The 52,742-nt window shown below is 56.0% G+C and carries 55 protein-coding genes, 6 tRNA genes, 1 rRNA gene, 2 pseudogenes and 1 riboswitch; of the genes and pseudogenes, 48 read left to right on the top strand and 16 right to left on the bottom strand.

The window, feature by feature from the left end; genetic code table 11:
* Window positions 1-198 precede the first annotated feature (198 nt).
* The gene (locus BLT01_RS11775) at window positions 199-573 is read left to right on the top strand and encodes a hypothetical protein (protein WP_092097979.1); all 375 of its coding nucleotides are present in this window, start codon (window positions 199-201) and stop codon (window positions 571-573) included.
* A 138-nt stretch (window positions 574-711) separates the two neighbouring features.
* On the opposite strand, the gene BLT01_RS11770 is transcribed toward BLT01_RS11775, so the two are convergent.
* Together BLT01_RS11770 and BLT01_RS11765 are read right to left on the bottom strand one after the other, a co-directional pair.
* Window positions 712-1,728 (bottom strand): DmpA family aminopeptidase, encoded by a 1,017-nt coding sequence (locus BLT01_RS11770; RefSeq protein ID WP_092097976.1) that lies wholly within the window; start codon window positions 1,726-1,728, stop codon window positions 712-714.
* Window positions 1,729-1,824: 96 nt separating this feature from the next.
* Window positions 1,825-2,241: a universal stress protein gene (locus tag BLT01_RS11765; protein WP_092097973.1), complete on the bottom strand. Its 417-nt coding sequence runs from the start codon at window positions 2,239-2,241 to the stop codon at window positions 1,825-1,827.
* Window positions 2,242-2,572: 331 nt separating this feature from the next.
* Between BLT01_RS11765 and BLT01_RS11760 the strand changes: the two genes are divergently transcribed.
* Complete coding sequence (locus BLT01_RS11760; protein ID WP_092097970.1) at window positions 2,573-3,682, top strand: GNAT family N-acetyltransferase; 1,110 nt, start codon at window positions 2,573-2,575, stop codon at window positions 3,680-3,682.
* A 209-nt stretch (window positions 3,683-3,891) separates the two neighbouring features.
* Here the strand turns inward: BLT01_RS11760 and BLT01_RS15075 are convergent, their stop codons facing one another.
* A complete protein-coding gene (locus BLT01_RS15075) occupies window positions 3,892-4,047 on the bottom strand; it encodes a lmo0937 family membrane protein (RefSeq protein WP_125903862.1) in 156 nt (51 codons plus the stop codon).
* A gap of 129 nt (window positions 4,048-4,176) precedes the next feature.
* Here BLT01_RS15075 and mntR point away from each other — a divergent pair, with 129 nt between their 5' ends.
* The 3 genes from mntR to BLT01_RS11745 all read left to right on the top strand — a co-directional run bounded on the left by mntR (window position 4,177) and on the right by BLT01_RS11745 (window position 6,474).
* Entirely contained in the window at window positions 4,177-4,614 is a 438-nt protein-coding gene (mntR, locus tag BLT01_RS11755; RefSeq protein ID WP_092097967.1) for a transcriptional regulator MntR, read from the top strand.
* A gap of 2 nt (window positions 4,615-4,616) precedes the next feature.
* The gene (locus BLT01_RS11750) at window positions 4,617-5,492 is read left to right on the top strand and encodes a CvfB family protein (protein WP_092097965.1); all 876 of its coding nucleotides are present in this window, start codon (window positions 4,617-4,619) and stop codon (window positions 5,490-5,492) included.
* A gap of 70 nt (window positions 5,493-5,562) precedes the next feature.
* Entirely contained in the window at window positions 5,563-6,474 is a 912-nt protein-coding gene (locus BLT01_RS11745; RefSeq protein ID WP_092097963.1) for a DUF1002 domain-containing protein, read from the top strand.
* Window positions 6,475-6,652: 178 nt separating this feature from the next.
* Here BLT01_RS11745 and BLT01_RS15070 read toward each other — a convergent pair whose 3' ends face one another.
* Window positions 6,653-7,375, bottom strand: coding sequence for a DUF3784 domain-containing protein (locus BLT01_RS15070; RefSeq protein WP_176765137.1), 723 nt, complete (start codon window positions 7,373-7,375; stop codon window positions 6,653-6,655).
* Between the two features lie 135 nt (window positions 7,376-7,510).
* Between BLT01_RS15070 and BLT01_RS11730 the strand changes: the two genes are divergently transcribed.
* The 3 genes from BLT01_RS11730 (at window position 7,511) to BLT01_RS11720 (ending at window position 9,640) form a co-directional block, all read left to right on the top strand.
* Window positions 7,511-8,476, top strand: a complete 966-nt coding sequence (locus BLT01_RS11730) for a ring-cleaving dioxygenase (RefSeq protein ID WP_092097959.1) — start codon at window positions 7,511-7,513, stop codon at window positions 8,474-8,476.
* A gap of 45 nt (window positions 8,477-8,521) precedes the next feature.
* Window positions 8,522-8,806, top strand: coding sequence for a GNAT family N-acetyltransferase (locus tag BLT01_RS11725; protein WP_092097991.1), 285 nt, complete (start codon window positions 8,522-8,524; stop codon window positions 8,804-8,806).
* Window positions 8,807-9,151: 345 nt separating this feature from the next.
* A complete protein-coding gene (locus tag BLT01_RS11720; protein WP_092097957.1) occupies window positions 9,152-9,640 on the top strand; it encodes a DUF4064 domain-containing protein in 489 nt (162 codons plus the stop codon).
* A gap of 83 nt (window positions 9,641-9,723) precedes the next feature.
* Here BLT01_RS11720 and BLT01_RS11715 read toward each other — a convergent pair whose 3' ends face one another.
* Window positions 9,724-10,218, bottom strand: a complete 495-nt coding sequence (locus tag BLT01_RS11715) for a GNAT family N-acetyltransferase (RefSeq protein WP_092097955.1) — start codon at window positions 10,216-10,218, stop codon at window positions 9,724-9,726.
* A gap of 110 nt (window positions 10,219-10,328) precedes the next feature.
* On the opposite strand from BLT01_RS11715, the gene BLT01_RS11710 reads away from it, so the two are divergent.
* The 6 genes from BLT01_RS11710 (at window position 10,329) to BLT01_RS11685 (ending at window position 14,332) form a co-directional block, all read left to right on the top strand.
* Window positions 10,329-10,784: a GNAT family N-acetyltransferase gene (locus BLT01_RS11710; RefSeq protein WP_092097954.1), complete on the top strand. Its 456-nt coding sequence runs from the start codon at window positions 10,329-10,331 to the stop codon at window positions 10,782-10,784.
* Window positions 10,785-10,845: 61 nt separating this feature from the next.
* Window positions 10,846-11,295 (top strand): hypothetical protein, encoded by a 450-nt coding sequence (locus BLT01_RS11705; protein WP_092097952.1) that lies wholly within the window; start codon window positions 10,846-10,848, stop codon window positions 11,293-11,295.
* Between the two features lie 121 nt (window positions 11,296-11,416).
* Window positions 11,417-12,322: a diacylglycerol/lipid kinase family protein gene (locus BLT01_RS11700; protein WP_092097950.1), complete on the top strand. Its 906-nt coding sequence runs from the start codon at window positions 11,417-11,419 to the stop codon at window positions 12,320-12,322.
* 25 nt (window positions 12,323-12,347) lie between these two features.
* A complete protein-coding gene (locus tag BLT01_RS11695; RefSeq protein WP_092097948.1) occupies window positions 12,348-13,136 on the top strand; it encodes an AraC family transcriptional regulator in 789 nt (262 codons plus the stop codon).
* Between the two features lie 65 nt (window positions 13,137-13,201).
* Window positions 13,202-13,966, top strand: a complete 765-nt coding sequence (gene yidC / locus BLT01_RS11690) for a membrane protein insertase YidC (RefSeq protein ID WP_092097946.1) — start codon at window positions 13,202-13,204, stop codon at window positions 13,964-13,966.
* Between the two features lie 114 nt (window positions 13,967-14,080).
* On the top strand, window positions 14,081-14,332 hold the full coding sequence (locus BLT01_RS11685; RefSeq protein WP_092097944.1) for a hypothetical protein: 252 nt from the start codon (window positions 14,081-14,083) through the stop codon (window positions 14,330-14,332).
* Between the two features lie 24 nt (window positions 14,333-14,356).
* On the opposite strand, the gene BLT01_RS15515 is transcribed toward BLT01_RS11685, so the two are convergent.
* On the bottom strand, window positions 14,357-14,482 hold the full coding sequence (locus tag BLT01_RS15515; protein WP_260470044.1) for a hypothetical protein: 126 nt from the start codon (window positions 14,480-14,482) through the stop codon (window positions 14,357-14,359).
* 81 nt (window positions 14,483-14,563) lie between these two features.
* Complete coding sequence (locus tag BLT01_RS11680) at window positions 14,564-15,715, bottom strand: MFS transporter (RefSeq protein WP_176765136.1); 1,152 nt, start codon at window positions 15,713-15,715, stop codon at window positions 14,564-14,566.
* A gap of 126 nt (window positions 15,716-15,841) precedes the next feature.
* Between BLT01_RS11680 and BLT01_RS11675 the strand changes: the two genes are divergently transcribed.
* Window positions 15,842-16,753, top strand: coding sequence for a M15 family metallopeptidase (locus BLT01_RS11675; RefSeq protein ID WP_245696926.1), 912 nt, complete (start codon window positions 15,842-15,844; stop codon window positions 16,751-16,753).
* A 97-nt stretch (window positions 16,754-16,850) separates the two neighbouring features.
* Here the strand turns inward: BLT01_RS11675 and cls are convergent, their stop codons facing one another.
* A complete protein-coding gene (gene cls, locus BLT01_RS11670; protein WP_092097940.1) occupies window positions 16,851-18,302 on the bottom strand; it encodes a cardiolipin synthase in 1,452 nt (483 codons plus the stop codon).
* Between the two features lie 189 nt (window positions 18,303-18,491).
* Here cls and BLT01_RS11665 point away from each other — a divergent pair, with 189 nt between their 5' ends.
* Window positions 18,492-19,883, top strand: coding sequence for an L-cystine transporter (locus BLT01_RS11665; RefSeq protein ID WP_092097938.1), 1,392 nt, complete (start codon window positions 18,492-18,494; stop codon window positions 19,881-19,883).
* Window positions 19,884-19,924: 41 nt separating this feature from the next.
* Here BLT01_RS11665 and BLT01_RS11660 read toward each other — a convergent pair whose 3' ends face one another.
* On the bottom strand, window positions 19,925-21,160 hold the full coding sequence (locus BLT01_RS11660) for a helix-turn-helix domain-containing protein (RefSeq protein ID WP_245696928.1): 1,236 nt from the start codon (window positions 21,158-21,160) through the stop codon (window positions 19,925-19,927).
* Between the two features lie 124 nt (window positions 21,161-21,284).
* On the opposite strand from BLT01_RS11660, the gene BLT01_RS11655 reads away from it, so the two are divergent.
* The gene (locus BLT01_RS11655) at window positions 21,285-22,604 is read left to right on the top strand and encodes an MFS transporter (protein WP_092097934.1); all 1,320 of its coding nucleotides are present in this window, start codon (window positions 21,285-21,287) and stop codon (window positions 22,602-22,604) included.
* 104 nt (window positions 22,605-22,708) lie between these two features.
* A complete protein-coding gene (locus BLT01_RS11650) occupies window positions 22,709-24,349 on the top strand; it encodes a PAS domain S-box protein (protein WP_092097932.1) in 1,641 nt (546 codons plus the stop codon).
* Window positions 24,350-24,410: 61 nt separating this feature from the next.
* Here the strand turns inward: BLT01_RS11650 and BLT01_RS11645 are convergent, their stop codons facing one another.
* From BLT01_RS11645 to BLT01_RS11630, 4 genes are all read right to left on the bottom strand, one after another.
* Window positions 24,411-25,580, bottom strand: coding sequence for an MFS transporter (locus BLT01_RS11645; protein ID WP_092097930.1), 1,170 nt, complete (start codon window positions 25,578-25,580; stop codon window positions 24,411-24,413).
* 147 nt (window positions 25,581-25,727) lie between these two features.
* The gene (locus tag BLT01_RS11640; RefSeq protein ID WP_092097928.1) at window positions 25,728-28,139 is read right to left on the bottom strand and encodes a heavy metal translocating P-type ATPase; all 2,412 of its coding nucleotides are present in this window, start codon (window positions 28,137-28,139) and stop codon (window positions 25,728-25,730) included.
* Window positions 28,140-28,214: 75 nt separating this feature from the next.
* Complete coding sequence (gene copZ / locus BLT01_RS11635) at window positions 28,215-28,424, bottom strand: copper chaperone CopZ (protein WP_092097926.1); 210 nt, start codon at window positions 28,422-28,424, stop codon at window positions 28,215-28,217.
* A 14-nt stretch (window positions 28,425-28,438) separates the two neighbouring features.
* On the bottom strand, window positions 28,439-28,747 hold the full coding sequence (locus BLT01_RS11630) for a metal-sensitive transcriptional regulator (RefSeq protein WP_092097985.1): 309 nt from the start codon (window positions 28,745-28,747) through the stop codon (window positions 28,439-28,441).
* A gap of 262 nt (window positions 28,748-29,009) precedes the next feature.
* Here BLT01_RS11630 and BLT01_RS15240 point away from each other — a divergent pair, with 262 nt between their 5' ends.
* Window positions 29,010-29,147, top strand: coding sequence for an Lmo0850 family protein (locus BLT01_RS15240; RefSeq protein ID WP_008301280.1), 138 nt, complete (start codon window positions 29,010-29,012; stop codon window positions 29,145-29,147).
* A 56-nt stretch (window positions 29,148-29,203) separates the two neighbouring features.
* On the opposite strand, the gene BLT01_RS11625 is transcribed toward BLT01_RS15240, so the two are convergent.
* Window positions 29,204-30,388: an FtsW/RodA/SpoVE family cell cycle protein gene (locus tag BLT01_RS11625; protein ID WP_092097924.1), complete on the bottom strand. Its 1,185-nt coding sequence runs from the start codon at window positions 30,386-30,388 to the stop codon at window positions 29,204-29,206.
* Window positions 30,389-30,613: 225 nt separating this feature from the next.
* Here BLT01_RS11625 and BLT01_RS11620 point away from each other — a divergent pair, with 225 nt between their 5' ends.
* The 6 genes from BLT01_RS11620 (at window position 30,614) to BLT01_RS11595 (ending at window position 37,757) form a co-directional block, all read left to right on the top strand.
* Window positions 30,614-31,696, top strand: coding sequence for a D-alanine--D-alanine ligase (locus BLT01_RS11620; RefSeq protein ID WP_092097922.1), 1,083 nt, complete (start codon window positions 30,614-30,616; stop codon window positions 31,694-31,696).
* Between the two features lie 13 nt (window positions 31,697-31,709).
* The gene (locus BLT01_RS11615) at window positions 31,710-33,086 is read left to right on the top strand and encodes a UDP-N-acetylmuramoyl-tripeptide--D-alanyl-D-alanine ligase (protein ID WP_092097920.1); all 1,377 of its coding nucleotides are present in this window, start codon (window positions 31,710-31,712) and stop codon (window positions 33,084-33,086) included.
* A gap of 455 nt (window positions 33,087-33,541) precedes the next feature.
* A complete protein-coding gene (locus tag BLT01_RS11610; protein ID WP_092097917.1) occupies window positions 33,542-34,990 on the top strand; it encodes a DEAD/DEAH box helicase in 1,449 nt (482 codons plus the stop codon).
* Window positions 34,991-35,202: 212 nt separating this feature from the next.
* Window positions 35,203-35,682, top strand: a complete 480-nt coding sequence (locus BLT01_RS11605; protein WP_092097914.1) for a PH domain-containing protein — start codon at window positions 35,203-35,205, stop codon at window positions 35,680-35,682.
* Window positions 35,675-37,222 (top strand): PH domain-containing protein, encoded by a 1,548-nt coding sequence (locus BLT01_RS11600; RefSeq protein WP_176765134.1) that lies wholly within the window; start codon window positions 35,675-35,677, stop codon window positions 37,220-37,222. Before BLT01_RS11605 ends, BLT01_RS11600 begins: the two co-directional genes overlap by 8 nt.
* Before the next feature lie 58 nt (window positions 37,223-37,280).
* Window positions 37,281-37,757: a DinB family protein gene (locus tag BLT01_RS11595; RefSeq protein ID WP_092097908.1), complete on the top strand. Its 477-nt coding sequence runs from the start codon at window positions 37,281-37,283 to the stop codon at window positions 37,755-37,757.
* A 226-nt stretch (window positions 37,758-37,983) separates the two neighbouring features.
* Here the strand turns inward: BLT01_RS11595 and ssuE are convergent, their stop codons facing one another.
* Together ssuE and BLT01_RS11585 are read right to left on the bottom strand one after the other, a co-directional pair.
* Window positions 37,984-38,529: an NADPH-dependent FMN reductase gene (ssuE, locus tag BLT01_RS11590; protein ID WP_092097905.1), complete on the bottom strand. Its 546-nt coding sequence runs from the start codon at window positions 38,527-38,529 to the stop codon at window positions 37,984-37,986.
* A gap of 174 nt (window positions 38,530-38,703) precedes the next feature.
* A riboswitch (SAM riboswitch) is annotated at window positions 38,704-38,815 on the bottom strand.
* A gap of 130 nt (window positions 38,816-38,945) precedes the next feature.
* Window positions 38,946-39,557 (bottom strand): rhomboid family intramembrane serine protease, encoded by a 612-nt coding sequence (locus BLT01_RS11585; RefSeq protein WP_092097902.1) that lies wholly within the window; start codon window positions 39,555-39,557, stop codon window positions 38,946-38,948.
* Between the two features lie 68 nt (window positions 39,558-39,625).
* Here BLT01_RS11585 and acpS point away from each other — a divergent pair, with 68 nt between their 5' ends.
* The 23 genes and pseudogenes from acpS to BLT01_RS11475 all read left to right on the top strand — a co-directional run.
* Complete coding sequence (gene acpS / locus BLT01_RS11580; protein ID WP_092097898.1) at window positions 39,626-40,000, top strand: holo-ACP synthase; 375 nt, start codon at window positions 39,626-39,628, stop codon at window positions 39,998-40,000.
* Window positions 40,001-40,049: 49 nt separating this feature from the next.
* Window positions 40,050-41,222: a LolA family protein gene (locus BLT01_RS11575; RefSeq protein ID WP_407639307.1), complete on the top strand. Its 1,173-nt coding sequence runs from the start codon at window positions 40,050-40,052 to the stop codon at window positions 41,220-41,222.
* Window positions 41,223-41,306: 84 nt separating this feature from the next.
* Complete coding sequence (gene alr / locus BLT01_RS11570) at window positions 41,307-42,440, top strand: alanine racemase (protein WP_092097895.1); 1,134 nt, start codon at window positions 41,307-41,309, stop codon at window positions 42,438-42,440.
* Window positions 42,441-42,580: 140 nt separating this feature from the next.
* Window positions 42,581-42,867 (top strand): annotated as a pseudogene (locus BLT01_RS11565) (transcriptional regulator).
* A 4-nt stretch (window positions 42,868-42,871) separates the two neighbouring features.
* Window positions 42,872-43,222 carry a type II toxin-antitoxin system PemK/MazF family toxin gene (locus BLT01_RS11560; protein ID WP_063181763.1) on the top strand — a complete coding sequence of 117 codons (351 nt, stop codon included), beginning with the start codon at window positions 42,872-42,874 and terminating at the stop codon, window positions 43,220-43,222.
* A 378-nt stretch (window positions 43,223-43,600) separates the two neighbouring features.
* Window positions 43,601-44,431, top strand: coding sequence for an RsbT co-antagonist protein RsbRA (locus tag BLT01_RS11555; protein WP_092097891.1), 831 nt, complete (start codon window positions 43,601-43,603; stop codon window positions 44,429-44,431).
* The gene (locus BLT01_RS11550; RefSeq protein WP_092097888.1) at window positions 44,428-44,790 is read left to right on the top strand and encodes an STAS domain-containing protein; all 363 of its coding nucleotides are present in this window, start codon (window positions 44,428-44,430) and stop codon (window positions 44,788-44,790) included. Before BLT01_RS11555 ends, BLT01_RS11550 begins: the two co-directional genes overlap by 4 nt.
* Before the next feature lie 2 nt (window positions 44,791-44,792).
* Window positions 44,793-45,194: an anti-sigma regulatory factor gene (locus BLT01_RS11545; RefSeq protein ID WP_092097885.1), complete on the top strand. Its 402-nt coding sequence runs from the start codon at window positions 44,793-44,795 to the stop codon at window positions 45,192-45,194.
* Between the two features lie 17 nt (window positions 45,195-45,211).
* A complete protein-coding gene (locus BLT01_RS11540; RefSeq protein WP_092097882.1) occupies window positions 45,212-46,213 on the top strand; it encodes a PP2C family protein-serine/threonine phosphatase in 1,002 nt (333 codons plus the stop codon).
* Between the two features lie 105 nt (window positions 46,214-46,318).
* Window positions 46,319-46,669 (top strand): STAS domain-containing protein, encoded by a 351-nt coding sequence (locus tag BLT01_RS11535; RefSeq protein WP_092097879.1) that lies wholly within the window; start codon window positions 46,319-46,321, stop codon window positions 46,667-46,669.
* Window positions 46,656-47,126, top strand: a complete 471-nt coding sequence (gene rsbW, locus BLT01_RS11530; RefSeq protein ID WP_092097876.1) for an anti-sigma B factor RsbW — start codon at window positions 46,656-46,658, stop codon at window positions 47,124-47,126. Before BLT01_RS11535 ends, rsbW begins: the two co-directional genes overlap by 14 nt.
* Complete coding sequence (gene sigB / locus BLT01_RS11525) at window positions 47,104-47,889, top strand: RNA polymerase sigma factor SigB (RefSeq protein WP_092097874.1); 786 nt, start codon at window positions 47,104-47,106, stop codon at window positions 47,887-47,889. The genes rsbW and sigB overlap by 23 nt, the downstream gene beginning before the upstream one ends.
* Before the next feature lie 5 nt (window positions 47,890-47,894).
* Window positions 47,895-48,485 (top strand): PP2C family serine/threonine-protein phosphatase, encoded by a 591-nt coding sequence (locus tag BLT01_RS11520; protein WP_312024147.1) that lies wholly within the window; start codon window positions 47,895-47,897, stop codon window positions 48,483-48,485.
* 108 nt (window positions 48,486-48,593) lie between these two features.
* Window positions 48,594-50,750 (top strand): annotated as a pseudogene (locus BLT01_RS11515) (Tex family protein); the annotation flags it as partial.
* The gene (locus BLT01_RS15575) at window positions 50,730-51,089 is read left to right on the top strand and encodes a S1 RNA-binding domain-containing protein (protein ID WP_407639308.1); all 360 of its coding nucleotides are present in this window, start codon (window positions 50,730-50,732) and stop codon (window positions 51,087-51,089) included. The pseudogene BLT01_RS11515 and the gene BLT01_RS15575, both read left to right, overlap by 21 nt.
* Entirely contained in the window at window positions 51,082-51,537 is a 456-nt protein-coding gene (locus BLT01_RS11510) for a SprT family protein (RefSeq protein ID WP_092097868.1), read from the top strand. Before BLT01_RS15575 ends, BLT01_RS11510 begins: the two co-directional genes overlap by 8 nt.
* 175 nt (window positions 51,538-51,712) lie before the next feature.
* A tRNA-Glu gene (locus BLT01_RS11505) sits at window positions 51,713-51,784 on the top strand.
* A gap of 61 nt (window positions 51,785-51,845) precedes the next feature.
* A tRNA-Asp gene (locus BLT01_RS11500) sits at window positions 51,846-51,921 on the top strand.
* 35 nt (window positions 51,922-51,956) lie between these two features.
* A tRNA-Lys gene (locus tag BLT01_RS11495) sits at window positions 51,957-52,032 on the top strand.
* Window positions 52,033-52,165: 133 nt separating this feature from the next.
* A tRNA-Leu gene (locus BLT01_RS11490) sits at window positions 52,166-52,253 on the top strand.
* Between the two features lie 20 nt (window positions 52,254-52,273).
* Window positions 52,274-52,350 (top strand) — tRNA-Arg (locus BLT01_RS11485).
* A 4-nt stretch (window positions 52,351-52,354) separates the two neighbouring features.
* A tRNA-Gly gene (locus BLT01_RS11480) sits at window positions 52,355-52,428 on the top strand.
* 151 nt (window positions 52,429-52,579) lie between these two features.
* A 16S ribosomal RNA gene (locus BLT01_RS11475) occupies window positions 52,580-52,742 on the top strand; the annotation flags it as partial.

Genomic DNA, 52,742 nt, shown 5'->3' with positions numbered 1-52,742 from the left:
AAATAAGGAGTGTAGGTTTGAAACAAGGAGTGCGGATTTGAAATAAGGAGCGGGGAATTGAAATAAGGAGTGTGGAGTTGAAATAAGGAGTGTGGGTTTGAAACAAGGAACCAGAAAATGAAACAAGGAGCCAGAGGTTGCAATAAGGACACCGGACTTTAAATATGCGGACAGATCATCTGGGGAGTGGGGAACAAAATGAGGATCCTGTTAGTTGCCTTGCTAGTCGTTGCAGGTTTCTTTGCGGCAGGCTGCAGCGACCCGGAAGTTACGAGTTTCAATGAAGTCAACCAGGTGCCGGGAGATGTCTGGGAGCATGTGCGGCCCAAACTGCCGCTTCAACTGCTTTCTTCGAGAGACCATTCCTATATCGTTTTCCAGTCGGAGCGGGCTGTGACGGCAGATTATGAGATCAAAGACAATAGAGTCATCATCAAGCTGGACGAGTCCGGCAGCAAACAGGAGGTCACGGAAACCCACATCTACAAACTGAGGACAGACGCGAAACGAGACAAAATCGACGTCAGGGTGAACGGGGAGCAGCGGCCATTTGATCAAGTGACCGGTTTTTAAGCGAAAAGGACATGATGGATGCTGATCACGCCTTTGGGCCGATCCAGCTTTATGGATTGCTGCGGAACCGGGTACAAAAAAGCAGATAGAAAAAGAGAACTTCCGATAACCCGGGAGTTCTCTTTTTATGGTTGATCCTCAGCGAAATTCCGCTTTCCTGACCACTCTTCCTTTCCTGCCGGCTGTTGTCTCCGCATGAAGGAGCGACTGCAGGACAGCTTCCTCGGTCGAAGTGATCGCCGCTTCGAACAGATCATTCATGACCGGGTGGTCGTCTTTGATGAGTTCCCGGGTGACGGTCATGTCTTCGCCGCCGTGCGGGGTAAGCAACCCGTTGGAGAAAGCGATGATGATGTCGCCGCTCCCGTTGTGGATGTGTGTGCCTGTCCGGCCGAGCCCGATTGCGGCGCGCCTGGCAATGCGTTTTAGCTGGCGGGGATCCAGCGGGGCATCGGTCGCGACGACGATGATGACCGAGCCGTCCGGGCGCTTTTCCGGTTCGGCGACCGGTGTCTCGGGGGCCGGTTCTGCCGGCGGCACCCATCCCGGAAACCGGCATTCATGGCCGCGGCCGAAGTTGGTGAGGACGAGCGTGCCGACGGTAAACGACCGGCTGCCGGCCTCCACGATCCGGGAAGAACTGCCGATTCCGCCCTTTGCCCCGTAGCAGATCATGCCCTTGCCGGCGCCTACCGCACCCTGTGCCAGTTCACCGCCTTCCGCTTCGCGGATGGCGCGGAAGGCATCTTCCGGCCGCACGGCCATTTTCCGCATCGAGTTCAGGTAACTGTCGTTGCACTCCCCGACCACGATATTGAGCGAACTGGTGGAATCCCCGATGGCCGGGTTTGCGTCCAGCATGTATTGGAGCGTGCCTTCAAGCACCGCCCCCACGCTGAATGTGTTTGTCAGCATGATCGGGGATTCCAGGACGCCGAGTTCCTCGACCTGGACGAGTCCTGCCGTCTTGCCGAAGCCGTTCAATACAAACGAGGCGGCGGACGGTTTTTCCTCGAAGCAGTTGCCCCCGTGCGGGAGGATGGCCGTCACCCCGGTGCAGAAATAATCCTCCCCGTCCCCGGGCCGGTCCAGCGTGACGTGACCGACCGCCACCCCTTCGACATCCGTGATGGCATTCCATTTTCCTTTTTTCATTTGCCGCATCCCCCTTGTGCATTTTCTGCTTCCCATTATCTCAAAGTTCGGCCACAAACGGGTGCATGAAAAAGCCGTCCCGCTTTTTGGGACGGCTCATTTCACGAGCAGGACGGGGCATTCGGCACGTTTGGCGACTTTGTGGCTGACGCTGCCAAGCACCATCTCCTGGAAGGCGTTTAAACCGCGGCTGCCCACGATGGCCAGGTCATAGCCGGCGGAATTGATGAATTTGACGATGGCGGGTCCGGGTTCGCCGAACTGGATCTGCAGTTCGGGCCGGATTCCCATGTCACTGAAAACTGTGAAAATCTCGGACAACTGGTCCCGGATGTATGAGTCCAGCTCTTCTTTTGTGACGTGTTCAAATTCTTGCGGGCGCGAGCGGTCATAATCGACGACATAAAGCAGGTCGACGGACGCGCCTGTCGCTTTCGCGATAGTGGCCCCATGTTTGGCCGCTCGGCCCGAGTGCGCGGAGCCGTCCACTGCAACGATGATTTTTTCGTACATTCGTCCGGTGTCCTCCTTCGGTTTCCGGAATGGGCGGATTCACCGCCCCCGGCGCCCGGCCAACCGGACGCGGGGAAACGTTCTCTATTTATACTATATTCCCTCCATTCCGATTGAAAACCTTTTGACTCAAAAGAAAAAGGTTTTCCGGCCCGCATGTGGATAACGAATAGAAGCTAAGCCGGAAAACGTTGTGTATAATCAAAGAAACGGCTATGTTTTCAGTAGCACTCAAAAATTGTCGCGCTGCATCTGTTTGTTCCGGAGCAGCTGACGCTCCGTTTCCCGGCCTTTTGACCGGGAAACGGCCATGCGGCAAGGGGGGACACGGATGAAACTGACGGAATGGACGATGCAGGAACAGGAAGAACTCATCCACTTCATGACGGAGAACAGCTGGCCGTATCACGGCATTCCGCATCCCGCTCGGAAGATGATCGAGAAGGCGATCGATGACGGAGGCTACGAATCCGACGAAGTGAAAACGTTCTGGGTGGAGACCGATGACAGGGAAAAGGTCGGCATCGTCAAGCTGTATGACATGCAGGACGAGATCCCGATGTTTGATCTGAGGATTGCGGAACGGGCGCGCGGCAGGGGATTCGGCCCGAGGGCGCTCCGCCTGATCTGCGACTATGTGTTCAGCCTGCCGGACAAGAAGATCCGGCTGGAGGGGCATACCCGCCAGGACAACGCCGCGATGAGGAAAACGTTCGAGAGGGCGGGATTCGTGAAAGAAGGCCACCTCCGGAAGTCATGGTACTCCCCGAAAGAGGATTCATACTATGATGCGGTCACATACGGCATTACACGGGAGGACTTCGAGAGCGGCAAGACAACCCCTGTGGAATGGAACGACAGGGAAATTGCCGCGGCAGCCGATAACCACGGCCGGCCGCCGGGCTTCCCGGAAGAATTCCATTCGGAGCGGCTCCTTATCCGGGCGCCGCGTGTGGAGGATGCAGCGGATGTTTACGATGCGCTCACTTACTCGCATCCGGAGCTGAAAGAATGGCTCCCGTTTGCCAAGGACAAGCCGACACTGGAGGGCGTGGAAGACAGCCTGAGAGGAGCGGTGGCCGATTTTATCACCCGGAAAGATTTGCGTCTGCATCTTTACCGGCGGGAAGACGGCGCGTTCATCGGCTCGTCCGGCCTGCATCGGATCAACTGGAACGTCCCGAAATTCGAGATCGGCTACTGGATCGATACCCGCTACACGGGGCTCGGCTATATGACGGAAGCCGTGGAACGGATTACGCAGTTCGCCGCGGAGACGCTCGGCGCCCGCCGCATCGAGATCCGCTGCGACACGGAGAACAGGAAGAGCCGGGCAATCCCGGAAAAACTGGGTTATGAACTCGAGGGCATCCTGAAAAGTGATGATGTCGCCGCGGACGGCAGCCTGCGCGACACATGCGTCTATGCAAAATTGAAGTAAGTGATCCGCCGGCGGATTCCCATGAGGACCGCCGGATTTTTGTGGGCAGGCAGCGCGGTTTTGATGAGTGTTAAGCAAATCGGCCCGAGTGTTAGGGAAGACCTTCCGAATGTCAAGCAATTCCCGCCGGGTGTTAAGAAACCTGCCTCCGCCCGCCCCGCCACGAAAATAAAGGGATGCCGCTCCACTTGCATGCGGCATCCCTTTATTTAATACTTGTTCCTGCCGGTGATCAGCTGGAAGATGAAGATGATTCCGGCAATGATAAGGACGATGTGGATCAGCCCGCCGAAAATATCGAGAAGGAAACCGATCAGCCAGAATGCAATCAGAATCAGTATGACCCACCAAAGGATTTTGCCCATGACGTCACCCGCTTTCCGTCTTGTCTGTTAACCAAATCCTACCCTCCGGCGATCCCGGATAAACCGGGACGGGCATCCCTGACTCCGTGCTATAATGGACGGACAGGCAATGGAAGGGGCGGATCTGGCATGGCGACGCCGAGTATGGAAGACTATCTTGAGCAAATCTGGCTGAAGTCGGCCGTGACCGGGGAGGCTCGCGTATCCGACGTCGCGGAGGCGCTGGAAGTCCTGCCGTCGTCAGTGACGAAGATGGCAAGGAAGCTTGACCGGGAAGGCTACTTAGTTTATGAACGCTATAAAGGGTTAATATTAACTTCAAAGGGCGAAGCATTCGGCCGGAAGCTGGCCGGCCGCCATGAGCTGCTTGAACGATTTCTCCGGCTGATCGGTGTGGACGAAAAGCATGTCTACAACGACGTCGAAGGGATTGAGCACCACCTGAGCTGGGACGCAATCGATCGCATCACCGAACTTGTGCAGGTCCTCGAAGACCATCCGGCCATGCTCGGCCAGTTGATGCGGCAGCGTACGGCAGGCGGTGGGGATGAAGAAAGGGAGAGATAAAAATGGCAAAGGCGGAATCCGGGCGAATCATCGAGGCGCTCGCGGAACGGCGGGAAGGCTCCCGCTGGGTACTGTCCTGTGATGGGCAGGAATTTAATATGAACGCGTCAGAAGCGCCGGAAGACCTGAATGAAGGGGACAGGCTGAAAGTATTTCTCCACCCGGACCGCCGCGGCAACCTGGTCGCGACGAGCCGGCTGCCCCGGATGGAAGCCGGTTCGTACGGCTGGGCGGAAGTGATCGACACGGACGGGCGCGACGGCATCCGGACGGACATCGGATCGTCCGTCGAAGTCATCGTCAATCCGAAGGACATGCCGCAGCTCAGGGAGCTCTGGCCGGAGCCCGGTGACTGTCTGTACATGACACTGCGCACGGACAAAGGCGGCAATCTGTTCGGCCGGCTGATCACCGAGGAGCGCATCAAGGACGAGTATGTCGATGCCCCGGCCTCTCTTTTCAATAAAAATCTCAAAGCCCGGGCGTACCGGCTGCTTCCGGTCGGCGCGTTCATGCTGAGCGAGCCGCAAAAGTACCGGATCTTCGTCCACCATACGGAGATGAAGTTCGAGCCGCGGCTCGGGCAGGAAGTCGAGGTGCGGGTGATCGGCATCCGCGATGACGGTTCGCTGAACGGCTCCCTTCTCCCGCGGAAAGAAGAGCGGATCGGGGATGATGCGGAAACGGTGCTCCGCTACCTGAACGGGGCCGGCGGAAAAATGCCGTTCACAGACAAGTCGGCGCCCGAAGAGATCAGCGAAATGTTCGACATGAGCAAAGCTTCGTTTAAACGGGCAATCGGCAAACTGCTGAAAGAACGCAAAATCAGGCAGGAAGATGGCTGGACCTATTTGAAGGATAACCAGCGGGATTCGTGAAACTTTTTACCCTCTCCACCCGTTCATATGGGTGGGGAGTTCTTTTGCATCCATGAAAGGGGAAAACCAGATGAACAAAAAGAGAAGATGGGCATTGCCTGCAATTGTGGCATTGGTCCTTTCAATGTTGGCGGGCCCTGCCATATCCGCGGCTCCCGCGGTCGATGAACGGCTCGGTGTGCCGATCGTCGTGTACGGCGCGGATCTGACCGCCGACCAGAAGGCGAATGTGAAGACCAGCCTGAAAGTCGATGAAGAAGCGGAAGTCGAGGAAATCACGGTTTCCGGCCAGGATCTCGGCAAGTACATCCAGGGCTCCAATTCGAGGGCCCGGATGTATTCGTCCGCGAAAATTACGGTGACGGAGCCGGGAAGCGGCCTCGTCATCCAGATTGTCACTCCGGAGAACATCACCCAGGTGACATCGGATATGTATGCAAATGCGATGCTGACAGCGGGAATCGAAGATGCCAATGTCGATGTGGCGGCACCGAAGCCGGTTACGGGCCACTCCGCGCTGGCCGGCATCTACAAGGCGTATGAGGCAAGCGGCGGCACGCTTGATACGGAGCGGACCGACGTCGCGAATGACGAGCTTACCGTCGCCACCGGGCTCGCCGAAAAGTCGGGCATTGATGAGCAGAAGGTGACGGAGCTCCTCACCGAGCTCAAGCAGCAGATCGCCGAGCAGAACCCGGCGACAAAAGAGGATGTCGAGCGGATCGTCACCGAGCAGCTTGACAAGCTCCAGGTCGAACTCAGCCCGGAAGACCGCCAGCTGCTGATCGACCTGATGGACCGCATCCGCCAGCTGGATATCGACTTCAGCAAATGGTCCGACCAGCTCGGTCAGTTTGCACAGGACTTCAATGAAAAATACGGCGACAAGATCCGCGAGACGGTGAACGACGAAGGCTTCTGGCAGAAAGTCAAAGACTTCTTCAACAACCTGATCGACTCGGTCCGCTCGCTGTTTAGCTGAATCTGAAGAAAAAAACGGATGCGCCGGCAAAGTTGCCGGCGCATCCGTTTTTTCTGATTTACATGAAAGGGCATGTTCTGAGGCGAGAATGACGATTCATGTCCCGAGAGTGACGATTCGCCCTCCAAGAATGACGTTCCCGTCAGTGAATGTCCACCGGCAGTCCGCGGTGATGCCGTCATCGGACTTTCTGTTCAAGTTTTCTGTGCCATGACTTCGTTTCTCCCGGACGATCGCCCGTGATGAAAACCGGTCGGCCGGCTGTCTCGATCAGCAGAACGGGTGACTGCTTTGTATCGACAAAGAGCAGGGAAGAGCCGTGGCCTTCTACGGAAAATCGGCCCTTGGCGTAGTCGGCGAAACCGAAGCCGTTTTCCTTGTAGCGGACTTCCGGCAGATCATCGAGCAGTTTCATGGAGCGGATGTCCGAATAGGGGATGGTTTCACCGTACATCCCGGAAATCTCCATCGCGGAGTCGCCGAATGTGACGTCCGGCTGCCTGGCGCCGGTAAAGAGAAGGGCTGAAATCCCCCCGATTACGACTGCAGCCATGATGACCGAGGTGCGGAGGGCGCGCTTCCTCTTGTGCGGAACTTCGCGCCGGGACAGGAGGATGAGCCCGCCGAACAGCATCAGCAACATATATGCCAGCTGTAATTCGAACGTATAGCGGAATCCGGTCATTCCAAGCGGCATCAGGAGAAGAAGTCCCGCCGCGATGATGAGGAAAAGACGTCCGACGCCTTGCGGATAGCCATTTTCGATCAATTGCTCTTGTTCTTTTTCCGGTCGCGTGGCAAATCCCGAAATGAACAGATAGGCACGCCGATTCAGGATGAGGTAGGCGAAAAAGGCAAACAGTCCGATCAGGAATAATTGGGTCCAGAAGATGAGCGGCATGTGCACGTTCCTTTCGGTTAAGGTGTCTGTTCCTAAAGTGTATCGGGGAACCTTGCTGATTGCAAAATGGATTGTAAGGGTATAAGATAAGGAAACCAAATAATCTCGAATTCGAGATAAATAGGAGATGAATTTATGCAACTCGGAGGAATCCACCATGTTTCGGCCATTACGGCCAGCGGAGCCGAAAACCACGACTTCTTCACCAGGGTGCTCGGCATGCGGCTTGTCAAAAAGACGGTCAATCAGGACAGCCCCTCGATGTACCATCTGTTTTATGCAGATGCGGCCGGCACGCCCGGTACGGATATGACGTATTTCGAAATCCCGATGGCGGGACGCACTTATCCGGGAGTCTCTTCCATCAGCAGCACCGGTTTCCGGGTCAGGTCCGAAGCGGCACTTGGTTTCTGGATCAGGCGGTTTGATGAACTGGGCGTGGACCACGAAGCGATCCTGGAACGCAACGGGCGGAAGACACTGGCCTTTACCGACCCTGAAGGATCCAGGCTGATGCTGGTCGCAGATGACGGTTCGGGTGTCCCGTACGGCATACCTTGGAGAAAGACGGATATCCCGGAAGAATTTGCGATTGCCGGGCTCGGTCCTGTAAAATTGACGGTACGTCATCCGGAACGGACAGAGACCGTTCTGACGGAAGTGCTTGGTTTCAGGGAAGCGGGGACTTACCCGTCCGATGTTTCCGGCATGCCGGACATCATCGTCTACGAGACCGGCGCGGGCGGAGCGGGCGCGGAAGTTCATCTCGAGACGCGGCCGGATCTGCCGCCGGAACGTCCGGGAAGAGGCAGCGTCCACCATGTCGCGTTCCGCGTGCCGACTTTCGATGAGTATGACCGGTGGGAGGCACACCTTCGCGATGCCGGCTTCCAGACGAGCGGCAAGGTGGACCGGTACTATTTCCGGTCGATCTATTTCCGGGAGCCGAACGGTATCCTGTTTGAACTGGCGACGGATGAGCCGGGCTTTGACTCGGACGAACCGATGGAGGCGCTTGGCGAGACACTGGCCCTTCCGCCGTTCTTGGAGCCGCGCCGTCGGGAGATCGAGGCCGCGCTCAGCCCGCTGGAGCTTGACTGAGCACCGTTCCGGGTACACCAATGGGGAAAGGGGAGTTGGATGATGATGGAATTCGAGCTGAAGGAATTGGGCGGCGATGCCTATGCATTTGTGCACGAGGAAAACGGCAAGCGTGATGCGGAAATCACTTGGACGATGATGGGGGATGTGATGGTCATGGACCACACTTTCGTCGATCCTTCGCTGCGCGGCGGCGGAATCGCGAAAAAGCTGCTCGACGAGGCAGCCGACTACGCCCGCCAAAACGGCTATAAGATGGAAGCGGTCTGTTCATACGTCGTGACGGCATTCAACCGCTATGGTGAATATGAAGATGTCAAAGCAAAATAAGAGCACGAAAAAAGCAATCCGTTCCGTTCGTTCGGTGCGGATTGCTTTTTATGTTTTGCTGTGGCTGATCGTCATGGTGACCTCCCTCAGAATGTGATGAAGAGCAGGAGTGCAGTGAGAACAGACGATCCGGCGATGGCGTACATAGCATCGGACTGACTGAAGATAAGCTCCTTTTCCATGGGTCCGTATCCCCCTTCTGGAGTGGTTTGATAGTTTGAATTTACCCTGCGCAATGTTTGGGTAAACCTTCCAAGTTCAATTCGCCGAAAAAAATTGAAACCCTCTGTAGTTTGAAACGTAAGAAGAAAGTAGAATAAAAGAAAACAAAAGAGGTGTAATCAAATGGAACCTAATTCTTTAAACCGCCCATTCAAGCGGACCGTCGAGCGGGTGCTCGGAATCATCGGCCTCGTATTCAACGTGCTAGGAATCATTTTGACGGTCGTCATGAACAGCTTCATGAAAATGCTCACGAACGATCCGCAGTTCCAGCAGGAATTCGAAGCGGAAATCTGGAATGACCCGACACTTACCGAATCGGATGCACAGATGATCATCGACATGATGTACATGGGCATGGATTGGATGGTCAACTTTGGCTGGTTCTTTATTGCCGCTCTGGTCATCAGTTCGGTACTGATCATCGTCGCGCTTATCCAGCTCAACAAAAATGTGAAGCTGAGCGGAATCCTGTTCATCATCGCCGGTGTTCTCGCGGGTATCCTTTCCCTCACATCGATTCTGCTCTACATCGCGGGCACCATGTGCTTCGTGCGCAAGCCGCCTGTCGAAAAAACACCTTACGACAACGACACGATGCGCCCTCTATGATCGATTGCACGTCAACTCCAAAGCCCCGGCCCTCCGGCCGGGGCTTTTCATCAGGCGTAGCAGCCGAGTAAAAAAGCACCCGCTCATACAAGAGCGGGTGCTTTCAGGTAATAGACATATTGGACCGTGGTCGTCGGAAATCCTTCAAACAGCTCATCGAATTCTTCAAGAAGTTCGAATCCCTGTTTTTCATAGAACAGGCGGGCTCCTTCGTTCCGGCTATCGACGTAGACGAACAGCTGGTGGCCGTCTTCGAGGGTGGAAATGCCGGCCTCAAGCAGTGCCTTGCCGAATCCCATGCCCTTGTAATCCGGCAGCAGATACATATCGGTCAGTTCTGCATCGCCGTCTTCATCCACTCGGGTGAAATTGGCAAATCCGACCGGGCGCCCTTCATGTTCCGCTATCAGCATCGTCGTCTTTTCCAGCCGTTTCATCATCATCGGGGAAGCGTAAGCGCGTGCGAGGAAGGACTCCTGGACATCTTCCGGGAGAAGGCCCTCATACGTATCATCGTAGCTGACCGCTGCGATCTGCCGGACGGTCTCGATATCATGTCGTGTCATCAAACGGATCATGGAAAAGGTCACCTCGGCAATAGATTTCCATCCACTATAACAAATAAATCGCCCCTCCGATATATGTTGTGGAATAATGTAATCAAATTGAAATGAAAGAAGTGACACAGATGAAGTGGACCCTCAAAAAATTCTCGGAACTCACTGCAGATGAACTCTATGAAATCCTCAAACTGCGTGTCGATGTATTCGTCGTCGAGCAGGCTTGCCCGTATCCGGAAATCGATGGACATGATCCGGCTGCCCTTCATCTTGCCGGCTGGGAGGGCGACACGCTTGCCGCCTATGCAAGGGTGCTCATGCCCGGTGCCGTTCATCCGGACCCGGCAATCGGCCGTGTCGTCGTCAGGAAATCCCATAGGGGAAAAGGGATTGCGCGTGTACTTGTCGAAAGGGCAAAAGAGGTTGCCGCGGAGCGGTACGGCGATATCCCGGTACGGCTTTCTGCGCAGTATCATCTGAAAGATTTTTATGCATCCTGCGGGTTCCGGGAAGTTTCCGGCCCGTATGATGAAGATGGAATCCCGCACGTGGATATGCGCCTCGTGGTTTCTGGCGGCGAGTGAAGGGGTATACTTTACTGACAAACCCATTCAAGACTGAAAATCAAACTGGAGGATGATGGACATGGCTAAAAAGAATAAGAATCTATTATTGGCAGGTCTCGCGGCGGGTGCCTACGCGTACTTCAGCAAAAAGGAAAACCGTGACAAGGCGATGGTCGCCTTCAACAATCTGAAGACAAAGATGGATTCATTCATGGAGTCCCAAAAGGTGAACCGCAACTATGAGGAAACGAAAGCGGGCCTTTCCGATCCATATGACTTCCAGGACAATGACATGGTGGCCGAAGGGGCCCAGACAAGCGTCCACTACTACAACCAGGAAGTGGAGGACAAAAAGAACATGAAAAAGAATCCTGACGAAGACGGCCTGTACACCAAAAAGAAAACCGGCGAGCCCGCGGGCCAGCAAAAAGCGAGCCTCGGCAGCAATGATGAGGCGGCAGCCGAGCAGATGAATGAGGAAACGGATTCCGCCGCGACGGAAAACCGCATCGACACCGAAAAACCCTAAAATGGCTACTGCCTAATGCCCATCCGATAAATGGATGGGTATTTTTTTTGCATAAATGTGTGAAAAACAACCACGTTTGGGTATAGAATTAGTATTTAAGGAAACCGGAAGGACGTGTGTCATGGAAAAAGGGAAGGCTGTTTTTATCCTGAATCCCTCTTCGGGAAAGGAGATGGCGGAATCCTACAGGGCACAGGGTGTGCAAGTGCTGGAGGAAATGGGGTATTCCGTGGAAATCCGGGCCACGGAGAAGGAGGGCGATGCGACCGCCTTTGCCAGGGAAGCCGCCAGAAGCGGGCATGCCCTGGTCGTCGCAATGGGCGGCGACGGCACGGTAAACGAGGCGATCAATGGACTCGCGGGGGAATCTGACCGCCCGGATTTTGCCCTGATCCCGCTCGGCACGGTAAACGATTTTGCCAGGGCGCTTGCTATCCCCCTGGACCCTGAGGAAGCGATCCGCCGGCTCCCCGGGTTTGTTGCAAGGCCGACCGATATCGGCCAAGCCGGCAGCCGCTATTTCATGAACGTCCTTGCGGCAGGCAGCCTGGCTGAAGGCGTGATGGACGTGCCGGCCGGTGAGAAGACGCGCTTCGGCACGCTTGCCTACGCCGGGCATGGGCTGCAGACGCTGCTGACTGATGAAGGGAACCGATTCACCGTCACCCATGACAGCGGCAAGTGGACCGGACAGGCATCGCTGATCCTGGTTGCCCTGACGAATTCGGTGGGCGGTTTCGAGAAGATGAATCCCGATGCCAGGACGGATGACGGGATGCTCCACCTGACAGTGATCAAGCAGAGCAAGCTGCCCGGGCTTTTAAAAATGTCCGTGTCGCTCCTTCTTGGAAAGCTGCAGGAGGAGGGGGCGGTCGAGAAAATCCGGACGGCCCGCGTGCGCATCGAGACGGACGAGCCGCTTGCCTGCAATATAGATGGTGACGAAGGCGGAAAAACCCCGATCGGAATCAGAGTCCTGCCCCGTCATCTGAATATCTTGGCGCCGGAACCAACGGAAGGAGAATGATCATGAGGAATAGAGGTGCAACAGGATGAAGGACCCGGGTCTGCAATACATGGCCAACCTGTTTATGGACCGGGTCGAGGTATTGAAGGCGTATGAACGGAGCGAGGATTTCTATCATCTTGAGAAAGACTTGCTTGAAGCGGTGGCCGAAGGGGACCGTGCCAGGGCCAAGGATCGGCTGAACCGGATTATCATGATGGTCAAGGATATCGCCGGAGACCGTTGGGTGAAAGACGTAGCCAATTACTACATCATCTTCGCCGCGCTGACCGCCCGCTTCCTCATGGTTCCGAAATTCCCTCCCGAATGGGCCGTTGCGACGAACATCACCGCGATGCGCATCGTGGACCGCAAAGCGGGAAACATGGACATCACGGAGACGACCAACGACCTCATAGAGTTCTTTATCCACGTCCTTGAAGGCCGCGATAAGCCGGAACTCCCCCACCCGATTGTTAACGACATCATCCAATTCATCGATGCCTCGATCGAAGACCCGATCACTGTCGATCAACTGGCAAAGCGCGCCGGAATCAGTACCAGCCACCTCTCGCGGATTTTCCGGGAACATGCCGGGCTGACGCTGATCGACTACATCAATATGCGGAAAATCGAGGAATCCCAGTTTTTCCTCCGCAACACGGATATGAAAATATCGGAAGTTTCGGAACGCTTCAGTTTCTGCAACCAAAGCTACTTTACACGGACGTTCAAAAAGTATACAAATGTGACTCCGAAGCAGTTCAGGGAGCGTAACGACATCGATTACTTTACCTCGGTTGTGCCGGGAAGCGCCGAAGAGACCGGAACATAAATTGAAAAGCCTGCAACGGGTGGTGTATACTACACTATAGTCTAAAAAAGTTGTAGGTGAATCGATTGAATAAGCGAATTGGCCTCGTCCTGACGTTGGCAGCTGCAGCGTTGCTCCTTGGCGGATGCTCAAGCGTCGAGAACAAGGAAGGCACGTTTTATAACTTATTCGTCCGGCCGATGGACTGGTCCCTTGAGTCACTCGGGACCTTCTTTAACGGAAACTATGGATTGGCAATCATCGCCATCACGGTCATCATCCGTCTGATCCTCATGCCGCTCATGCTGAAGAACTACAAAACCCAGCAGGCGATGAAGGTGAAGATGGACGCGCTCCGCCCGGAGATGGAAGATATCCAGAAACGTCTGAAGGAAACGAAGGACAAGGACGAACAGATGAAGCTCCAGCAGGAAATGATGGGCCTCTACCAGAAACACGGCGTCAACCCGCTTAACATGGGATGCCTGCCCGTTCTTATCCAGATGCCGATCATCATGGGCCTTTACTTTGCCATCCTGTATTCCGGGGACGTCAAATCCCACCAGTTCCTCTGGTTCAATCTCGGCTCTCCGGATATGATCATGGCCCTGATTGCGGGGGTCGTCTACCTCCTGCAGGCACGCGTCTCACTCTGGACGATGCCTGAACAGCAGCAAAAGCAGATGAAGATGTTTGTCTACATGTCCCCGATCATGATTACGTTCATCTCCTTTACGGCGATGTCCGCGCTTCCGCTCTACTGGGCGGTCAGCGGTGCGATCCTTGTGATCCAGACATATATCGGACGGAAGTTCTATTACCAGCATCCGGAAAAGGCAGTGGAGCAATAAGCCGGCAAACCATCCGGCAATCCGAACATACGGCAGTGGCCAGGGAGTCTCACGCGAGGCCGGGGCACTGCCGTTTTTCACTTTAGATCAGAATGGGAAAAGGGGATGAAGGGGATGTCGAAGAATAAGCGGTGGATGTTCGGGATCGGGATCGCGGTGGTATTCATTCTGACCCTGGTCTTTATTATCCGCCAGGCGATGCATGCGGCTGGCCTGTCGATGGCGCTCCTGTTCGTCCTGACCAATACCGCGCGCGCCGCAGGATTCAGGGAGCGGGGCATGATGAAGGAAGCGAAATGGATGAACCTGCTGGCCGGGTTTTTCGGTATCCTGTTCATCGTCCTGGCAGTCATGCTCTTTATCTGATCGCCCCACACAAAAACGCGCCGGTCATTTTTGACCGAGCGCGTTTTCTGTCTTGCTTCCCCTTGCCGGGATGAGGCGCTCCCGTTCCGCGAGCAACACATCCAGCCTTTCCATCAATTGAAGAATATCCTGGATCGAGATCGGTTTCATAAAAATGCTCCTTTTCCCTCTTTTCCCAGACTATACGGGCGCCCGACTGGGCATTTGTCCGTAATCCGATAAAATAGGCCGTTAGTAGGAGAAGCGCTTTTTTGTCGAAAAGACGATCAGGGCGGCCGGGACCGTGCAAATGACCATGCTGAGGAACGACAGGCCTGGCTGTATCTCGTATAGAGCTCCGCCGAGCAGAGTAAGGAAGGCGGTGCTGAGGCTCATCGCAAATGCCGCATACAATGCCTGGGCAGGTGCAATCAGGCGGGTCGGCAACTTTTCGGAGATATAGCGGATAAAGGCGACATGCGCGATGCCGAACGAAGCCGCATGCAACGCCTGTGTAAGGGTAAACATCCATACGGTCGGCATCAGGAAAATCAGCACCCAGCGCAGGGTCGAGCCGGCCGCCGCCAGCAGGAACATCCGGGAAGCCGGCGTGTTGCCGAACAGCCGGTCTGCGGTGCCGAAAAACAGAATTTCAAAAAGGATGGCCACGTTCAGCACGAGGCCGATTGTGAAACTCGCGACGCCAAGATCTTCCAGGTACACAAAACCGTAGTTGTAATAGGAAGCGTGCGCGCCCTGCAGCAGTACCGAGACGGCCAGGACGGTCAGGAAACCGCGGTTGCGGACAAGTTCCCGGAATGCACCGGACCGTTTTTCCGGCGGCTTCCCGGGCTCTCCGCGACCGAGCGATGCAGGGACCGCCGTATATTGAGTCCCCAGCATGAGCAGGAGCCCCGCGAACATCGCCCAGAGAATCGCCTCATTGCCGAACAGGGCAGTGACCGCCCCGACAATCAGAACGGCAACCATATAGCCGGCGGAGCCGTAGGCGCGGCTTCGGCTGTAATTGATCCGGTCTTTCTGGATCAGGACGGAGGCACTTGTCTCCATTGCCGGCAACAGGTTCGGATAAACGATATTGAAGGCCGCGGTGACGATGAGGATTGCCGTATAGGAGCCTGCCGGCATGTAGAGCAGGGCAATGAGGAATGACAGCACGACGCCGGCTTTCATCACGCCGGCGATCGGGAAGCGCCTTGCCGCCGCAGGGAACAGGAACAGTGTCGAAAACGCCCTGATGAACATGCCTGTCCCCATGACGGTGCCCGCCTGGAAAACAGTGAGGCCTTTGGCGGAGACAAGCCAGCCCGTCCAATAGGGGAGGAAGATCCCCCAAGTAAAGAAGAACGCGAAGAAATTCAGGGAGAGCCAGCGAGATTTCAAAATGGATCCTCCGCACTTAATAGATTTGTCACAAATGCATCATAGCATAACAGAGACGGGCGCGGAACGGCACCTGATATGATACGATAGACCAATGGAAATTCCATGAAAGAAGGGTCACCAAGAATGGGCAGAATGGATGGACGGAAACAGAAAAGCGAGCGGAAAGGCGTATGGATCACTGTCATTGCGGCAGTCGTCCTGCTGGTCGGCGGAGCAGCGGTGTTCGCTGGCATGAACGGCTGGGATCCGGAAAGGATCAAAGGCGCCCTCAGCGGCGGGACACCGGGACAGGAACAGGAGACGGACCGGGCAGAGACCGACCGGGCAGAGACCGAAGAACCGGACAGCGGCGGGAGTGTGGCCGGGGATGGCGATGCGGAAGAAGGCCGGTTGCCTGCAAGCGGCGACACGACAAAGCAGCCGGAGGCGGATCCGCTTGAAGGCATCGGTACTTATGTCGATGGCCGCGAACTTCCGCCTGAACCGACCTATATTGATGGCATCCTTCTGGCGAACAAAAAGTACCCCCTTCCTTCGGGGTTCGCGCCAGGTGAAAGCCCCGAAGCGCGTGAGGCATTCGAGGAAATGGCCGCGGAGGCGCTGCTTGAAGGGTTCGATCTGGATGCGTTCAGCACGTTCAGGACGTTCGAGCGCCAACAGGAGCTGTATGACCGGTACGTCGAGCGTGACGGTGTCGAGGCAGCGGACCGCTACAGCGCGCGTCCCGGGTACTCGGAGCATCAGACCGGTTTCGCTTTTGACATCGGCGAGGCAACACAGCCTGAGCATTACGCCCGCGAATCGTTCGGCGACACGCCGGCGGGACAGTGGCTTTTCGCCAATGCCCATCGGTACGGCTTCATCCTGCGCTATCCGGAAGGAAAGGAAGACGTCACCGGCTACATGCATGAGTCGTGGCACTACCGTTATGTCGGCAAGAAAGTGGCCGGCCGGATTCATTCGCGCGGCATCACCCTGGAAGAATATCTGCTTGTGAAGGACGGGCGTACAGAGCCGCCGGAACCGGAGAAATAAGGCGAGACATCCAAAGTGATCTCGCCAGATGAAAGAATACATGACAAACAAAGCCCTCCCGCACGGAACACCCGTGCGGGAGGGCTTTTTGCCGTCCTTACAAGATCGGCGACAGGAGGCGGGAAACCGATTCCTTGAGCCGGATGTTGGTGGTCCGGTTCTCGTAGTCTTCAAGAGTCAATTCCGTGGAAAGCCGCATATCCTGTTCGAACAGTTCTGCGAGCTCATGGGATTTTTCACGGTCATAGAGGAATGCATTGATCTCGAAGTTCAGCTTAAAGCTTCGGACATCGATGTTGGCGGTCCCGACAGTTGCGACTTCATCGTCGACCACGATCATTTTTGCATGGATAAATCCATTTTCGTAAACATAGACCTTGGCACCCGCGCGAAGCAGGATGCCGACATGCGAGTAGGTCGCCCAGTAGACAAACATGTGGTCCGGCTTGTTCGGAATCATGATGCGGACATCGATGCCCGACAAACAGGCAATCCGCAGGGCATCAAGGAAACTGGCATCAGGGATGAAGTACGGCGTCTGGATGTAGATGTACTTTTTCGCCAGGTGGATCATCTTCAGGTAGCCGTCCTTGATCTGCTCCCATTGTTCATCGGGACCGCTCGATACGATCTGCAGGCCGACGGAACCCTTCCTGGGGATGGCCGGGAAGTAACGCTCATGGTATTCGATGTCATGGGAGGCGGAAGCCTGGTTCCAGTCCAAGGTGAACCGCGTCTGCAGCGGGTGGACGGCACTGCCCTCGATCCGGAGGTGGGTGTCGCGCCAATATCCGAACTTGCGGTTTAGCCCGAGATACTCATCCCCAACGTTGAATCCGCCCACATACCCGACGCGGCCGTCGATGATTGCAATCTTGCGGTGATTCCGGTAGTTCATCCGGGGATTGATGAGCGGGAGGATGGCAGGGAAGAACGCCTCCACTTCGCCGCCCGCCGCGGTCAGATCCCGGAAATGGCGTTTCCGGAGCCCGCGGGAGCCGATATCATCGTAAAGCACGCGCACGTTGACTCCGCTTTTCGCTTTCCGGATGAGCGTATCCAAGATGCGCCGGCCTAAATCATCGAGTCTGAAAATATAGTATTGGATATGGATATGATCTTTGGCGTGCTCAAGATCATCCAAAAGCGCCTCGAACTTTTTGCCGCCGTCATTGAAAATCTCCACATCGTTGTCCTGGGTCAGGAGGGCGTGGTTGTTCCTGAGATGAAGATACACCATGTCCCGGTAATGGGCGGTGTCGTCCAGCCTGAAGTCGAACGTTCCGTCCTCAATCGCCTCGATCTGGTAATTGACAAGCTGCTCAATCCCGATTTTGTTCCTGTCTTCCCAGCGGAACAGCTGCTTTTTCCGCAGCTGCCTGCCGAACATCAGATATATGAAGAATCCGAAAATAGGGATGAAGAACAGGACCAGCAACCAGGCCCAGGTCGAAGTCGGATCGCGCCTCTCAAGGAAAATCAGGGCAATCGCGAGGAAGATGTTCAGGATAAAGACCGCGACCGTTGTGTACGTGATGAACTGTACCATGAGAACCTCCAGTTGCGTATGATCTGTCTAAGGACAGTATAACGTTAGACCGCAGAAAACACGAATGGAGGGGAAGATGCCGATAAAACCTACTTGACTTATAGGAATAAACCGATTATCCTGATGCTTGTACTTTTGTAAAGTAAGAATCCTCATCGGGGGAACATCAAAATAATTGGGGGGAAGAATATGAATACCTGGCTGGTTGTCATCAACATCGCTGCCATGCTCGCTCTCGTCGGTGTCTTGTTTTATATGCAGCGCCGGCATGTCTCGTTCTCGAACCGGGTCTTTACAGGTCTCGGTCTCGGAATTCTTTTCGGCCTGGTCCTGCACCTCATTTACGGGACCGATTCCGAAGTGCTGGCCGATTCCGTGGATTGGTTCAACATTCTCGGCACGGGCTATGTCCGCTTTCTTCAGATGATCGTCATGCCGCTCGTCTTCATATCGATTCTTGCCGCGTTCACCAAAGTGACGACCGGCAAAAACTTTGGGAAGACGGCGGGTTTGGTGCTAGGCATGCTGGTCGGCACGACCGCACTTGCAGCGGCAATCGGCATCGGGTCGGCACTTGTCTTTAACCTGGATGCATCCGAACTTGTGCAGGGTACGGCAGAAATGGAGCGTGGTGCGGACCTCGAAGAGCGTTCTTCGGAAGTGGCCGGCAAGACCTTGCCGCAGCAGATCACCGAGCTGATTCCGGCCAACCCGTTTCTCGATCTGACGGGCGCCCGCCCGACATCAACGATCGGTGTCGTCATCTTTGCCGCGTTCCTGGGCGTCGCATATCTCGGCATCGGACGAAAAGAGCCGGAAAACGCCGCAATGGTGAAAAAGGGAATCGACGCCATCTATGCGCTTGTCATGCGCGTCGTCAAGCTGATCCTCCGCCTGACGCCGTACGGAATCCTGGCAATCATGGCCCGCACGGTCGCGACGTCCGATTTCGGGGCGATCGCCAATCTCGGCAAGTTCGTCATTGCGTCTTACGCGGCGCTGATCGCCATGTTCCTGGTTCATCTGATCATCATTGCCCTGAATGGACTCAACCCGGTGACGTACCTGAAGAAAACGTCCGAGACGCTTCTTTTCGCATTTACTTCCCGTTCCAGCGCGGGCACGCTGCCGCTCAACATCAAGACGCAGACGGACCGTCTCGGCCTTCCGGATGCGACTGCGAACTTCGCCGGATCGTTCGGCCTCTCAATCGGACAAAATGGCTGTGCGGGCATTTATCCGGCGATGCTTGCCGTCATGATTGCGCCATCCGTCGGCATCAACCCGCTTGATCCGGGCTTTATTGCGACGCTTATCGCTGTCGTCGCGATCAGTTCGTTCGGCGTGGCGGGCGTCGGCGGCGGTGCCACATTTGCCGCAATCCTCGTTTTGTCGGCGATGAACCTGCCGGTCGCACTCGCCGGAGTACTCATCTCGGTCGAGCCGCTCATCGACATGGGCCGGACCGCCCTTAACGTCAGCGGCTCGATGACCGCTGGCGTGACGGCGGCCACCGTAAACAAGGAAGTCAACCGCGATGTGTACAACGGTGACCTCAAAGCGCAGCCGATTGATGCTTAATATTGAAAAAAGATGCCGTCCCCATACAGGGCGGCATCTTTTTAATGGGGTGTAAGGCGTTCGTGTACCTGTTGCACCCGGTTTTTGTAGGGCGTCCGGGGAAGGGGGCCGATCCGTTCGGCAACGTCACGGATCAATTCCCGCGCCCTGCCGGTTTCACCGGTCTCCCAAAGGGATTCCGCTTTGTAGGCTTCTCCCTCCATGAAAATCGACAGGTCGATCGGATGGTGGATAAACTCGCGGGGGACAAGTGCCCGTTCAAGCGCCTCGAGCGCTTCCTTGTGGCGGCCGAGACCGGAGAGGGCCTTTCCGGTTTCCAGAGACATGTACGGGGAATGGAGGGGATCTGGCAAGGCAGTTTCCGGATCATCCGGCCAATCCTGTATCCGGCGGTATGCTTCCGCATAGTCATTGCGGAATGAATTCAGTTCATGGATATCAAGAAAGTCCAGGAAGCCGGCCGTCTCCTTGTCTTCCGCAAACTCCGCATACTGGCGGAGTTTAGTCCGGTAATGCCAGTACTCATTGTCCATACCGGCCATCAGTGCGTGGATCGAGGCCAGCCGGTACCAATCGCTCATATGGTAGTAAAGATCATGTTCCCGGGAAAAGGCGAGCGCGCGTTCCATGACAGCGATGGCCTCTTCCGTATTGCCTACCGCATAGAGAAGGGCAGCCTGCAAATAGTCAAAGTCAAGGCGGGTCATCGGTTCGATGAAAAGTCCTCTTTGGTCGAGGGCTTCCCGTTCCCGGTTCAGCGTCTCCAAGGCTTCTGTATACTCATGCTCCGCAAACAGGAGTTGTGCGCGGAACATGCCGATGGCAGCCCTGCGCGGGACAATATTCAGCGAGTCGTAAATGGCGGATGCCCGGTTGATCGGCTCCTCCCATCCATCCCCATCCAGATCGTGAAGAGACCGTCCATACATTTCGAGCAGCCTGCCCGATTCATAGCCTTCTCCCATTTCACTGAGGTGAGGGGCGATGAGCCGGACAAGTTTTTGCCTGGCTTCCCGGGCCCCTTCATCCATCGCCCTGACCGAAGCGTATCCTTCCGCTTCATCCAGCAGCTTCTTAAGTTTCTCCCTGCTGCTTTCCTCAAGCAGGTCCGAGGCCGGGACATTCAGTTGCGCGGCGATATGGGAAAGGCTCTCCATCGAGGGTTGCGCCTTATTATTTTCAATGAGGGAAAGCATTCCCTTTGATAATTGATCGCCGGCCAGTTCCTGGAGCGTCATATCCCGCTCTTTTCGCAGCCGGCGGATCCGTTCGCCCATTGTTTCCAAAGGGAGCACCTCCATATTTTTTGCATAGTTTAATTTTATTAAACAATTGCTTGCTTGTGAAGGAAAAGGCATGATATGATTTGTTTAATAAAATTAAACATCGGGGTGTATTGAAATGGAACAGGCGATGAAACGCCGCCGCGCCACTTATCATATTTGGACATTCACGGCGAGCAAGCTGATTTCCGCATTTGGTGCCCAGGTCTACACGTTTGCCGTCAGTTTCTACATCCTTCAGCTCACAGGGTCTGCGGCAAGTTTTGCGATGAACCTGATCTGCAGCATCCTTCCCAGGACGATTGCGGCACCGTTTGCAGGCTATGCCGCGGATCGCTGGCCGAAAAAAACGATTGTCCTCACCGCTCAGGGAGCAATCGTGCTCGCGGTCGGCGGGTTGCTTTCCATCAGCCTGATATACGGGCTCTCACTCCCTGCAATCTATGTCACAACAGCGCTCATCTCATTGGCCGCTTCGTTTTCGGGCGTTTCCTTTTCCGCGGCCATCACCGGCCTGGTCGATGAGGCGCGCATCCAGAAGGCGATGTCGCTGAATCAGATGTCGATCTCGATCGCCGCCATCGGTGCGCCCGCGGTCGGCGGCCTGCTCTACGGCACCGTTTCAATGAACCTGTTCCTGATCCTGTTCATGGCGGCAGAAACCGTCGCGCTCATCCTCGAAGCGACGATGAACTTCCGGCTCTTTAACCGCAAGGCGGACACGGGGGAAGCGACCGGGGAAGGGCCTGTAAAGGAGCCGCTCCTGCAGAGCATGAAGGCGGGCATCACTTACCTGAAAACACAGCCGATCATCCTGTCGATCATCTGGATTTCGCTGTTCATCAACTTCCTGTTCGGGGCCTTCCAGGTCGGCTACTCCTATATCCTGATCGAAAAGATGAAGGTGGCTTCCGAGCACTTCGGCATGACGGAAGGGGCGTTTGCGGTCGGAATGCTTCTCATGTCGATTGGTCTGAGTGTCAGGAAAGAAGTGAAGTATCCGCTGCTCGTCTCCAAGTGGGGCATCGTGACGATGGGGCTGATCATGGCATCCGTCGCACTTCCGGTCCTGGTGAGTCTCCCGTACAAGGGACTCGTCATCTTCTATGCATCGGTCATGTTCGCATTCGGGATGGTCATGATCCTCGTCAACACCCCGATCCAGGTCATGATGCAAAAAGGCGTGGACGACGATTACAAAGGCCGCGTGTTTGCCATTCTTGAGACGATGGCGATGGCCCTCATGCCGCTTGGCACGGTGCTTTACGGCTTTTTGTATGACCTGCTTCCTGCCGAATGGATCCTCATCGTATCGGCAGCCGTGCTGATCGCGGTTGTCCTGACGCTGGCCCGCCCGTCCGTGGTTCGGAAAGCGCATCCGGAACTTGCCGGCAGACATCCGAAAGGACCGGAGAACCCGGCACCTGCAGCAAAATAATACGGAACAAGGACCGGACGGGCGCACATCGCCCGTCCATTTCTGTTTAGCAGTATTTTCCTCTATAATGGTTGTAAGGTAATGATTGGGATGGAGGGTTAGCGATGGGCAGGATACAACTCAGTTTGATGGAGCGGGTGCTCGCTGACGGATTCGGTGAAATGCTGTTCATCATGAAAGTTGGACGGGACGGTGAATTCATCTATGAATGGATCAACCGGAAGGCCAGGGAAGAGCTGGGATTCGGTGATGAGCATATCGGAAAGACGATCAGGGAAGTGTTTAGTGGAAATGTCGGGGGGCAACTGGCAAAGCGTTACATAGAAGTCGTGCAAAGAGGGGAACAGGCGGTTTACGAGGATGAGTACACGGCGTCAGACGGGGAGGGGCGGTATTCGGAAGTCATGCTTACGCCTCTCTCCGAAAAAGGGGAAATCCGGTACGTGATCGCACTAGTCAAAGACATTACAGGGAGAAAGCAAAATGAATTGATGCTGGAAGAAAGCACTTCCCGCTTCCGCGCTCTTTTTGAAAATAACGGGGATGCAGTCCTGGAACTTGATCCGAGGGGGGAAATCACCGGGGCGAACCCCGCCGCCCTCCGGCTGTTTGGGGTATCCGGCGAAGCTCTATACGGCAGACCCTTTTCAAGCTTGGTTTCGGAACAGGCGCGAAGTCTGATGGGGGCTGCGTTCTCTCTGGCCGCGGCAGGAAATTTGCAGGATGTCCGCATCGACGTCCAGCCGGAGGATGGCCGGCCTGTCGGGTGTCTCTTGAAGTTCACGCCGGTCGCTCCTGCCGGCAAGCCGATCAGCTATTACGCGAACCTGAAGGATATGCGCGAACTCGACAAACTGGCCCATCTTTATCTGGAAAGCCAGAATCAGTTTGAAATCATCGCAGAAAACGTGAGTGATGTCATAGTCACAATCGACGGCAGCTGGCGGCTGTTATATGCCTCACCGTCCATAAAAGCCCAATACGGTTATGACCCGGCGGATGTTGTCGGGAAAGAGACCGGAGACCTCGTCCATCCTGATGACTTCCCGAACCTGATCAAAGGATATGAGGAGATTCTCGAAGGCCGTCACGTTTTTCAGATCCGCCTCCGGGTCCTCTGCCGAAATGGGAGCTGGATCTGGTCTGAGCTGAACGCGTCCGCCGTACGGGGAACGCACGGGGAATTCCAGCATATGGTGGTTGTCGTCAGAGACATCAGCCGGCAGAAGGCGGATGAAGAGCGCCTTGAGCGCTATGCCTATCATGACCCGCTGACCGGCCTGCCGAACCGCCGGCTGTTCCTGAATCGCCTGGAAGACCGGATCGCCGAGTATAAAAAGACCGGAAAGCGGTTCGCTGTCGCCCTGATGGACCTTGACCGTTTTAAAGTGGTCAACGACACATGGGGCCATAGCGTCGGTGATGAAGTCATCCGTGCGTTCAGCCACCGGATTGAAAGTGCGGCCGACCATGTGCTTGCTGCCCGCTTCGGAGGGGATGAATTTGTGATTCTCATCACGGACTGCATGACTTACGAGGAAGCCGAAACGCTTGCCGGGCGTGTTATCGGGGCGCTCAGAGAGCCTATCGTCGCCGGGGGACATGTGGTCCCCGTCAGCACGAGTATCGGCATCGCTTTTGCCGGCCCGCGCCGGCAATCCACGGATGCCCTGCTGAAACACGCTGACCGGGCGATGTATGATGCGAAGAAAAAAGGCCCGAACCGGTACCGCATTGTGGAGTGACGCAGCCCCAACAAGAGAAAAACCGCCCTTGGATCCCTGATCCGAAGGCGGTTTTTCCGATTTATGAGACAGCGGTTTCGCGAAGCGACTTTCCGGACTTCCTGTAGAGGAAAATCAATCCTACCGATAACAAGGCAAGCGCGGCGGAAATCCAGTACACACCGTCCGGCATCTGTGTGAACAGCCAGGTGAACAGCAATGGTCCGGCAATGCGCCCGACGTTATCCATCGAGTAACTCATGCCGGCGGCGGTGCCGTAGCGGCCACCCGACTCCTTTGTCGTCAGTGACACGAGGACCGTTCGCGCGAGCGCGTTTCCTGCCGTGAACACGCAGAGGGAAAGTCCCGCCCAGAACAGGCTGCCGGTAAATACCATGAGGGCAAGCCCGGCTGCCGTCACGACCTGGGCGATCAGGATGACTTTCGTTTCCATGCCGTTTTTTACCCGGCGGACGACTCCGCCCTGAATGGCCGCGTCGACCAGTCCGCTAAAGAGGAACAGGTAGCCGATCTGCTTCGGTGTGATTTCGATTTTGTGCATCTGGAACAGCTGGAATGTCGCCTCGATGCCCGCCAGAAGGAATGTCACCATAAATGACATGATGAACAGATACCGGATGCGGTACCTCCACAACTTGCCGGCACCTTCGGGAACAATCGAGCGCTTATTCGCTTCCCCTTTGCGCTCCGGCTCCTTCAGAATAATCATGGCGTAGACAAGCAGGAGAAGGACGAGCGTGCCCGACGCGGTGAAGGGCAGCGAAAGGCTGATATCGCCGAGGATGCCGCCGATCGCCGGGCCGAAAATGAAGCCGAGCCCGATCGACATCCCGAGAAGCCCCATGTACTTGTTCCGGTTTTCTTCATCGGTCAGGTCGGCGACAAAGCCCGTGACCGCCGTGTACAGCGCCCCTGAAAACAGCCCGCCGACCGCCCGCGATACATACATCATCGCAAGAGAATGGGTGAACGCCGCGAACAGGAAAAAGCTCAGGCTGAATCCGGCCAGTCCGATCGCGATCAGCTTCTTCCGTCCTGTCCTGTCGGAATACGCCCCCCAGAGTGGTGCGGTAAAGAAGGACGCCAGCGCATAGACAGTCAGCAGCCCGCCGACATGCATCTCAGCGAAGCCCTGCGCCACCACGACCTCGGGCAACACAGGGATGATGATCCCGAACCCCAGATAGACGAGAAACTGGACCGACATCAGAAGAAGAATTGACTTTTTCATAAGAAAGACCTGCCTTCAGGAAAACATATAATGCCTTCATTCTACTCCGGAGAGAGGGGAAGTGACAAATGAAGAAGGTCTTCGCGACAGTGACGGCGTTGACAAATGAAGCCGCCCTCCAACCAGGAGAGCGGCTTCACACGTTCATCAGTCCCTTAATTTCACGCGCTGCAGCCTGAGGGCGTTCAGGACGACCGATACCGAACTGAATGCCATCGCGGCGCCGGCAACCCATGGGGCGAGAAATCCGGCGGCGGCGATCGGGATGCCGACTGAATTGTAGGCAAGTGCCCAGAACAGGTTCTGTTTGATGTTGCGTACGGTCAGTTTGCTCATACGGAGCGTGTCGGAGACCCGTTTCAGATCGCCGTGCATGAGGGTGACGTCCGCGGCTTCCATCGCCACAGCGGTGCCGGTGCCCATGGCCATGCCGATATCGGCGGTGGCCAGTGCCGGCGCGTCGTTGATGCCATCGCCGACCATGGCGACTTTCCGGCCTTTTTCCTGCAGGTCTTTGACGACGGCCGCTTTTTTCTCTGGAAGGACACCGGCGATGACATGGTCGATGCCGGCGGTGCGGGCGATCGCTTCAGCGGTGCGCGGCTGGTCTCCGGTCAGCATGATAACATCGATGCCGGATTCTTTCAGTTCGCGTACGGCTTCCGCGGAAGTGTCCTTCAGCGTGTCGGCGACCGCAATGACAGCGGCATGCTGTCCGTCCGCTGCCATGAACATCACGGTTTTTCCTTCGTCTTCAAGCGCGCCGATGTCGGCAATCGAAGGGTCGATCGGAATGCCGCGATCTTCCAGCAGTTTCCGGTTTCCGAGAAGGAGGTCGCTGTCACCGACCCGGACTTCGATTCCGTGTCCCGGAATCGAGGAGAAGCCGGTCGCCCGGGGCAGGGCGGACGCCCGCTCTTCGCCGAATGCCGTGATGGCGGCTGCGACCGGGTGCTCCGATTCCTTCTCGGCAGCCGCTGCCGCCCTGATCAGGTCATCACGGTCCAGAACGGCCGAAGTAAGAAAGTCTGTCACTTCCGGTTTGCCTTTTGTCACGGTGCCTGTTTTGTCGAGGACAACGGTGTCGATCTGCTTGGTCCCTTCGATGGCTTCCGCCGTCTTGAACAAGATGCCTTGCTCGGCGGAGCGTCCGGAGCCGGCCATGATTGAGGTCGGTGTCGCAAGGCCCAGTGCACAAGGGCAGGCGATGACGAGGACGGCGATCATGCTTTCCAGCGATTGGGCAAAGTTGCCCGGATCCACGATCAAGTACCAGACGAGGAATGTGAGGACCGCGATGCCGACGACGACCGGAACGAAAATGCCTGAGATCCGATCGGCAAGCCGTTGGATGGGTGCTTTCGACCCTTGTGCCTCTTCCACAGTGCGGATGATGGAAGCGAGCACTGTATCTTTGCCGACGCTGATGGCTTTTGCGCGGAGAGAGCCGTTCCCGTTCACCGTGGCGGCGAATAGCGTATCCCCCTCTGACTTGTCGACAGGAAGGCTCTCTCCCGTCAGCATCGATTCATCTAAAGCGGAATTGCCCGACAAAACCAGAGCATCGACCGGGATGGAATCTCCGGGCCGGATGACGAGAATATCTCCTTCCGCGACTTCCGCCACCGGAACTTCTTCCATCCGGCCGTCCCGCTCAACCGTCGCGGTCTGCGGCTGCAGGCCCATCAGCTTTTGGATGGCCTCCGAAGATCGGCCCTTTGCCCTTGCCTCGAACACTTTTCCGAGAAGGATCAATGTGATCAGGACAGCGCTTGTTTCAAAATACAACCCGGGGATGTGCCCGCTTCCTGCATGGGCAAGAACGAGGTACACGCTGTAGAAGTAGGCCGCCGAGGTGCCGAGCGCAACAAGGACGTCCATGTTCGCGCTGCCGCTCCGGAGCGAGTGGTATGCGCCTTTATAAAACGTCCATCCGATCCAGAACTGGACCGGTGTCGCAAGCGCCCACTGCACATACGGATTCATCAGGATTTCCGGCACGTACATCCACTCGGTGAACGAGAAGTGGGCGACCATCGTCCAGAGCAGCGGGAGGGAGAGGACCGCCGAGATGATGAACAATCTGGTCTTTTTGCGGATTTCCTCTTTCCGGTGGTCGGGAGCGCCATCGTCCTCCTGCTTGAGCCGGGCGTCGTAGCCGATTTTCCGGATCCGTTCAATGATCGCTTCCGGATCCAATTGAGCCGGGTCGTAGGTGACATGGCCGGTCTCGAGTGCCAGGTTGACGTTTGCCTGGGAGACGCCCGGCATCTTCCCGACCACTTTCTCGATCCGGGCCGAGCAGGCGGCGCACGTCATGCCCATGATCTCCAGCTCGGCGTCCTGTTTGGCCACATCGTAGCCGAGGTTGCGGATTTTCTCTTCGATGGAAGGAATGTCCGTTTTGGTGCTGTCGAATTCGACGGTTGCCTTCTCGGTTGCAAAGTTGACCGTCGCGGACTCTACACCTTCCATCCGGCCCAGGCCTTTCTCGACCCGATTCGCGCAGGCGGCGCATGTCATGCCGGTGATGGCAAGTTCACGCTTATCATTGCTCATGGCCATTCATCCTTTCATAGGGGAGGGGGGTATATAGAAATTCCGGGAAAAGCTGCGGTTTCCCGCAGCCGATGATCACTTTACATCGTAGCCCTGTTCCTCGATCGCATCCTTGATCTGCTGGTCGTTTACGAGGTCTTCGTTGTAGGCCACTTCAACAGTGCCTGCCTCAAGATTGACTTTGACGGTATCGGCTCCATTCAAGCCGCGGACCGCATTTTCAACAGCATTTACACAATGGTTGCAACTCATGCCTTCCACTTGAAGTACGAGATTGGTTGCCATTCTGAATCTCCTCCTTATTTTCTCATCAGTTTTTGGATGGTGACGGTCAGTTCATCCAGGACTTCATCGTCCCCTTCGAGAAGCCGGTCACGGACACATCCTTTCAGGTGCCCGTCAAGCAGGATCCGCGCCACGCTGTTGAGGGCGGACTGCGTCGCAGCCAGTTGGGTGATGACATCGTCACAGTAAACATCCCGCTCGATCATGCCCCGGATGCCGCGCACTTGGCCCTCGATCCGGTTCAGCCGGGTGGCCAGGTTCTTCTTCACCTCGGGCGTCTGGTGGCTTTTCCGGCAGGACGCTTCATGGACCGGACTTTCCATTGGCTCCGTCGTCAATGGGCACCGCCTCCTTTGTTGATTTCATTATACCACCAAGGGGTATGCAATCAAACTTTTTCCACTCGGTTTTTTCGGAATCAATCATTTACGGAAAGGCAACAATTGTAACAGTATTGAAAGATTTGCCGCACAGTGCCGGTGGTATAGTAAGGATGTGTATATAGAACGTTCGGTATCATCCATGTTTCCTGCAACTTTGCTCCCGGTTGCCGCGTCATACTGAAGGAAGGAAGAGGTGGAACGGATGGCCCAGAAAAAGGACGTCAAGACGATCGCAGAGCGGATTACAGCATTAGGCATTCCGGTGACGCTGACCAAGTCGCGACTCGATTTGCTGAAAGCCCTTGCGCCGCCCTCTGGCTCCCAGGCACCCACGACCTAAGCTTCAAAAAAGCTCCCGCCTCGATTTTAGCGAGGCGGGAGCTTTTGTTTGGGCCCTTAATCTTCCGGATCCGCCGAGAACATATAGGTCCGGTGGTGGAAGTTCATGCTGAACACGAGCCCGAGGGCGAGCATGTTGCCCATGATGGAACTCCCGCCGTAGCTGATGAGCGGAAGCGGGATTCCCGTGATCGGCAGGAGCTGGATGGTCATGCCGATGTTCTGGAACACGTGGAACGTGATCATGGCGATAATCCCGGTACATACATACGTCGAGAACGGATCCTTCAGTTGGAGCGTTGTCCGGGTCAGGTGATAGATCAGGACGAAGTACAGGCTGATGACCAGGCTTGCTCCGATGAATCCCCAATCCTCTCCGATCACCGAGAAGATAAAGTCGGTGTGGGCCTCCGGCACGTAAACTTCACGGCCCTGGAACCCCTTGCCGCTGATCATGCCGGAACCGATCGCATTCAGTGACGTGATCAGGTGGCGGCCCTCATCGCTTGAATACGTGTACGGATCCAGCCAGGAATAGATTCTTGCAAACTGGTACGCACTGAAGCCGAACGTCTTCACCAGGAAGTCCTGCATGTAGACGGCCATCCAGATCAGAAGCGTTCCCAAAGCGGCCGTTCCCGCATAAAGCGGTACGATGATTTTCCAGGTGATGCCGGAAACGAGAACGAGTGCTGCCGTGATGGCGATAAAGACGAGCGCCGTCCCGAGGTCCGGCTGCTTCAGGATAAAGAACAGCGGAACAATGAGGACAGCCGCGATCTTGCCCAACAGCATCAGATCGGTCTGGGTCGTGCGGTTCAGGTGTTTTTCATTGTGCATGGTGATGAGGCGTGCCGCCCCGATGATGTAGAAGGTCTTCATGAATTCGGCGGGCTGGATGCTGCCGAGCCCCGGCAGGTGGAACCAGCTTTTCGCATTGTTTCGCCGGGCGACAAGTTCCATTCCTTCGGGAAGGATAAAGAGGAGGAACAAGAGAAATACCCCGCCTCCGTAAATGATCCAGGCGGCTTTCTTGTACTGCTCCGGATCAAAATACATCATCACGGCGATGATGGCGGCCCCGACGACATACCACTGGATCTGGGAAGGGACAAAATTCGTATTATATTGGCCGGTCGTCTGCGCGGATGCGATGGCGACGGTGCTGACGATAAGGAACAAAAGCAAGATAAACGCCAGCGTCCAGTCAAAGCGGTCGGACGCCCGATTATTCAGTTTCATGATTGATCACCCGGTCGTTTAAAAGTTTCACAGAATGGCTTCGGCAATACGCACCATTATACCCCATACCGGTGCCGAATGCCTGTCTGACTTCCGTCTTTAAAGGACGCGCGGGTCTGGAAAATGTTTCATCAAGATTTCGCAAGCAGTTTTTTTCAACGGGCTTCTGTAACGGGATGGCTCATGCATGCTACACTGATAGTATCCGAGACATGGAGGTTAACCATGAAAAATCGCATCTTTCTTTTATATGGCGGCAAGTCCGCGGAACACGAAGTATCGCTTTCGACTGCACGCGCCGTCACACACGCACTTGATTTTGACCGGTATGAAGTCACGCCGGTATTCATCACGCCGGAGGGGGAATGGCGGCCGGGCCCGCTTCTTGAAGGGCCGGCCGGGCATGTCACCGACCTGATGATCGGGGAAAATGGCACGGATGCACCGGCGCGGCTCACGGACGGCATTGCTGCGCTTGCCGCGCAGACGCCGGAAGCGCCGCCGGTCGTCATCCCGCTCCTTCACGGGCCGAACGGGGAAGACGGCACGGTCCAGGGCCTCCTGGAAGTTCTGGATCTTCCGTACGTCGGGAACGGGGTGCTTGCATCCGCTGCCGGCATGGACAAAGTCATCATGAAGCAGCTGTTTGCCCAGGCCGGGCTGAACCAGGTGCCGTATGTCCACTTTATCCGCAGCGAATGGAACAAAAATCGGGACGGCATCCTCGATGAATCCGAATCGAGACTTGGCTGGCCGGTGTTCGTAAAACCCGCAAACCTCGGGTCGAGCGTCGGCATCTCGAAGGCTTCCGGCCGCGAGAGCCTGATTGAAGCCATTGAGGAAGCGCTGCGCTATGACCGCAAAGTCATCATCGAACAGGGCGTCGATGCGCGTGAAATCGAAATGGCCCTTCTCGGCAATGACGAGCCGAAATGCTCGGTCGTCGGCGAGATCAGCTCCGCTTCCGATTTTTACGATTACGAATCCAAATACATGGACGGGAACACGGTCCTGACCATCCCGGCGGACGTTCCGGAAAAAGCGGCCGAAGAAATGGAGCGCGCGGCAAAGGCGGCGTTCAAGGTGCTCGATTGTTCGGGGCTTGTGCGTGCCGACTTTTTCCTGACAATGGAGGGTGACGTGCTCATCAACGAAGTCAACACGATGCCCGGCTTCACGCCGACCAGCATGTTCCCGCTTCTCTGGCAGAACTCCGGCTTGCCGTATCCGGAACTGCTTGAAGAATTGATCCGGCTGGCCCTTGAGCGCTATCAGGAAAAACAGTCACTGAATACGAACAAAGATTGAGGGAATCCTTTCTATGAAACGAACATTAAATGAAATTGCGGACTGGCTCGGCCTGCCGCATCCAACAGGCGGCACAGCTGCCGTCACAGGCGTGTCGATCGATACCCGTACATTGAATAAAGGCGACCTGTTCATTCCATTCAAGGGGGATCAGGCGGACGGCCACCGGTTTGTCCGGCAGGCATTCGACAAAGGGGCCGCGGCCACCCTCTGGCAAAAAGGCGTTCCGGGAGCACCCGAGGACGTTCCTGTTCTCATCGTCGAAGATCCGGAACAGGCGCTCCAGCAGATGGCGCGCCGCTACCGCGGGGAACTGGATGCCGTCATCATCGGTATCACCGGCTCGAACGGCAAAACGTCGACAAAAGATCTTGTCGCGGGCACGCTTTCGCCATACTTCCGTGTGCGCAAAACGGAAGGCAACTACAACAACCAGCTCGGCCTCCCGCTGACGATCCTGTCACTCCCGGAAGACACCGAATACGCGGTGCTTGAAATGGGCATGAGCGGATTCGGGGAAATTTCCTTCCTGTCCGCGCTGGCCCGTCCGAAGTATGCCGTCATCACGAACATCGGCGAAGCGCATATGCAGGACCTCGGCTCCCGGGAAGGCATTGCAAAAGCCAAATCAGAAATCACCGACGGCCTCCAGCCGGACGGGAAACTGTTCTATGACGGCGACGAGCCGCTGCTCGGCCCGCATGTGGAAACCCTCCCGGAAAGCGCGGCGGTGCCGTTCGGGGAGGGGGAGACGTGCAGCCTCCGACTCCTGTCGGCCGAGCCGTCGGAAGCGGGAAGTATATTCCGGACAACAGGGCTTGCTGAAGGCGAGTTCATGATTCCCGTCCTCGGCGCGCACCAGGCGAAAAATGCGCTTGCCGCCATCCTGATCGGCCGGGAAGCCGGACTCACCGATGACCAGATCCGGGAAGCGCTCAAGTCCGTCGAGCTGACCGGCATGCGCATGCAGACCGTGGAAGGGCCGAACGGATCGCTTTTCATCAACGACGCCTATAATGCGGCGCCGACATCCGTGCGCGCCGCTCTCGGATTTGTCAGGAGTTCAGCATTGCGAAATGAAAAGTGGGTTGTTCTCGGCGATATGCTGGAGCTTGGCGCACTGGAAGTGCCGGCACACGAAGGGCTTGCGGAAGAACTGGATCCGGCGGACTTTGACGGTGTCTGCCTGTACGGGCCGCGGATGGCGCACCTGTTCAGGAAGCTGGAAGGGAAATTCCCGGCGGACCGGCTCGTCTGGAGCGGGGAAGATCTGTCGCCAATCACCGGGAAGCTGCAAAGCCGGCTTGGCCATGCACCGCTCATTTTGCTGAAAGGTTCCCGCGGAATGGCGCTTGAGCGTATCATCGGGGAATTGGCGGACACCTTATAAACAGGGTCCTGATCAAATCGGAAATCCGGAAGAGGGCTTTCAAGTCCGATTTATGGGCGCAAGTCCGAATCTGCTATTCTGAGTCCGAACCCGGATGCCTAAGCCCGAAACGGCATCCGGCATCCGGTCCGGGCATCACCAATGGGCCGCGCGGGCATTAGCCCGCGCCGGTTTCATTGCAAGAAGAGCCGTGCCATGGTATACTACTAACTATTGGATACATTTGAACGGGAACTCTTCGCGTTTTTAAGGAAGAGTTGTTTTTTTTGAAACGGTTCGGTTGAAGGGCGTGTTCCTCTCCGGTCGGACCGCCCGGCAGCAACCGGAACTTTTCGAGCGCACTGCCCTGCCGAGGGATGGCAGGCAACACTGAAAACTCCGAAACGGCACGGCATGCCGGACTTCATTTGAAAATGGATCCAATGATCACATGAAGGATAAGGAGATTGACACATTTGACAAAGTTTTCTGATCTGAACATCAGTGACTCCACGCAGCTTTCACTCGAACGCATGGGGTTTGAAGAGGCGACACCCATCCAGGAAGAGACGATTCCACTCGCGCAGGCGGGCAAGGACGTCATCGGCCAGGCACAGACAGGTACGGGCAAGACGACGGCATTCGGCGTTCCGATCATCGAAAAGATCGACACGCAGAACCCTGATATCCAGGCGCTGATCATCGCGCCGACCCGTGAACTCGCGATTCAGGTATCCGAAGAAATCTACCGCATCGGCTACGGCAAGCGTGCGCGCATTCTTTCCGTATACGGCGGCCAGGAAATCGGACGCCAGATCCGTGCGCTGCGCAACCGCCCGCAAATCGTCGTCGGCACGCCGGGACGGATTCTTGACCACATCAAACGCGGCACGATGAAGCTTCACGGTGTTGAGACACTCGTCCTCGACGAAGCGGACGAAATGCTGAACATGGGCTTTATCGAGGACATCAACGCGATCCTCGAAAACGTTCCATCCGAGCGCCAGACGCTCCTGTTCTCGGCAACGATGCCTGGCCCGATCCGCAAGATCGCGGACAACTACATGAAGTCGCCGGCAGAAGTGCGCATCAAGGCGAAGGAAATGACAGTGGAGAACATCGAGCAGTTCTTCGTAAAAGCGCAAGAACGCGAGAAGTTCGAAGCACTTACACGCCTGCTGAACGTCCATACGCCGGAACTCGCCATCATCTTCGGACGCACAAAGCGCCGTGTTGATGAAGTGGCTCAGGCGCTTAACCTCCGCGGCTACCTTGCGGAAGGTATCCACGGCGACCTGACACAGGCAAAGCGCCTGTCGGTTCTCCGCCAGTTCAAGGAAGGCAAAATCGATATCCTTGTCGCGACTGACGTTGCAGCCCGCGGCCTTGATATCTCGGGCGTGACACACGTCTACAACTTCGATATTCCTCAGGATCCTGAAAGCTACGTCCACCGTATCGGCCGTACCGGCCGTGCGGGCAAGAGCGGGGTTGCCGTCACTTTCGTCACACCGCGCGAGATGGGTTACCTCCGCACGGTTGAAGAAACGACGAAAAAGCGCATGACGCCTCTTCGTCCGCCATCCGAGGACGAAGCGCTGGCCGGCCAGCAGAAGCTTGCTGTCAGCCAACTGAAGGAACTTGTTGAAAAGAACGAGCTCAATGACTACCGCATCCTTGCAGAAGAAATGCTGCAGGACAACGAAGCCATTGATCTGATTGCAGCAGCGATTAAGTCGCTTACCCGTGAGCCGGACGATACGCCGGTCAAGATCACGGAAGAAAAGCCGCTTCCGTTCCGCGGTGGAAACCGTGGCGGACGCAGCAGCGGCGGCGGCTACAAAGGCCGCAGCGGTGGTTACAACCGCGACAACAGCCGCCGTCGCGACGGACGTCGCCCAGGCGGACGCCCGCGCAACCGATAAGACAATGACAAAACCCGGAAAGCCGAATATGGGCTTTCCGGGTTTTTCTGTGTTTGATCAAAGTGATGATTCGGTCGCCGAAAATGACGATTCACCCTTTGAGAGTGACGAATTGCTTTCCAAAAGCTCCGGCCTGTTATTAAATTGAATGAATGAAACGTTTCCCGTGCGTTTCCGTATACAATGGAAAGGGATAAGAAGGGGTGAACCGGATGAGAAAAGAACCGGCGAACCGCATTTCGGAAAAGGGACTGACCGTCTGGAGGATCCACGGAATCTTCTATACGCTGATCGTTCTCGTTCCGGCAATCGCGGCAAGCGTATTGGCATACATATTCGAAGGACCGGTCTGGATTTATATCGTTTCCGGCGCAGCCGTCGTGCTTGCGGCGTATCTGCTGATTTTCCTGTTTCCGAAAATCCGCTGGGAGCGCTGGCGGTATGAAGTACGGGAAACGGAAATCGAGCTTCAGCACGGCCTGTTCATCGTGAAGCGGACGCTCGTGCCGATGGTCCGTGTCCAGCATGTCGACACGAGCCAGGGGCCGATCCTCCGGAAATACGGCCTTTCCGGCATCACCGTCTCAACGGCCGCGACCAATCATGAGATCCCTGCGCTCCAGATGGATGAGGCTGATGAGTTGAGAAGCAGGATTTCGGTGCTCGCAAGGGTGGCGGAAGATGATGTCTGAGAAAAATAGGCTGCACTGGATCACCGCCGTCATCGAGCTCCTGAAGACACTAAAAGAAGCGATTATCCCGCTCGTGGTCGTGGTCGTGGCGAACGGCATCGGACGCGAACGGACAGGGAATTTCTGGATGGATAACCTCACCCTCCTGATTTTCGGCGCGTTTGTCATCTTTACGTCGGTTGCCGGCTTTATCAAGTGGAAACGGTTCGTCTACTGGTTCGAAGACGGGGAGTTCCGGATCGAGTACGGCCTGTTCGTAAAGAAAAAGCGCTACATCCCGTTTGAGCGCATCCAGAGCGTCGACTATACGGAGGGGATCCTTCACCGGCCGTTCGGGCTCGTCAAGGTGAAGATCGAGACAGCGGGCAACTCGTCCACGCTGGAAGGGGCGGATGCGGACCTGACTGCCGTGACCCGTGAAGAGGCGGAGCGGGTGAGCGAGGTCATTTCCGAGGCGAAGCGCCGCCGCCGTGCTGGCGTGCAGGAGCCTCCGGAAATTGACGGGAAAGCGGGCGGAATCCTTTCTGCCGGAGAGCCTGAAGAAGAAACGAAGACCCTCTTCAGGATGGGGAGGAAAGAGATTTTCCTCCTGGCAACGTTTTCCGGCAGGATCGGGCTCATCTTCTCGGGGATTGCGATTTTCCTGTCGCAGTTTTCCGATATCCTTCCATATGAAGCCATCTATGGTGAACTGGTCGCATTTATCCGGTTTGGCGTGTTCATGGTCGTAGCGGCGGTCCTTGCCCTGATGCTGGCCGGCTGGGTGCTGTCGGTTGCCTGGACGTATCTCGGATTCTACGGGTTTACCGTCTCGTTTGACGGGGACGACCTGTTCATTTCAAGGGGGCTTCTTGAGAAAAAGCGCGTCACCGTCCCGCTCAAGCGCATCCAGGCGGTTCGCGTAAGCGAGAACCCGTTCCAGAAGCTGCTCGGGTACGTGTCGGTCAAGGTCCATAGTGCAGGGGGGAGTGTTCAGGAGGGGGGATCGGCCATCGGGCTGTTCCCGCTCGTGAGCAAACGGGAAGTCAACCGCCTGCTGGCCGAACTCTTCCCGGAAATCGAGACTTCCGCGGAACTGAACCGCATCCCGGAACGGTCCCGTCCGTTTTATTACCGTCTGGACTTTTTCTGGGTCATCCCGCTGGTTGCGGCAGCCGGTTACTTTCTCTTCCCGTACGGGTTGCTGTCGCTGCTGATCGTTCCGGTGATCATCCTCCTGGGACTCTGGCAGCACCGCTCCGCGGGCTGGGCCATCACGGGCCGCCAGCTCACCGTCCGCTGGCGTGAATTCACCTTGCATACGGTCTATGTGTTCAGGAAGCGCGTCCAGTCGATGCAGGAACGCCAGACGATCTTCCAGCGGCGACGGAACGTCGCAACGGTCACTGCATCGTTCAAGTCGGGTATCATGCCGAGCAAAGCGCCGATCCGGCATATCGATGTGGCGGATGCCGACGGGCTGATGGACTGGTATGACCCCCGGTATCGAGCGGACAAACACGCGGCGGTTGAAGGAACTCCCGCTCCGCAGGGCGAATAAATCCATACAGACAGGCCGCCCCTGATCCGGGCGGCCTTTTTGGACAGGAGGGGACGGGATGGAAAACCTGATTTTCCGCCACATGCAGACGGTCCGTGAACTGACGCTGAAGTGCCTGGACGATATGCCCGAGGAAATCGCGGGAACGGTTCCGGATGGCTATCCCAATCATATTCACTGGAACTTTGGCCACATCCTATTTATTCAGGAACGGCTTGCACTGGAAGTGGCAGGGGAGGAAATGGAGCTGCCGGAGGAATACAGGATTTACTTTGCAGCGGGCACGAGGCCGTCGGAATGGAAGGGCGCGCCCCCGACGCTCATTGACATCCGGGAAGCATTGGACACCCAGACGGAGCGTCTTCGGAAGCTGCGGGCAGGCAGGCTGGACGAGCCGCTGCCGGAACCGTTCACGAACCGGATGGGCCTTGCGTTCCGCATGGCCGGCGAGACACTGCTGTTCTCGTTTTATCATGAAGCCCTCCACCTGGAGACGGTCCGGCAGATGCGGAAGATGATTGAAGCTGGGCAGTAATCGATCCGGCTCTGCAATTACCTCATTCGTGGCGGGACTTTCATCATTCAAAACTGGAGTTTCGTCATTCGGGCAGCGAGTCTCACTATTTGCGCTGCGGATCTTCCTTCCGGCCAAGCCGTCAATGAAAATGGCCGAGGTATGTGCGCAGCTTCCCTCTAGAAAGCCCCGAACCGGTGCCGGTTCGGGGCTTTCGATTGAACCGGACAATTTTTCCTCATTCTGTTCAGGCGTGGGTCCGGCTGAACTGCCCGTGTACAAGCTCCGCAAAGTAGGCGGTCTGCTTTTCCAGGCGCCTGAGACAGTCTCCGTCCAGAACAGGGATATCCAGGTTCTTGTCGATCACCTCATCGGTAAGATAGATCCCTTTGAGGGGATGACCCTTCAGTGTGGAGAGGAGCGGCTTCAGGGAATAGTCGAGGGCGAGCAGATGCCCCTGGCTGCCGCCTGTCATAAGCGGCAAGACGGGTGTCGACTCGAGCACATCCTGGGGCAAGAGGTCGATGAAGGCTTTCAGCACACCGGAGTACGCCGCCTTGTAAACAGGAGAACCGATGATGACCCCTTTTGCCCCGCGGATTCTCACGGCAGCATCAGTGACGGACGGATGGCTGAAGTCGGCGGAAAAAAGGACTTCCGCAGGGATGTCCCGCACACTCAGGTGGGTAACGGTGAATTGCTGGTCTTCAAGCAGCCCGCCGATATAACCGAGCACGCGCTCGGAACGGGAACCGGCATTCGGGCTGCCGGAGATGATGACGATTTCGGACATGGTGATCATCCTTTCTATAGATAAATCTGTCGGAGAACTAGGGATTCAGAATGGACGAACCCTCCTAATAGGTGTTCAGGGGGCCGTCGGGGGAATGAAAAAAGCTCTTCTCCCTTGTGAATAATGAGAGAAGAGCCTGGCCGGAGTGCATACGCCCCTTTTTGCCTGACTGTTTTCTCATCTCCGGGACGGGATCCGCCCTGCTGGAATTAGCACCATGCAGAGCGGGGTCTGCTGGTTGCTGAGGCTTCGCAGGGCCAAGTCCCTCCACCTCTCTCGATAAGAAATAAAATTATGAATTTTCGGCTTGGTGAACAGTATAGCAGAGCCCTGTGCATTGTCAACAGGAAAAGCCGGCTTTAAAGGGGCCCCTGATCCAAATACCAAAAACCCCGCAACAGCGGGGTACTGGCGCTTCACCGGCGATTCTTGCGCCAGCTTGTGATATTCTTCGGATGGAAGTAGCTGAGGCCGACGAGAAAGCCGACAGCCAGGCCCGTCAGGTGGGCGGTGATGTTGATGTTCGGGGTCAAAAACGTCATGACCACACTGATGACAATGATCGGCAGGATAATCTGGCGGATCTGCGGGAACGCGCCTTTGGTGTGGTAGACAAATGCGGCGAACGCGCCGAAGATCCCGTAGATGGCGCCGCTCGCCCCCACGTAGGCATAGGAACCGTCATGCAGGAAATAAGAGGCCACATTTCCGAACAGGCCCGCGAGGAAAAACAGATTCAAAAACCGGACTTTCCCTGCGAGCCTTTCCAGCTCGGGACCAAACAAAAACAGGGCGAACATATTGAACAGCACATGCATGAAACCGGCATGCAGAAACATCGGCGTGACGAATCTCCACCAGTCCCCTTCCGCGATCAGCCGGTTGATGCCCATTCCGTAAAACATGATCAGGTCACCGATGCCGGGGAGGATGGTCAGGATGTAGATGATCACGTTGATCGCGATCAGCGCCGAGACGACCGGATAGAACCGGATATACTCGGAGAAGCTTTCTCTTCTGATAAACATGGTTTCACCTCTATTTACATATGAACAGTATACCGCGTTTGGCGCGGTCCAGAAAGCGGGGAACACAGATGATCACCGGAATCGGGCTCGACATCGTGGAGATGGACAGGATCCGGCAGGCAGACGGGAGGAGCGGCCGCTTCAGGCAAAGGATTCTGAGCAGGATGGAATTGGAGAGGTACGAAAAGCTCGGCGACACAAGGCGGACCGAATACCTGGCAGGGCGATTTGCCGCCAAAGAGGCTTTCGCAAAAGCCCTCGGCACCGGGATCGGCAGGTCATGCGCATTCGGCGACATCAGCGTGCTGCCGGACGAAACGGGCAAACCTGTGCTTTATTTCAGGGGCGAGCCGGCGCCGGGATTCGTATCGATCACCCACACGCGTGAATACGCAGCGGCCCAGGTCATTCTCACCGGATTACCGGCAGCCCTGTCCGAATAAACCTGGACCCTCTCTCATAGGATGTTCTACAGGAGCGAAATGAGAAAGGGTGAAGGAATTGCGGAGCCGGATATTCGCAGGAATGCTCATCGTGCTCGTCATGCTGCTGGCGGCATGCGGGTCACAGTCGAAGGAAGATGTCATGAAAAAGCTGAGCGGCAAATGGACGGATGCAAAAGGTTATGAACTCACCGCCGTCATGGAGATCAAGACCGGCGATGAGCCAAGGCTGTATGACGTGGAAGTGTGGCACACAAAGCCGGACTACTACCGGGTCAACGTGGCCCAGCAGGGCTCCAAAGAGTCCCAGATGATCCTCCGCAACAAGGACGGGGTATTTGTCGTTACGCCTTCAATCGGCAAAACGTACAAGTTCCAGAGCGACTGGCCGGAGAAAAACAGCCAGGCTTACCTGATCGGGGCGCTTGCCGAAGACATCCGGGCGGACAAGGATGCGGTGATGAAGGAAGAAGAAAAGGAATATGTTTTTGAGACGGCCACCCGGAACAACCACCGGAAAATGCTTCCTTACCAGCGGATCCACATAGACAAAAAATCGCTCCTCCCTGTGAAAGTTTCAGTGCTGAATGAAAACAAAGAAGAACAGATGAAGATCACGTTCGAGAAAATTTCACTGGGCACGGAGCGAAGTGCCGGCGACTATGCGGTGGAAAAGCATTCGAAGGCACCTGAAGGCGCGGAAGGATCCGCGGATGATACCGGTGCGACAGAAGAAAAGCAGGATGGAGAAGACCAGGAAGGCACCTCGGATGGGGAAGAGCAAGAAGGTACCTCGGATGAGACAGACGGTGCGGCTGATGAAGAAGGTAACGAAGATGGCAAGGAAGAAGGAGATGAAGAAGCGGGTGCCGAATTGGATGGTGAGGAATTCCGCACATCCTATCCGCTCCTCAAGTGGGAAGGCGTCGACGTGGAAGAGGAAGTCGTGGGCAGCGGAGACGACAAGCGGGTCTACCTGACTTACAGCGGCGAGAAAGAGTTCGTCATCGTCCAGCAGCAGGCGAAGTCCCCGCAGGATGCACTCGTTCCGGTGTTTGCGGAAGGGGATCCGGCACACCTCGGCTTCACGATCGGCGCAATCACTGACAACTCGGTCAGCTGGGAACAGGGAGGCGTATCCTACTTCCTCGCCTCGAACGGCCTGAGCCGCGAAGAAATGGTGGAAGTCGCGACTTCGATGATCGAAGCCGAACAGAAGTGATCCGGGAGTATTGACGGCTTTCTCCCTCCGGGCGGATAATGAAAGATAAAGAGAGATCCGGCAATTCGGAAGGGAGAACGGGAAATGGAACAGACGAAATGGGGACGGCCGACAGTGGCGTCCGTCGATCTTGAGGCAATCCGGGAAAATGTCCGCAACACGGCCCGCATTGCCGGCCCGGACACCGGCGTGATCGCCGTCGTCAAGGCGGACGGATACGGCCATGGCGCGGTCCGTGTCGCGGAGGCGGCGCTCGATGCGGGAGCGATGATGCTGGCAGTTGCTACTCCGGAAGAAGCGGTGGAACTCAGGGAGGCGGGCCTGGAAGCGGACATTCTGCTTTTGGGCGCCTCCCCTGTTCCGTTCGCGCGGGTCGCATCGGAGATGGGCATCATCATCACCGCCGACTCGCCGACCTGGATGGAGCAGGTTGCCGGAGAAGCGCCTGATTTCGGCCGCCCCTTACAGGTCCATCTGAAGGTCGACACCGGAATGGGCCGGCTCGGCGTCCGGAGCGGGGAAGACCTCCTCCGAATGTACAGGACCGCCAGGGCGGCCAAAATCGTGGTGGACGGTGTCTTCACCCATTTCGCGACGGCAGACGAGCCGGATAATGAAGTGTGGAGAAAGCAGGCATCCGGATTCCGGGAAGCCGTGGCGCTGCTTCCGGAGAGGCCGCGCTTAGTGCACGCATCAAACAGCGCGGCCGCGTTCATGCATCCGGATTGCAGGTTCGATGCGGTGCGGCTCGGCATTTCCTTGTACGGCATCGCCCCGTCCGGATTCGTTGGGGAGCACCTGCCATTCCCGCTCCGTCCGGCGCTGACGCTTTCGACAGAACTTGTCCATGTGAAACGGATCGGCCGGGGGGATACGGTCAGCTACGGGGCGACCTACCGGGCGGCAAGTGATGAATGGATCGGGACGCTGCCAATCGGTTACGCGGACGGGTTTCTCGGAGGCCTCGGCGGGCAGGATGTCCTGATCGGCGGCCGCCGCTGCCCGGTGGTCGGCCGCATCTGCATGGACCAGTGCATGGTCCGGCTGCCCCGTGAAATGGCCCCCGGTGAACCCGTTATCCTCCTTGGAAAACAGGGCGATGAAGAAATCCGGCCTGATGAATGGGCGGATCGTCTGGGGACCATTCCTTACGAGGTCGTCGTCACCCTGTCAAAGCGGATTCCGAGAGTTTATTTGCAGGGATGCGGGGAATACTAACCCCAACCACGGCCCGACATGATCCGACAGATTCAACCGGTTTCGGAGGAACTTTGTCGCATTCTTTCCGAACGTGTCTTTTCAACAGGTCTGTCCAATGATATGATGGGATAGAAATTTGTTGAATGGCTGCGTCGGAGGTGTTTGCTGTGGCAGAGAAAGAGACAAAAGAAGTTGTGGTGAAGATCCCGAAGAGGATGCTTCAGTGTGACGGGGAGTCCGTCGCCTACGACCGAGCGGAACAGGACGGGTACGTCTATCTGACGACGACCCGCAAGACACGGAAGGAACAACCAAATCTTATACGGGAAGCCATCGTCAAAGGCTACGTGGAGATGTCGCAGATCAATCTTTCGATTGCTTCCGAATGTTTGTACGCGGAATACGAAGCGGAGCACGCGTGGCGCAACTCGTAATCGGAGGATGAGATTTTGGCCATAAAACGCGGGGACATTTTCTTTGCAGATCTGTCGCCGGTGAAAGGTTCTGAACAGGGCGGGAAAAGACCCGTCCTGGTTATTCAGAATGATATCGGCAATCGGTTCAGCCCCACTGTGATCGTCGCAGCCATCACGGCCCAGATACAGAAAGCCAAACTGCCCACCCATGTGGAGATTGATGCGGCACGGTACGGATTGGACAAAAACTCCGTCGTCTTGCTTGAGCAAGTCCGGACAATTGACAAATCCCGCCTTTCCGACAAGATCACACATTTGGACGAAGAAATGATGCGGCAGGTGGAAGAGGCGCTTGAAATCAGCCTCGGACTGGTGAAATTTTAAGTATACATATACAAAAAGCGCCGTCCGGCATACCGGACGGTTTTTTGTTGATTTATATAGGCCGGGGCAGCGGCACGGAAAGTTCCCCAATCATCGACTCTGTCAGGTCAAACTGATAGGCTGGTGTGGCCTGTGCTGAATCCGGTTCAGAAGCGGCGGTAGTCCGCATTCCTTCATTTGGAATGCGATTGTTTGATGCTTTCGTGTGATACTAACAGTAGATGCGATGTGCCGGCGGAGGACCGGCAGCCGTGTATCTTTATCCCGGTGCCGGCCACCGCTTTCATATGAGTATTTATATCTCGCAAAATAAGTGTGTTCCTGGTGTATTTTCGTTACAATGTAAAGAACAGTCCGTAGAAGGGGGCCGTCAGAGCCATGTATAGAAAAGTTCCTCAGTTTGTCGAGACTCACCTCGAGGAAATCATCGACAGTTGGAAAGCACGCATGAAAGATGAGCATGGTGAAAAATTCTTCCATATCATGCCGGAAGAAGTCATCGAGCGGACAAGCCGGGATTTCACGGAACTTGTCGTGTCCAGCCTGACAGAGGAATCCGGCCAGTATGAGGAGAAGCTCCATAACTTTTCCGAGCGCATCGTCCGGCTCGGCTGGTCGATATCGCTCGTCATGAAGGCGATTGAGAACTTCGCGGATACGCTCTACGATCTGCTCCGGAAGGCGGAGATCCTGGATGACAGCAATGTGGCCGAGTACTTTGATATTCTCAACAACTGGATCAAGCCGCTCCGCCAGGAAGTCGTCGAAATGTATTCCCGCACCTGGGAACGCACGGTCAATCTGCAGAAGATTGCCCTGCAGGAGTTGTCGGCATCCCTGATTCCGGTATTCGACAAGATTTCCGTCATGCCGCTGGTCGGCACGATCGACACCGAACGCGCCAAGCTCATCATGGAAAACCTCCTGGATGGGGTTGTCCGCCATCGCGCGGAAGTGGTGCTGCTTGATATCACCGGCGTGCCGGTCGTCGATACGATGGTCGCCCATCATATTATCCAGGCGGCCGATGCGGTCCGCCTCGTCGGCGCACGCTGTATGCTTGTCGGCATCCGGCCGGAAATCGCCCAGACGATCGTGGCACTCGGCATCAGCCTGGAAGACTTTACGACGACCAGCACGCTCCAGCGCGGCATGCAGGAAGCGCTCGCGCTGACAAACCGAAAAATCATGGAGGTGGATGAACAGTGAACATGCGTATCCCGATCCTCAAGCTCAACGATATCTTGATTGTCTCGCTGCAGTGGGAACTGGACGACCAGACTGCGATTCAATTCCAGGAAGACCTTCTGAAAAAACTGCATGATACGTCGGCCAAAGGCGTCGTGATCGACCTGACGCCGATCGATTTCATCGACTCCTTCATCGCGAAGGTGCTCGGCGACGTGATCAGTATGTCGGGCCTCATGGGTGCCAAAGTAGTCATCACGGGCATCCAGCCGGCCGTCGCCATTACGCTCATCGAACTCGGAATCCGTCTGGAGAATGTCATGACGGCCCTTGATCTCGAAAACGGAATGGACAAACTGCAACAAGAATTGGAGGCTTGACGATGGCGTACCGGTCTTCAGTCGATATCCATACAGAATGGGACATTGTCGCAGCGCGGCAGCTAGGCCGGAACGAAGCAAAGAAAGTAGGCTTCGGCACCGTCGACCAGGCCCGTATCACTACGGCAATCAGTGAACTCGCAAGAAATATTTACTTATATGCAGGAGCCGGAAAGATTGAGATCGAACGCCTGAACGAAGGTGGTCTATTCGGAATTGCCATTATCGCTTCGGACGAAGGCCCGGGCATCCCCGATGTGAGAAAAGTGATGGAAGACGGTTACTCGACTTCCGGCGGGCTCGGTGCGGGGATGCCGGGAGTCAAGCGTCTGATGGATGACTTCCGTGTGGACACCGAACGGGGCAAGGGCACGAAAATCACCGCGATCAAATGGCTCCGCTGACAGGGGGATGAATGTAGATGCCTCAGCAGACGGAAAATGAATATAAAGAGATTTTGAGGCAGTATCTTGAGGACCAGTCCGAGCAGAACCTGTATATGGGAGAAGCATTCAGCCGCAAGCTCATCGAGCGGGACATCTCTCCGGAGGAGGTCATCAGCATACATAAATCCGCACTCAAGGATGTGTTGCCGGGCCTTCCGTCAAAAGTCTGGCACTCTTTCGACTTCCTCATCGAAATGATGATCCGCTACGGCCTCGCGCTGAAGGAACACCAGTCACTCGTCAAACGGCAGGAAGAGATGCAGCTGGAGATGGAAGTGGCCGCAAAAGTTCAAGAAACGCTTTTGAAAACGAAGATCCCGGCGGTGGAGGGAATGGATGTCGGCTACGTCACCGTGCCTTCACGGATAATGAGCGGGGATTATATCTACTTTGTCGGAAATGATAAGGATGAAGCGGGCGTGGCTGTCGCAGATGTAATGGGCAAGGGCATTCCGGCGGCCTTGTGCATGTCGATGGTCAAATTCGGCATGGACAGTGTCCGGCATTCGGCCGAAGGCCCTTCCGGCGTCCTTTCGGTCATTAACCGGATCGTGGAAAAAAGCGTCAACGACTCGATGTTCGTGACGATGATGTACGGCCTCTATGATGCGAAAAACTCCACTTTCTCTTATGCATCCGCCGGGCATGAGCCGGCACTCCATTACCGGGCGTCGGAAAACCGGTTTGTGGAACTTGATGCCAAAGGTCTTCTTCTTGGCGTTTCGCAGGATGCCCGCTATGAAGAAGGGGCAATTGTCCTGGAGCGCGGTGATTTTGTCGCCATCATGACCGACGGGGTGACCGAAGCGCGGACGCCTGAAGGCTTTGTCGAAAAGGAAACCATCCTTGAGATCATCAGCAGCGTAAAGGACCGTCCCGCACAAGAAATGGCAGAACACGTTTTCGCGGAGTTGGACCGCATGCAGGGCTTCCGTCTCCAAGACGATTTCTCGCTCGTAATCTTGAAAAAAGAGTAATAGATGTTTGGATTTCTTCTGAAAGGGTAAAGCCTTGATGTTGTGTTCAGACGAAGTTATGGTTTTGGGATTACAGAACGCAGAAATAAAAGAAGAGGTGTGGAAATGAACCTACAAGTCGATTTGCGCGAAGAAAATAGTGTGCAGCATTTTAAAGTGGTCGGAGAGATCGACGCATTCACGGCGCCTGTCCTCCGCGAGAAGCTTTCTGAGCTAACTGTCCAACAGGGCGTAAAAGTAGAGATCGATCTTTCAGACGTGGAATATATGGACAGCACGGGTCTCGGCGTGTTTGTCGGCTACTTCAAACAAGTGAAGGAAAGCGGCGGACATGTGAAAATCACGGGGCTCTCGCCGCGGCTGAAGCGGCTGTTCGATATCACCGGGCTCGATGAAGTCATGGATATCGAAGGACATCAAGAAGATAAAGGTGGGTTCAATGATGCAACCGTATGACTATGTGGAGATCCGTGTGCCGGCCAAGGCCCAGTATGTGGGCGTGGCGCGGCTCACAATCTCCGGCCTCGCAAGCCGGCTCGGCTTCACCTATGACGACATAGAAGATATGAAGATCGCATCAAGTGAGGCCATTACGAATGCGGTGCAGCACGCATACAAAGATGACGAGGAAGGTGAAGTCGTCGTCGGCTGCGCATTGTATGAAGACCGGATGGAGATCATGGTGGCCGACCATGGTCAGAGCTTCGACTTCGAGGAAACCAAAAAGAACGTGGGTCCTTACCATGATCATGAAGAAGGTATGTTCCTCCGGGAAGGGGGTCTCGGCCTCTACCTGATCGAAACGCTGATGGACGAGATTAAAATCCACCACGATGAAGGGGTCACGGTCTTCATGACCAAATATCTCGGCGGAGAGCAGGTGGAAAAGGATGTCGAAACAGTCTCCTCCTGATTCCAAGTCAAAAGAACAGGTGATGGACTGGATCAGGGCCTTCCAGGAAAGCGGCGATGAGGAGGCGCAGACGAATCTCGTTCTCCACTACGAACGGCTTGTCCAGTCGATCGCCCGCAAATACTCCAACGGGAAATCCTACCATGAAGATATCGTGCAGGTCGGCATGCTCGGGCTGCTTGGCGCAATCCGCCGCTACGATCCCGATTTCGGCCGGAGCTTCGAGGCGTTCGCCGTTCCGACGATTATCGGCGAAATCAAACGGTTCCTCCGCGACAAGACATGGGCGGTCCATGTTCCCCGCAGGATCAAGGAACTCGGACCGAAAATCAAGTCCGCTGCGGAGACGCTGACGAACGAGCTCCAGCGCTCGCCGAAGGTGCAGGAGATTGCCGATTATCTGGAAGTGGACGAAGACGATGTCCTTGAAGCGATGGAGATGGGACGGAGCTATCAGGCCCTGTCCATGGACCATTCACTTGAAGCCGATTCCGACGGCAGTACCGTGACCCTGTTCGATATCATCGGTGATACGGATGACGGCTATGAGATGACCGACCAGCGTCTGATCGTGGCTGAAGCGCTCGATGTGCTGTCCGAGCGTGAAAAGCAGATCATCCAGTTTACATATATCGAGCAGATGAGCCAGAAGGAAGCGGGCGAACGTCTCGGCATTTCACAGATGCATGTATCCAGGCTTCAGCGGAAGGCCATCAAAAAACTTCAGGAAGCGATTGCGGCGGCAGGTGGTGGAGCGTCTTGAAGACAGTGAAGGGCGACCGCGTGGAAGCGTATATCTATCAGGAAGCCAAGGCGGGAAACCATGAATCAGGTGACGTATATTACACCTTCACCAATGAAGACTATTTTCTGTGCGCTATTGCGGACGGTCTCGGGAACGGGCCGATTGCCAGAGAATCGGCGGAAATCGTTCCGGAAATCCTGGAACGGCATCACGACGAATCGATCGACCAGCTTCTGAGCCGTTGCAATACGCATATGCACCAGAAGCGCGGAGCGGCCGTTGCAATCATCAAGGCGTATTTCCATACAAAGACGATCGAATATAGCTGTGTGGGAAATGTGCGGTTTTATCTTTATCGCCGTTCTGACGATAAGATGATTTATCCGCTTCCGGTGATGGGCTACCTGTCCGGGCGCCCGCAAAAACTTCGCACACAGGGGTATGATTACGGACCGGGGGATCTGTTCCTCCTGCATTCCGACGGCGTGGACATCCGCAGCCCGAAGGCCTTTATGCAGAACAGCGCCGGCCCATATGACCTATACAGGAAAGTGTTTGAAACCCTCGAACACGGTGACGATGCCACATATATCGCAGGAAGCCTGCTCCGCTAAATCCGCGGAGCGGGTTTTTTGATGGATGCTGTCAAGACGGAACCCGGCGGATCGTGCCATTTATGATAAAGTGAAAAGGTAAAGGGAAGGGAACGAAAGGGTGAGAACATGCAGGAACAAGAATTGATTCAGAAAGCAGCGGTGCGCGCGGGTGTGCGGCCGGCCCAGGCCCAGGCGGTCATCGGCCTGCTTGGCGAAGGCAAGACTGTCCCGTTTATCGCGCGCTACCGGAAAGAAGCGACCGGCGAACTCGACGAAGTGCAGATCAAGGCAGTCGAGGACGCCCACCGCTATCTCGCCCAGCTGGAGGAGCGGAAAGAGGAAGTCATCCGCATCATTTCCGAACAGGGGAAATTGGACAGTGATCTGGAAAAAGCAATCCGCGGCGCCGACGTGCTGCAGCGGGTGGAGGACCTGTACCGCCCTTATCAGAAAAAGCGGAAAACCAGGGCGACGGCTGCAAAAGAGAGAGGGCTGGAGCCGCTTGCCGATCTGCTCCTTTCTGAAACGAAAGAACATCCCGAAGTCCTGGCCGGAGGGTTTGTCGATGCCGGGAAAGATGTCCCGGACGCAGGGGCTGCGCTTGCCGGTGCGAGGGATATCATTGCGGAGCGTATTTCCGATGATGCCTCGGTCCGGGAAAGGATCCGCAGCGCCATCCGCCGTGACGGCCTGATTGTCACAGCCCGGAAAAAAGATGCCGAGGATCCGAAGGGCGTCTTTGAAATGTACTATGAATACGAAGAGCCGGTCAGGCAGATCAAGCCGCACCGGATCCTGGCGGTGAACCGGGGCGAGAAGACGGGTGTGCTGAAGGTGTCGGTCACAACGTCGGAGGAGCGTCTGATAGAAGACATCCGGCGCACCTACGTACGCCGTCCGGGATCACCCGTCGCTGCGGAAGTGGCAGAAGCAGCTGCAGACGCCTTCAAGCGCCTGCTGCTTCCGTCGATTGAACGCGAAATCCGAGGTGAGCTGACCGAGAAGGCGGAAGAACAGGCAATCCGGATTTTCTCGGAGAACCTGAAACGGCTGCTGCTCCAGCCGCCGATGAGGGGCAAGACGGTCCTCGGAGTGGACCCTGCCTACAGGACCGGCTGCAAGCTGGCTGTTGTCAGCGATACCGGCCGGCTTCTCGAACTTGGCGTCATCTATCCGCATACATCGTCTGACACGGAAGGCGCGAAAAAGAAAGTGCTCGCGCTTCTCCGCCAGTACCCGGTCTCCATCATCGCAATCGGCAATGGAACAGCTTCCCGCGAAACCGAACAGTTCATTGCGGATTGCCTGAAGGAGGCGGACGGCGGAGCTTCCTATGTGATTGTCAACGAAGCGGGGGCAAGTGTTTATTCCGCCTCGGAAGAAGCGCGCCGCGAATTCCCGGATCTTCAAGTCGAGCAGCGGAGCGCCGTTTCGATTGCGCGCCGCCTCCAGGACCCTTTGTCCGAGCTGGTGAAGATCGAGCCGAAATCGGTCGGTGTCGGCCAGTATCAACATGATGTTTCCCAGAAAAACCTGGGGGAGCAGCTGGACTTTGTCGTCGAGACCGCGGTGAACCGGGTAGGGGTGGATGTGAATATGGCGTCCGCATCGCTGCTCCAGCACGTCTCGGGGCTTTCCCGCACGGTTGCGGACAACATCGTCGCAGCCCGTGACGAGATCGGCCGCTTCAGCTCCCGCGCACAATTAAAGAAAGTTCCGCGGCTCGGCGCGAAGACGTACGAGCAGGCGATCGGCTTCCTGCGCGTTCCCGGAGCCAAGAATCCGCTGGATGCCACCGGAGTCCATCCGGAAAGCTACGGTCTTGCAGAAGAGATTCTGAAGGCGGCAGGATTGGACAAGAAGGAAATCGGTACGGAGCATGCGGCAGAAGCCCTCGCCAGGCTGGATGCGGGAGAAGTGGCCGAAACTGCAGGAGCGGGGGAAGTGACCGTCCGTGACATCATTGAAACGCTGAGCCGACCGAACCGGGATCCCCGCGATGAATTCCCGCAGCCGCTGCTCAGGAAAGAAGTGCTGACACTCAAGGATCTGAAGCGCGGTATGGAAATGGAAGGGACCGTCCGTAACGTCGTCGACTTCGGGGCGTTTGTCGACATCGGTGTCGGTGAGGACGGCCTGCTGCATGTGACCAAGATGAGCACTGCACGGGTCCGCCATCCGCTGGACATGATGGCTCCCGGTGACGTCGTCACGGTCATGGTCGACGAGGTTGATCAGGAAAAGGGGCGGATTTCCCTCACGATGCTCAGCCCTGCGCAGGAAGAAGAAAAGAAGAGACTGGCAGAGGAGCGGAAACGACAGCCGAAGGAACGGAAGCGGAGTGCCAAAAAGCTTGCCGATCTTAAACCGGGGACCCGGGTGAAGGGGAAGGTGCGTCGGCTGCAGCCATATGGTGCATTTGTGGACGTCGGTGCAGAAAAAGACGGACTTGTCCATATATCCAAGATGGCGCCAGTCCGCGTCAATGATCCGGGAGAGATCGTGCAGCCGGGGGACACCGTAGCGGTATGGATCGAATCGGTCGATCCGTCCGCCTCGAAAATCTCGCTGACGATGATCGGCCCCGAAGAAAACGAGAAGAGCGGAAGCCGCCGTGGATGAAGGGGAGCTCCAGCATCTGACCGAATCGATTTCGCGGGATTCGTTCTGCCGTCCGTTCCGCCACCGGGTATACTTCAATCCGAGACTGCGGACAACGGGCGGCAGGTACCGGCTTCACGATCACGACATTGAAATCAATCCGGAAGCTTACAGGAAGTACGGGATGGATGAGCTCGTCGGCATCATCAAGCATGAGCTTTGCCACTATCACCTTCATATAGAAGGAAAGGGATATCAGCACCGCGACCGGGATTTCCGGGAACTTCTCAAGAAGACCGGAGCGCCCAGGCACTGTTCTGTCATCAGGGAGCCGGTCAGGAGGAAAGCGAAGTACCTGTACCGCTGTACAGATTGCGGACAGTCCTACATGCGGAAAATCCGGATGGACACCAGCCGCTACCGTTGTGGAAAATGTCGGGGCCGCATTCATATAGTCGAAGAAAGTTGAAGAAGGAAACCCTTGCCGGGCGGGGAAAACCGTTGAGCGGCAAGGGTTTTGATATTTTTATAAAAAAGTTGGCGAAAAGTGTTGACGTATTTTCTTATGCCCCCTATAATAGGACAAGTCGACAAGAGATCACACGAAAGCCTGAACGGCTGAGAGCTCTTGGGACATTGGATATGGCCCCTTGGTCAAGCGGTTAAGACACCGCCCTTTCACGGCGGTAACACGGGTTCGAATCCCGTAGGGGTCATCACGAGGGAACGGACGGCAGGTTTGCCTGGCCGTCCGGAATCTCCCTTTCATACATAGGTGGTCCCGTGGTGTAGCGGTTAACATGCCTGCCTGTCACGCAGGAGATCGCGGGTTCGATTCCCGTCGGGACCGCCATTTGTTCTTTGGTCGATGGCCGGAGGATCATATGTGAGCCATTAGCTCAGTTGGTAGAGCATCTGACTTTTAATCAGAGGGTCGCAGGTTCGAGCCCTGCATGGCTCACCACCCTTTAAACAAAACGGTTTAAAAAAGTTGAAAAAAGTTGTTGACTTTCCGAGGACGAGGTTATATAATAAATCTTGTCGCTGGAACGAAAGCGAACGAAAACAGCTTCTTAAAAACCGAATCACTTTAACATGCGGTAGTGGCGGAATGGCAGACGCGCTAGGTTGAGGGCCTAGTGGGAGTTAAATCCCGTGGAGGTTCAAGTCCTCTCTACCGCACCATTTATTTCTTTATTAAGTGTGCGCCTGTAGCTCAATTGGATAGAGCGTCTGACTACGGATCAGAAGGTTATGGGTTCGACTCCTGTCAGGCGCGCCACTTCGCGGGTGTAGTTTAGTGGTAAAACCTCAGCCTTCCAAGCTGATGATGAGGGTTCGATTCCCTTCACCCGCTCCATTTCTGTTTGATATGAACCTTGAAAACTGAACAGCAAAACGCTGATGAAATGAGTTCCCGATCCCCGACCCCGTCGGGCGAGAACGGAACAAATGATATCGGACATATCACTTGATATGCCAGCTTTAAAGTATGAGCTTACTCATACTCTCTTATGGAGAGTTTGATCCTGGCTCAGGACGAACGCTGGCGGCGTGCCTAATACATGCAAGTCGAGCGGATGACGGGGAGCTTGCTCCCCTGATTCAGCGGCGGACGGGTGAGTAACACGTGGGCAACCTGCCTGTAAGATCGGGATAACTCCGGGAAACCGG

This window comes from Bhargavaea beijingensis (assembly GCF_900101985.1).
Classification (GTDB): domain Bacteria; phylum Bacillota; class Bacilli; order Bacillales_A; family Planococcaceae; genus Bhargavaea; species Bhargavaea beijingensis.
This window is presented reverse-complemented; position numbering and strand designations above follow the sequence as displayed.

Coding starts and splice junctions, on each gene's coding strand:
- BLT01_RS11765 (WP_092097973.1), bottom strand. CDS start 2,241: ATGTACGAAAAAATCATCGTTGCAGTGGACGGCTCCGCGCACTCGGGC.
- BLT01_RS11695 (WP_092097948.1), top strand. CDS start 12,348: ATGAAGGACCCGGGTCTGCAATACATGGCCAACCTGTTTATGGACCGG.
- BLT01_RS11675 (WP_245696926.1), top strand. CDS start 15,842: ATGGGCAGAATGGATGGACGGAAACAGAAAAGCGAGCGGAAAGGCGTA.
- BLT01_RS15075 (WP_125903862.1), bottom strand. CDS start 4,047: ATGGGCAAAATCCTTTGGTGGGTCATACTGATTCTGATTGCATTCTGG.
- BLT01_RS11745 (WP_092097963.1), top strand. CDS start 5,563: ATGAACAAAAAGAGAAGATGGGCATTGCCTGCAATTGTGGCATTGGTC.
- BLT01_RS15575 (WP_407639308.1), top strand. CDS start 50,730: ATGCTCAGCCCTGCGCAGGAAGAAGAAAAGAAGAGACTGGCAGAGGAG.
- BLT01_RS11705 (WP_092097952.1), top strand. CDS start 10,846: ATGGCTAAAAAGAATAAGAATCTATTATTGGCAGGTCTCGCGGCGGGT.
- BLT01_RS11685 (WP_092097944.1), top strand. CDS start 14,081: ATGTCGAAGAATAAGCGGTGGATGTTCGGGATCGGGATCGCGGTGGTA.
- BLT01_RS11660 (WP_245696928.1), bottom strand. CDS start 21,160: ATGGGCGAACGGATCCGCCGGCTGCGAAAAGAGCGGGATATGACGCTC.
- BLT01_RS15070 (WP_176765137.1), bottom strand. CDS start 7,375: ATGCCGCTCATCTTCTGGACCCAATTATTCCTGATCGGACTGTTTGCC.
- BLT01_RS11700 (WP_092097950.1), top strand. CDS start 11,417: ATGGAAAAAGGGAAGGCTGTTTTTATCCTGAATCCCTCTTCGGGAAAG.
- BLT01_RS15240 (WP_008301280.1), top strand. CDS start 29,010: ATGGCCCAGAAAAAGGACGTCAAGACGATCGCAGAGCGGATTACAGCA.
- BLT01_RS11540 (WP_092097882.1), top strand. CDS start 45,212: ATGCCTCAGCAGACGGAAAATGAATATAAAGAGATTTTGAGGCAGTAT.
- BLT01_RS11775 (WP_092097979.1), top strand. CDS start 199: ATGAGGATCCTGTTAGTTGCCTTGCTAGTCGTTGCAGGTTTCTTTGCG.
- BLT01_RS11720 (WP_092097957.1), top strand. CDS start 9,152: ATGGAACCTAATTCTTTAAACCGCCCATTCAAGCGGACCGTCGAGCGG.
- BLT01_RS11760 (WP_092097970.1), top strand. CDS start 2,573: ATGAAACTGACGGAATGGACGATGCAGGAACAGGAAGAACTCATCCAC.
- BLT01_RS11730 (WP_092097959.1), top strand. CDS start 7,511: ATGCAACTCGGAGGAATCCACCATGTTTCGGCCATTACGGCCAGCGGA.
- BLT01_RS11535 (WP_092097879.1), top strand. CDS start 46,319: ATGAACCTACAAGTCGATTTGCGCGAAGAAAATAGTGTGCAGCATTTT.
- BLT01_RS11640 (WP_092097928.1), bottom strand. CDS start 28,139: ATGAGCAATGATAAGCGTGAACTTGCCATCACCGGCATGACATGCGCC.
- ssuE (WP_092097905.1), bottom strand. CDS start 38,529: ATGTCCGAAATCGTCATCATCTCCGGCAGCCCGAATGCCGGTTCCCGT.
- BLT01_RS11605 (WP_092097914.1), top strand. CDS start 35,203: ATGAGAAAAGAACCGGCGAACCGCATTTCGGAAAAGGGACTGACCGTC.
- BLT01_RS11625 (WP_092097924.1), bottom strand. CDS start 30,388: ATGAAACTGAATAATCGGGCGTCCGACCGCTTTGACTGGACGCTGGCG.
- BLT01_RS11715 (WP_092097955.1), bottom strand. CDS start 10,218: ATGATCCGTTTGATGACACGACATGATATCGAGACCGTCCGGCAGATC.
- BLT01_RS11630 (WP_092097985.1), bottom strand. CDS start 28,747: ATGGAAAGTCCGGTCCATGAAGCGTCCTGCCGGAAAAGCCACCAGACG.
- BLT01_RS11650 (WP_092097932.1), top strand. CDS start 22,709: ATGGGCAGGATACAACTCAGTTTGATGGAGCGGGTGCTCGCTGACGGA.
- rsbW (WP_092097876.1), top strand. CDS start 46,656: ATGCAACCGTATGACTATGTGGAGATCCGTGTGCCGGCCAAGGCCCAG.
- copZ (WP_092097926.1), bottom strand. CDS start 28,424: ATGGCAACCAATCTCGTACTTCAAGTGGAAGGCATGAGTTGCAACCAT.
- BLT01_RS11620 (WP_092097922.1), top strand. CDS start 30,614: ATGAAAAATCGCATCTTTCTTTTATATGGCGGCAAGTCCGCGGAACAC.
- BLT01_RS11645 (WP_092097930.1), bottom strand. CDS start 25,580: ATGAAAAAGTCAATTCTTCTTCTGATGTCGGTCCAGTTTCTCGTCTAT.
- cls (WP_092097940.1), bottom strand. CDS start 18,302: ATGGTACAGTTCATCACGTACACAACGGTCGCGGTCTTTATCCTGAAC.
- BLT01_RS11710 (WP_092097954.1), top strand. CDS start 10,329: ATGAAGTGGACCCTCAAAAAATTCTCGGAACTCACTGCAGATGAACTC.
- BLT01_RS15515 (WP_260470044.1), bottom strand. CDS start 14,482: ATGAAACCGATCTCGATCCAGGATATTCTTCAATTGATGGAAAGGCTG.
- alr (WP_092097895.1), top strand. CDS start 41,307: ATGGAACAGACGAAATGGGGACGGCCGACAGTGGCGTCCGTCGATCTT.
- BLT01_RS11615 (WP_092097920.1), top strand. CDS start 31,710: ATGAAACGAACATTAAATGAAATTGCGGACTGGCTCGGCCTGCCGCAT.
- BLT01_RS11545 (WP_092097885.1), top strand. CDS start 44,793: ATGGCGTACCGGTCTTCAGTCGATATCCATACAGAATGGGACATTGTC.
- BLT01_RS11555 (WP_092097891.1), top strand. CDS start 43,601: ATGTATAGAAAAGTTCCTCAGTTTGTCGAGACTCACCTCGAGGAAATC.
- acpS (WP_092097898.1), top strand. CDS start 39,626: ATGATCACCGGAATCGGGCTCGACATCGTGGAGATGGACAGGATCCGG.
- BLT01_RS11655 (WP_092097934.1), top strand. CDS start 21,285: ATGGAACAGGCGATGAAACGCCGCCGCGCCACTTATCATATTTGGACA.
- mntR (WP_092097967.1), top strand. CDS start 4,177: ATGGCGACGCCGAGTATGGAAGACTATCTTGAGCAAATCTGGCTGAAG.
- BLT01_RS11585 (WP_092097902.1), bottom strand. CDS start 39,557: ATGTTTATCAGAAGAGAAAGCTTCTCCGAGTATATCCGGTTCTATCCG.
- sigB (WP_092097874.1), top strand. CDS start 47,104: ATGTCGAAACAGTCTCCTCCTGATTCCAAGTCAAAAGAACAGGTGATG.
- BLT01_RS11750 (WP_092097965.1), top strand. CDS start 4,617: ATGGCAAAGGCGGAATCCGGGCGAATCATCGAGGCGCTCGCGGAACGG.
- BLT01_RS11665 (WP_092097938.1), top strand. CDS start 18,492: ATGAATACCTGGCTGGTTGTCATCAACATCGCTGCCATGCTCGCTCTC.
- BLT01_RS11595 (WP_092097908.1), top strand. CDS start 37,281: ATGGAAAACCTGATTTTCCGCCACATGCAGACGGTCCGTGAACTGACG.
- BLT01_RS11770 (WP_092097976.1), bottom strand. CDS start 1,728: ATGAAAAAAGGAAAATGGAATGCCATCACGGATGTCGAAGGGGTGGCG.
- BLT01_RS11600 (WP_176765134.1), top strand. CDS start 35,675: ATGTCTGAGAAAAATAGGCTGCACTGGATCACCGCCGTCATCGAGCTC.
- BLT01_RS11725 (WP_092097991.1), top strand. CDS start 8,522: ATGGAATTCGAGCTGAAGGAATTGGGCGGCGATGCCTATGCATTTGTG.